This is a genomic window from Catenovulum agarivorans DS-2 (genome assembly GCF_000568405.1).
Lineage (GTDB): Bacteria > Pseudomonadota > Gammaproteobacteria > Enterobacterales > Alteromonadaceae > Catenovulum > Catenovulum agarivorans_A.
The window spans coordinates 230,687-288,357 of the sequence record NZ_ARZY01000001.1 but is presented as its reverse complement, the minus strand read 5'-3'; the positions used below and the strand labels follow the sequence as shown (position 1 = coordinate 288,357).

50 protein-coding genes and 1 tRNA gene (2 of these 51 running past the window's edge) are annotated in these 57,671 nt (G+C 40.4%); 26 read left to right on the top strand and 25 right to left on the bottom strand.

What is annotated here, in order from left to right; genetic code table 11:
• The 3 genes in view from edd to zwf are tightly spaced (at most 18 nt apart) and all read right to left on the bottom strand, a layout consistent with a single transcriptional unit that may run on beyond the window.
• Positions 1-1,493, bottom strand: the 5' portion of a protein-coding gene (gene edd / locus DS2_RS01295) for a phosphogluconate dehydratase (RefSeq protein WP_035012773.1). Its footprint begins 328 nt before the window's first position; the window shows 1,493 of its 1,821 coding nt (coding positions 1-1,493); the start codon lies at positions 1,491-1,493; its stop codon lies beyond the left edge, outside the window.
• Between the two features lie 18 nt (positions 1,494-1,511).
• Entirely contained in the window at positions 1,512-2,201 is a 690-nt protein-coding gene (gene pgl, locus DS2_RS01290) for a 6-phosphogluconolactonase (RefSeq protein WP_035012772.1), read from the bottom strand.
• A gap of 12 nt (positions 2,202-2,213) precedes the next feature.
• Positions 2,214-3,677: a glucose-6-phosphate dehydrogenase gene (gene zwf / locus DS2_RS01285; RefSeq protein ID WP_035012771.1), complete on the bottom strand. Its 1,464-nt coding sequence runs from the start codon at positions 3,675-3,677 to the stop codon at positions 2,214-2,216.
• A gap of 275 nt (positions 3,678-3,952) precedes the next feature.
• On the opposite strand from zwf, the gene DS2_RS01280 reads away from it, so the two are divergent.
• Both DS2_RS01280 and pyk read left to right on the top strand, forming a co-directional pair.
• Positions 3,953-4,810, top strand: coding sequence for a MurR/RpiR family transcriptional regulator (locus tag DS2_RS01280; protein ID WP_035012770.1), 858 nt, complete (start codon positions 3,953-3,955; stop codon positions 4,808-4,810).
• Positions 4,811-4,914: 104 nt separating this feature from the next.
• Entirely contained in the window at positions 4,915-6,351 is a 1,437-nt protein-coding gene (gene pyk, locus DS2_RS01275; protein ID WP_035012768.1) for a pyruvate kinase, read from the top strand.
• A gap of 190 nt (positions 6,352-6,541) precedes the next feature.
• Here pyk and sucD read toward each other — a convergent pair whose 3' ends face one another.
• The 8 genes from sucD to sdhC all read right to left on the bottom strand — a co-directional run bounded on the left by sucD (position 6,542) and on the right by sdhC (position 16,341).
• A complete protein-coding gene (gene sucD / locus DS2_RS01270; protein WP_035012767.1) occupies positions 6,542-7,414 on the bottom strand; it encodes a succinate--CoA ligase subunit alpha in 873 nt (290 codons plus the stop codon).
• Positions 7,415-7,416: 2 nt separating this feature from the next.
• The gene (sucC, locus tag DS2_RS01265; protein WP_035012765.1) at positions 7,417-8,583 is read right to left on the bottom strand and encodes an ADP-forming succinate--CoA ligase subunit beta; all 1,167 of its coding nucleotides are present in this window, start codon (positions 8,581-8,583) and stop codon (positions 7,417-7,419) included.
• 103 nt (positions 8,584-8,686) lie between these two features.
• Positions 8,687-10,192 (bottom strand): 2-oxoglutarate dehydrogenase complex dihydrolipoyllysine-residue succinyltransferase, encoded by a 1,506-nt coding sequence (gene odhB, locus DS2_RS01260; RefSeq protein ID WP_035012764.1) that lies wholly within the window; start codon positions 10,190-10,192, stop codon positions 8,687-8,689.
• Positions 10,193-10,210: 18 nt separating this feature from the next.
• Positions 10,211-13,018, bottom strand: a complete 2,808-nt coding sequence (locus tag DS2_RS01255; RefSeq protein ID WP_035012763.1) for a 2-oxoglutarate dehydrogenase E1 component — start codon at positions 13,016-13,018, stop codon at positions 10,211-10,213.
• A gap of 120 nt (positions 13,019-13,138) precedes the next feature.
• Positions 13,139-13,846 carry a succinate dehydrogenase iron-sulfur subunit gene (locus DS2_RS01250; protein WP_035012762.1) on the bottom strand — a complete coding sequence of 236 codons (708 nt, stop codon included), beginning with the start codon at positions 13,844-13,846 and terminating at the stop codon, positions 13,139-13,141.
• Between the two features lie 15 nt (positions 13,847-13,861).
• A complete protein-coding gene (gene sdhA, locus DS2_RS01245) occupies positions 13,862-15,625 on the bottom strand; it encodes a succinate dehydrogenase flavoprotein subunit (RefSeq protein WP_035012761.1) in 1,764 nt (587 codons plus the stop codon).
• Positions 15,626-15,973: a succinate dehydrogenase, hydrophobic membrane anchor protein gene (gene sdhD, locus DS2_RS01240; RefSeq protein ID WP_035012760.1), complete on the bottom strand. Its 348-nt coding sequence runs from the start codon at positions 15,971-15,973 to the stop codon at positions 15,626-15,628. It lies immediately after the preceding gene.
• Positions 15,967-16,341, bottom strand: coding sequence for a succinate dehydrogenase, cytochrome b556 subunit (gene sdhC, locus DS2_RS01235; protein WP_035012759.1), 375 nt, complete (start codon positions 16,339-16,341; stop codon positions 15,967-15,969). Before sdhC ends, sdhD begins: the two co-directional genes overlap by 7 nt.
• Positions 16,342-16,863: 522 nt before the next feature.
• On the opposite strand from sdhC, the gene gltA reads away from it, so the two are divergent.
• The 4 genes from gltA (at position 16,864) to DS2_RS01215 (ending at position 20,772) form a co-directional block, all read left to right on the top strand.
• A complete protein-coding gene (gene gltA, locus DS2_RS01230) occupies positions 16,864-18,147 on the top strand; it encodes a citrate synthase (RefSeq protein WP_035012758.1) in 1,284 nt (427 codons plus the stop codon).
• Positions 18,148-18,170: 23 nt separating this feature from the next.
• A complete protein-coding gene (locus DS2_RS01225) occupies positions 18,171-19,589 on the top strand; it encodes an MATE family efflux transporter (protein WP_235188514.1) in 1,419 nt (472 codons plus the stop codon).
• Positions 19,567-20,592, top strand: a complete 1,026-nt coding sequence (locus tag DS2_RS01220) for a DUF3080 family protein (protein WP_035012755.1) — start codon at positions 19,567-19,569, stop codon at positions 20,590-20,592. Before DS2_RS01225 ends, DS2_RS01220 begins: the two co-directional genes overlap by 23 nt.
• 103 nt (positions 20,593-20,695) lie before the next feature.
• Positions 20,696-20,772, top strand: a tRNA-Val gene (locus tag DS2_RS01215).
• A 254-nt stretch (positions 20,773-21,026) separates the two neighbouring features.
• Here the strand turns inward: DS2_RS01215 and DS2_RS01210 are convergent.
• The 3 genes from DS2_RS01210 to DS2_RS01200 form a co-directional block, all read right to left on the bottom strand.
• Complete coding sequence (locus tag DS2_RS01210) at positions 21,027-23,234, bottom strand: beta-galactosidase (RefSeq protein WP_035012866.1); 2,208 nt, start codon at positions 23,232-23,234, stop codon at positions 21,027-21,029.
• Positions 23,235-23,462: 228 nt separating this feature from the next.
• Positions 23,463-25,787: an acyl-CoA dehydrogenase gene (locus tag DS2_RS01205; protein ID WP_035012754.1), complete on the bottom strand. Its 2,325-nt coding sequence runs from the start codon at positions 25,785-25,787 to the stop codon at positions 23,463-23,465.
• The gene (locus tag DS2_RS01200) at positions 25,784-26,455 is read right to left on the bottom strand and encodes a TetR/AcrR family transcriptional regulator (RefSeq protein WP_035012753.1); all 672 of its coding nucleotides are present in this window, start codon (positions 26,453-26,455) and stop codon (positions 25,784-25,786) included. The genes DS2_RS01205 and DS2_RS01200 overlap by 4 nt, the downstream gene beginning before the upstream one ends.
• A gap of 347 nt (positions 26,456-26,802) precedes the next feature.
• On the opposite strand from DS2_RS01200, the gene DS2_RS01195 reads away from it, so the two are divergent.
• The 5 genes from DS2_RS01195 to DS2_RS01175 all read left to right on the top strand — a co-directional run bounded on the left by DS2_RS01195 (position 26,803) and on the right by DS2_RS01175 (position 31,788).
• On the top strand, positions 26,803-28,953 hold the full coding sequence (locus tag DS2_RS01195) for an EAL domain-containing protein (RefSeq protein ID WP_160168527.1): 2,151 nt from the start codon (positions 26,803-26,805) through the stop codon (positions 28,951-28,953).
• 10 nt (positions 28,954-28,963) lie between these two features.
• Positions 28,964-30,175 carry an aminotransferase class V-fold PLP-dependent enzyme gene (locus DS2_RS01190; protein WP_035012752.1) on the top strand — a complete coding sequence of 404 codons (1,212 nt, stop codon included), beginning with the start codon at positions 28,964-28,966 and terminating at the stop codon, positions 30,173-30,175.
• A gap of 8 nt (positions 30,176-30,183) precedes the next feature.
• A complete protein-coding gene (locus DS2_RS01185; RefSeq protein WP_051479501.1) occupies positions 30,184-30,570 on the top strand; it encodes a SufE family protein in 387 nt (128 codons plus the stop codon).
• A 53-nt stretch (positions 30,571-30,623) separates the two neighbouring features.
• The gene (locus DS2_RS01180) at positions 30,624-31,484 is read left to right on the top strand and encodes a fructosamine kinase family protein (RefSeq protein WP_035012751.1); all 861 of its coding nucleotides are present in this window, start codon (positions 30,624-30,626) and stop codon (positions 31,482-31,484) included.
• A 112-nt stretch (positions 31,485-31,596) separates the two neighbouring features.
• Positions 31,597-31,788, top strand: a complete 192-nt coding sequence (locus DS2_RS01175; protein ID WP_035012750.1) for a CPXCG motif-containing cysteine-rich protein — start codon at positions 31,597-31,599, stop codon at positions 31,786-31,788.
• A 1-nt stretch (position 31,789) separates the two neighbouring features.
• Here the strand turns inward: DS2_RS01175 and radA are convergent, their stop codons facing one another.
• Positions 31,790-33,151: a DNA repair protein RadA gene (gene radA / locus DS2_RS01170; protein WP_035012749.1), complete on the bottom strand. Its 1,362-nt coding sequence runs from the start codon at positions 33,149-33,151 to the stop codon at positions 31,790-31,792.
• Positions 33,152-33,320: 169 nt separating this feature from the next.
• Here radA and DS2_RS01165 point away from each other — a divergent pair, with 169 nt between their 5' ends.
• Positions 33,321-35,819, top strand: coding sequence for a PilZ domain-containing protein (locus tag DS2_RS01165; RefSeq protein WP_152537516.1), 2,499 nt, complete (start codon positions 33,321-33,323; stop codon positions 35,817-35,819).
• Between the two features lie 2 nt (positions 35,820-35,821).
• Here the strand turns inward: DS2_RS01165 and DS2_RS01160 are convergent, their stop codons facing one another.
• On the bottom strand, positions 35,822-36,340 hold the full coding sequence (locus DS2_RS01160; protein ID WP_035012748.1) for a hypothetical protein: 519 nt from the start codon (positions 36,338-36,340) through the stop codon (positions 35,822-35,824).
• Between the two features lie 126 nt (positions 36,341-36,466).
• Between DS2_RS01160 and DS2_RS01155 the strand changes: the two genes are divergently transcribed.
• A complete protein-coding gene (locus DS2_RS01155; protein WP_035012747.1) occupies positions 36,467-37,480 on the top strand; it encodes a LacI family DNA-binding transcriptional regulator in 1,014 nt (337 codons plus the stop codon).
• A 90-nt stretch (positions 37,481-37,570) separates the two neighbouring features.
• Here DS2_RS01155 and galK read toward each other — a convergent pair whose 3' ends face one another.
• From galK to DS2_RS01140, 3 genes are all read right to left on the bottom strand, one after another.
• Positions 37,571-38,713 (bottom strand): galactokinase, encoded by a 1,143-nt coding sequence (gene galK, locus DS2_RS01150; RefSeq protein ID WP_035012746.1) that lies wholly within the window; start codon positions 38,711-38,713, stop codon positions 37,571-37,573.
• 8 nt (positions 38,714-38,721) lie between these two features.
• Positions 38,722-39,765 carry a UDP-glucose--hexose-1-phosphate uridylyltransferase gene (locus DS2_RS01145; protein ID WP_035012745.1) on the bottom strand — a complete coding sequence of 348 codons (1,044 nt, stop codon included), beginning with the start codon at positions 39,763-39,765 and terminating at the stop codon, positions 38,722-38,724.
• Between the two features lie 173 nt (positions 39,766-39,938).
• Positions 39,939-40,424, bottom strand: coding sequence for a hypothetical protein (locus tag DS2_RS01140; protein ID WP_035012744.1), 486 nt, complete (start codon positions 40,422-40,424; stop codon positions 39,939-39,941).
• Between the two features lie 253 nt (positions 40,425-40,677).
• Here DS2_RS01140 and ccoN point away from each other — a divergent pair, with 253 nt between their 5' ends.
• The 12 genes from ccoN to DS2_RS01080 all read left to right on the top strand — a co-directional run bounded on the left by ccoN (position 40,678) and on the right by DS2_RS01080 (position 50,944).
• Positions 40,678-42,120 carry a cytochrome-c oxidase, cbb3-type subunit I gene (ccoN, locus tag DS2_RS01135; protein ID WP_035012743.1) on the top strand — a complete coding sequence of 481 codons (1,443 nt, stop codon included), beginning with the start codon at positions 40,678-40,680 and terminating at the stop codon, positions 42,118-42,120.
• A 9-nt stretch (positions 42,121-42,129) separates the two neighbouring features.
• A complete protein-coding gene (ccoO, locus tag DS2_RS01130; protein WP_035012742.1) occupies positions 42,130-42,738 on the top strand; it encodes a cytochrome-c oxidase, cbb3-type subunit II in 609 nt (202 codons plus the stop codon).
• Between the two features lie 2 nt (positions 42,739-42,740).
• Positions 42,741-42,929, top strand: a complete 189-nt coding sequence (locus DS2_RS01125) for a cbb3-type cytochrome oxidase subunit 3 (protein ID WP_035012741.1) — start codon at positions 42,741-42,743, stop codon at positions 42,927-42,929.
• Between the two features lie 10 nt (positions 42,930-42,939).
• Positions 42,940-43,899, top strand: coding sequence for a cytochrome-c oxidase, cbb3-type subunit III (ccoP, locus tag DS2_RS01120; RefSeq protein ID WP_035012740.1), 960 nt, complete (start codon positions 42,940-42,942; stop codon positions 43,897-43,899).
• A gap of 103 nt (positions 43,900-44,002) precedes the next feature.
• The gene (locus DS2_RS01115; RefSeq protein ID WP_035012739.1) at positions 44,003-44,500 is read left to right on the top strand and encodes a FixH family protein; all 498 of its coding nucleotides are present in this window, start codon (positions 44,003-44,005) and stop codon (positions 44,498-44,500) included.
• Positions 44,501-44,503: 3 nt separating this feature from the next.
• Positions 44,504-46,876: a heavy metal translocating P-type ATPase gene (locus DS2_RS01110; protein ID WP_035012738.1), complete on the top strand. Its 2,373-nt coding sequence runs from the start codon at positions 44,504-44,506 to the stop codon at positions 46,874-46,876.
• A complete protein-coding gene (ccoS, locus tag DS2_RS01105; RefSeq protein ID WP_035012737.1) occupies positions 46,873-47,028 on the top strand; it encodes a cbb3-type cytochrome oxidase assembly protein CcoS in 156 nt (51 codons plus the stop codon). Before DS2_RS01110 ends, ccoS begins: the two co-directional genes overlap by 4 nt.
• Before the next feature lie 8 nt (positions 47,029-47,036).
• On the top strand, positions 47,037-47,690 hold the full coding sequence (locus tag DS2_RS01100) for a sulfite exporter TauE/SafE family protein (protein ID WP_035012736.1): 654 nt from the start codon (positions 47,037-47,039) through the stop codon (positions 47,688-47,690).
• Between the two features lie 39 nt (positions 47,691-47,729).
• Complete coding sequence (gene fnr / locus DS2_RS01095; RefSeq protein WP_035012735.1) at positions 47,730-48,467, top strand: fumarate/nitrate reduction transcriptional regulator Fnr; 738 nt, start codon at positions 47,730-47,732, stop codon at positions 48,465-48,467.
• A gap of 83 nt (positions 48,468-48,550) precedes the next feature.
• The gene (gene uspE, locus DS2_RS01090) at positions 48,551-49,489 is read left to right on the top strand and encodes a universal stress protein UspE (protein WP_035012734.1); all 939 of its coding nucleotides are present in this window, start codon (positions 48,551-48,553) and stop codon (positions 49,487-49,489) included.
• 66 nt (positions 49,490-49,555) lie between these two features.
• On the top strand, positions 49,556-50,494 hold the full coding sequence (ttcA, locus tag DS2_RS01085) for a tRNA 2-thiocytidine(32) synthetase TtcA (protein ID WP_035012732.1): 939 nt from the start codon (positions 49,556-49,558) through the stop codon (positions 50,492-50,494).
• 93 nt (positions 50,495-50,587) lie between these two features.
• A complete protein-coding gene (locus DS2_RS01080) occupies positions 50,588-50,944 on the top strand; it encodes a hypothetical protein (protein ID WP_152537515.1) in 357 nt (118 codons plus the stop codon).
• A gap of 12 nt (positions 50,945-50,956) precedes the next feature.
• Here the strand turns inward: DS2_RS01080 and DS2_RS01075 are convergent, their stop codons facing one another.
• The 6 genes from DS2_RS01075 to DS2_RS01050 all read right to left on the bottom strand — a co-directional run bounded on the left by DS2_RS01075 (position 50,957) and on the right by DS2_RS01050 (position 57,321).
• Entirely contained in the window at positions 50,957-51,256 is a 300-nt protein-coding gene (locus tag DS2_RS01075) for a DUF1244 domain-containing protein (protein WP_035012730.1), read from the bottom strand.
• A 4-nt stretch (positions 51,257-51,260) separates the two neighbouring features.
• On the bottom strand, positions 51,261-52,049 hold the full coding sequence (gene kdsB, locus DS2_RS01070) for a 3-deoxy-manno-octulosonate cytidylyltransferase (RefSeq protein WP_035012728.1): 789 nt from the start codon (positions 52,047-52,049) through the stop codon (positions 51,261-51,263).
• A complete protein-coding gene (locus DS2_RS01065) occupies positions 52,046-52,234 on the bottom strand; it encodes a Trm112 family protein (protein ID WP_035012727.1) in 189 nt (62 codons plus the stop codon). The genes kdsB and DS2_RS01065 overlap by 4 nt, the downstream gene beginning before the upstream one ends.
• Complete coding sequence (lpxK, locus tag DS2_RS01060; RefSeq protein ID WP_035012725.1) at positions 52,224-53,219, bottom strand: tetraacyldisaccharide 4'-kinase; 996 nt, start codon at positions 53,217-53,219, stop codon at positions 52,224-52,226. Before lpxK ends, DS2_RS01065 begins: the two co-directional genes overlap by 11 nt.
• Positions 53,216-54,970 carry a lipid A export permease/ATP-binding protein MsbA gene (msbA, locus tag DS2_RS01055; protein ID WP_035012724.1) on the bottom strand — a complete coding sequence of 585 codons (1,755 nt, stop codon included), beginning with the start codon at positions 54,968-54,970 and terminating at the stop codon, positions 53,216-53,218. Before msbA ends, lpxK begins: the two co-directional genes overlap by 4 nt.
• Positions 54,971-55,041: 71 nt before the next feature.
• Positions 55,042-57,321 carry a DNA internalization-related competence protein ComEC/Rec2 gene (locus tag DS2_RS01050; RefSeq protein ID WP_035012723.1) on the bottom strand — a complete coding sequence of 760 codons (2,280 nt, stop codon included), beginning with the start codon at positions 57,319-57,321 and terminating at the stop codon, positions 55,042-55,044.
• 35 nt (positions 57,322-57,356) lie between these two features.
• Here DS2_RS01050 and DS2_RS01045 point away from each other — a divergent pair, with 35 nt between their 5' ends.
• Positions 57,357-57,671: the 5' portion of a DUF2062 domain-containing protein gene (locus DS2_RS01045; RefSeq protein WP_035012722.1), read on the top strand. 213 nt of this gene lie beyond the right edge of the window; only the first 315 of its 528 coding nucleotides appear in the window; the start codon lies at positions 57,357-57,359; the stop codon falls past the right edge of the window.

Genomic DNA, 57,671 nt, shown 5'->3' with positions numbered 1-57,671 from the left:
TGCAGTACACCCAAAGGAGGTGTCAACTTATGCAATTCAGGCATACCAATAGCTTTAGGCCCTTGGAATCGAACAACAGCGACAAAGTCACCTTCCAATTCACCTTGTTTAAAAGCCTCTTCCAACGCATGTTGACTCTCGAAAACTTTCGCTGGCGCGGTGAAATTAACGTCACCTTCAGGCAGCGAAGATGTTTTCATAACACTGCGTCCAAGATTGCCGGTAAGAACCTGTAAACCACCGTTCGGTTTGAACGGTTTTTTAGCAGATGCAATAACGGTTAAGTCTTTAGAACTTGTCGGTTCATCAACCCAAACCAATTCGCCATCTTGCAACACTGGGGTCTTGGTATATTTTTCAAGGCCTTGACCACACACAGTATGTACATCATTGTGTAAAATATCTGCGTCTAGTAATTCTTTGAACAATACAGCCATACCGCCAGCTTGATGGAAATGGTTAATATCAGCTGTTCCATTAGGATATATGCGCGTCATTAGCGGCGTCGCATTGGATAAATCAGAAAAATCATTCCAATCAACAATAATCCCTGCAGCACGAGCCATCGCAACTAAGTGCATGGTATGGTTAGTTGAACCACCTGTTGCTAACAGAGAAATAATGCCGTTAATAACTGATTTTTCGTCTACTATTTTTGAAATTGGTGTGTAGTCGTTACCTAGATGTGTGATTCTAGTTACTTGTTTTGCGGCAGCACGGGTTAAAGCATGGCGAAGTACACTGTCGGTTTCAACAAAAGAAGAGCCGGGTAAGTGTAACCCCATCATTTCAACAACAAGCTGGTTACTATTCGCAGTACCATAAAAAGTACATGTACCAGCAGAGTGATAAGAAGCAGACTCCGATTCTAACAAAGCTTCTTTACCAATTTTTCCTTCAGCATATAACATTCGCACTCGAGTTTTTTCAGAGTTCGGAATGCCAGACGGCATAGGACCTGCAGGTATAAATACAAAAGGCAAATGACCAAATGACAAAGAAGCCATGACTAAACCTGGTACAATCTTGTCACAAATGCCAAGCATTAATGCCCCATCAAACATGTTGTGAGATAGGCCGATGCATGATGCCATTGCAATTACATCACGGCTCAATAAACTCAGATCCATTCCAGGTTGACCTTGAGTTACACCGTCACACATGGCAGGTACTCCGCCCGCAACTTGTGCAACGCTGCCGGTTTCAGCAATTGCTTCTTTTATTATTTTTGGATAATGCTCATACGGTTGATGAGCAGATAGCATGTCGTTGTATGATGTGATAATGCCAACATTGGCTTTAGTAAATTGTTTTAATGTATTTTTATCGTGTTTGGCACAGGCTGCATAGCCATGTGCCAAATTGCCGCAGGATAAAACTTCTCGATGAGGCCCTTTAATACGAGCTCTTTCTACCTTGTTAAGATACGCTTGACGCGTCTCTTTACTTCGTTCGATTACGCGTTCTGTTACTTCCTGCACAATTGAGTTCATAGACAGATAGTCTCCTGCTTATTTAGCAGCCCAGACCACTTCAACAGGTGCTTTGTCTTGTTTAAGAATTGCGCGAATTGGCATTTCTTCAACTTTGTCACCTGCTAATGCTTTGTCTAATACAACCTTTTTGCTATCACCGACCAGATGCACGAAAATCTGTTGGCTTTCAAGCAAAGTCTTTAAAGTAAACGACATGCGCTCGTGTGGCGCAGTTGTAGGTTGTACAGCCAAAACAACATCATCTGAAGTTAAACCTTGCTGAATTTGTTCTGAGCATGGGAACAATGAAGCGGTATGCCCGTCTTCACCCATACCCAAAATTAAAACATCTATTGGAAAAGAGAACTGCTGCAGGCTCTGTTTTACGGAAGCTTCTGCACCAAATGCACTTTCTTCAGAAGTTTTAAGTTCAACAAAAGTAGCGTCTGCTGCCTTGTTTTGGATTAAATTATTTAATACTAATGCAGTATTACTTGCTTCGTGCGATTTATCAACCCAACGTTCGTCCGCCAACGTGATAGTGACTTTAGACCAATCAATGTCAGCTTGTGAAAGTTGTTTGAAAAAAGGTAATGGCGTACGCCCACCTGAAACCACCAGGCTCGCTTTACCTTTATTGTCAATCGCGGTTGCAAGCAAGCTTGCAACGCGATCAGCAAATTCTGTATTAAGTTGTTCGGTACTTTGAAATTCAGAAAATTGCATAATTGCTCCCTATTAATCCCACTCACGACCGTCTTTGGCCAATAGCAATGCTGCACCTTCAGGGCCCCATGTACCAGCTGGATAAGGCTTAGGCTTATCTAAAGTTTGTTCCCAAGCTTTAAAGATGCCATCTACCCAAGACCATGCAGCTTCAACTTCGTCACGGCGAACAAATAAAGATTGATTGCCTAACAAGGCTTCTAACAATAAACGCTCGTACGCATCGGCAATACGTTGGTCTTTAAATGCTTCTGAGAAACTCAAATCAAGTTTAGTTTCTTGCAATACCATGTGGTCGTCAAGCCCTGGTACTTTATTTAGCATTTGAACTTCAACGCCTTCACGTGGCTGCATACGTATTGTTAGAACGTTTGCTGGTAAAGTGCCATAGCTTTCTTTAAAGATATTATGTGGCATGTTTTTGAAGTGAATGACAATTTCAGTCAACTTCTCAGGCATACGCTTACCTGTACGTAGGTAGAAAGGTACACCAGACCAGCGCCAGTTATCTATATCAACACGCAAAGCAACGAATGATTCAGTATTACTCTCAGTGTTCGCACCTTCTTCTTCTAAGTAACCTGGTACTGATTTACCTTTGATAACACCGGCAGAATATTGCCCACGAACAGTTTTTTCTTTAACCGTTTCTTTAGTGATTGGACGTAAGCACTTCATTACTCGTACTTTTTCATCACGCACACTGCTAGCATCTAAGCTGACTGGTGGGTTCATTGCAACCAAGCTTAATACTTGCAATAAGTGGTTTTGCACCATATCGCGCATTTGGCCAGCGTCATCAAAGTAACCCCAACGTCCTTCAATACCAACTTCTTCAGCTACGGTAATTTGCACGTGGTCGATACAGTTGTGATCCCAATTGTTTGCAAATAAAGAGTTTGCAAAACGTAACGCCAATAAGTTTAATGTGGTTTCTTTACCAAGGTAATGGTCGATACGGTAAGTTTGATCTTCGCTAAAAAATTCAGCTACTTGGTCATTAATAACTTTAGACGATTCTAAATCGTGGCCGATTGGTTTTTCTAACACTACACGTGTTTCATCGTTAATCAAACCAGCGGCTTTTAAACCTTTACAGATGGCACCGAAAATCGAAGGTGGTGTAGAAAAATAATTAACCATGACACGCTGAGATTGATCAACATGCTTAGCAAGTTCGCTATATTCAGCTTCATTTTTCATGTCTACTTTGCAGTAGTCTAATTTTGCAGAGAAACGACTCCAAGTTTCTTCGCAAATTTCTTCTTTCATGAAAGTTTGCAACGCTTCATGTACCAAATCTACGTATTCTGATTGTGACAATTCATGACGTGCAACGCCGACAATTCGTGAGTTAGCGTTTAACAATTCAGCTTTTTCTAACTGATACAAAGAAGGTAATAGCTTGCGGCGTGCCAAATCACCTTTGGTGCCGAATAATACAAGATCACATGGCTTATGAGTTTGCGAGACCATGATAGCTCCCCGTTTAAAGTGAAATAAGATAGTATTAGCCAGTTGCGCCTAAGCGCAATTTAAGCGCGGTATTGAACACTAAAAACAGTTTCATTACAACTTATGCAACTATTTTGCATGGCTAGAATACGTATTCAAACTTATTATGTTCTTTATTGTAGCCAAAAATGTAGTTGAGTTACATAAAAATATGCGTTTTGTGTTATTTTGTAGTTAAATTACGACCGAAGTTGGTGCATAATAGGCTAAATATTAACAAGTTTGGCCAGTTGTTTATGAATATTCTTGAAAAGATTGCACAATCACAACATACGTTTAGCAAGTCTGAACGAAAAGTTGCCGAAGTAATTATGGCGTCACCGCAAAGTGCAATGCACAGCAGTATTGCCAATTTAGCTAAAGCAGCTGATGTATCAGAACCAACGGTTAATCGATTCTGTAGGCGAATGGAAACCAAAGGTTTTCCTGATTTCAAATTGCACTTAGCACAGTGTTTGGCAAGCGGAACACCTTATTTAAATCGTCATGTAGACGAAGAAGACGGCCCTGATGCATATTGTGAAAAAATATTCGATTCAACTATGGCTGCATTAGAGCATGCCCGGCATCATTTAGATACCCATACAATCAATAAAGCGGTTGATATTTTAACTCAAGCTAAGAAAATTTCGTTTTTTGGCTTAGGTGCAAGTGCAGCAGTTGCCCATGACGCTCAAAATAAATTTTTCCGTTTTAATATTCCGGTCATTTGTTTTGACGATGTTTTAATGCAGCGAATGAGCTGTATAAACAGTATGGAAGGTGAAGTTGTGGTATTTATCTCTCATACAGGGCGAACAAAGAGCCATGTTGAGAGCGCCGCATTAGCCCGAAATAACGATGCGACTGTAATCGGCATTACAGATGCGTCAAGCCCATTAGCTGAGGAATGTAATTTAGTTTTATCTCTAGAGATCAGCGAAGATACCGACCTTTACATGCCGATGTCTTCTCGTATAGCGGCGTTGGTTTTAATCGATATCTTAGCGACAGGTTTCACCTTGCGACGAGGCAACAAATTTAGAGAGAACTTAAAACGAGTCAAAGATGGACTCAAAGAATCCAGGTTTAGCAAAGGCATGAGAGATCATTAACTTGCTGTAAACTATTTTTAATTCAATAAGGTGTCACTTTTGCGTATAATCGATACCTTATATTTAATCCCACACACAAATCGCATAATTTGGGAGCCAAGCGAATGTTTAGAAGAACCAAGATTGTAACTACATTAGGTCCAGCAACTGACCGAGACGATAATTTACGAAAAATCATAGAAGCAGGTGCTAATGTAGTACGTATGAATTTTTCACACGGTGAACCAGAAGACCATATTCAACGAGCCGAAAATGTTCGAGAAATTGCAAAGTCTTTAGGTCTACATGTTGGTATTTTGGGCGATTTACAAGGTCCAAAAATTCGTGTTTCAACCTTTAAAGATGGCCCTATCTTGTTAAACGTAGGTGACAAATTTGCTTTAGATGCAGATTTAGGTCGCGGTGAAGGTACACAAGAATCTGTTGGCTTAGATTACAAAGCGTTAGTTGATGACGTAGTAGCTGGTGATACATTATTGCTTGATGATGGCAGAGTTCAGCTTACTGTGGACGGTGTTGAAGGCAACAAAATCCTTACTACTGTTAAAATCGGTGGCAAACTATCTGACAAAAAAGGTATTAACAAGCTAGGTGGTGGTTTATCTGCACCTGCGCTTACCGACAAAGATAAAGAAGATATCAAATTAGCGGCTAAAATTGGTGTTGATTTCCTAGCTGTGTCTTTCCCACAATCAGGTGCGGATTTACGTTATGCTCGTGAGCTTGCGCAAGAAGCTGGCTTAGATGCGCAGATAGTCGCTAAAGTTGAACGTGCGGAAACAGTTGAAACTGACGAAGCTATTGACGATATCATTACTAACTGTGACGTAGTTATGGTTGCACGTGGTGATTTAGGTGTTGAAATTGGTGACCCTGCACTTGTGAGTAAACAAAAGAAATTAATTTCTCGTTCTCGCCAATTAAACCGTGCAGTTATCACTGCGACTCAAATGATGGAGTCAATGGTTGAAAACCCAATGCCAACTCGTGCAGAAGTAATGGACGTTGCAAACGCTGTACTAGACGGTACTGATGCAGTCATGTTATCAGGTGAAACTGCATCTGGTAAGTATCCTTTAGAAACTGTTCAGTCTATGGCTGGTGTTGCAATTGGCGCTGAAAAACACCCTAGTGTTTTAGCTTCTAAGCATAGATTAGATGAACAATTCACATCCATTTCAGAAACCATTGCGCTTTCAGCTATGTATGCTGCAAATCATACTGGTGATGTAAAAGCGATTGTTTGTTTAACTGAAACAGGTAGTACAGCTAAATTAATGTCTCGCATTAGCTCGGGCATTCGCATTTTTGCTTTGTCTCGCCATGATAAAACATTGACCACTTGTGCGCTATATCGTGGTGTTCAACCATATTTCTTTGACTCAACCAAATCAAACCCAGCTTCATTAAGCAATGATGTGCTAGCAACATTAAAAGAAGCTGGTCATTTAGAAAAAGGTGACTTAATACTAGTGACCCACGGTGACGCAATGGAAACTGTTGGAGCGACCAACACATTAAAATTAGTTAAAGTTAACTAATTTTCGTTGCACAATAATTGTTAAAAAGCGACTTCGGTCGCTTTTTTTATACCCTTTATAATGCCCCGTATCGACGTTCAGCTAAGCATATACAAACTGGTATAACTCACTATCCAATAACAAGAGATACTAATTTCAGATACAAAAAAAAGCGACCGAAGTCGCTTTTTTAGTCTAAAACTAGTAGATATTACCAACCAGTTTTTTCCGCTAACGCTTTACCAATTTCAGCTAAAGAACGCACAGTTTTAACACCTGCTGCTTCTAACGCAGCAAATTTATCGTCTGCAGTACCTTTACCACCTGAAATAATTGCACCAGCATGCCCCATACGCTTACCTGGAGGAGCAGTTACACCGGCAATGTAAGAAACAACTGGCTTAGTTACATTTTCTTTAATGTAAGCTGCTGCTTCTTCTTCAGCTGTACCACCGATTTCACCAATCATAACGATTGCTTCAGTTTGCGGGTCGTTTTGGAACATTTCTAAAACGTCGATGAAGTTTGTACCAGGGATTGGGTCACCACCGATACCAACACATGTAGATTGGCCAAAGCCAGCATCAGTAGTTTGTTTAACCGCTTCGTACGTTAAAGTACCAGAACGCGAAACAATACCTACTTTACCTGGCTGATGAATATGGCCAGGCATAATACCGATTTTACACTCACCCGGAGTAATCACGCCTGGGCAGTTTGGACCAATTAAACGCACACCTAACTCATCACACTTAACTTTACAGTCAAGCATATCTAAAGTTGGAACACCTTCAGTGATACATACGATTAATTTAATGCCTGCGTTTGCAGCTTCTAAAATCGAATCTTTAACGAATGCGGCTGGTACATAAATAACAGATGCATCAGCACCTGTTTCAGCAACAGCTTCTTTAACAGTGTTGAATACAGGTAAACCTAAGTGTACTTGACCACCTTTACCTGGAGTAACACCACCAACCATCTGCGTACCATAAGCAATTGCTTGCTCTGAGTGGAAAGTACCTTGTGAACCAGTAAAACCTTGGCAGATTACTTTTGTATCTTTATTAATTAAAACAGACATTATTACGCCTCCGCTGCAGCTTTAACAACTAATTCAGCAGCGTTTTGTAAACTTTCTGCTGCAATGATATCGACGCCTGAGTTAGCAAGAACTTCACGGCCTTTTTCAGCGTTTGTACCTTCTAAACGCACAACTACAGGTACATTAACACCTACTTCTTTAACTGCACCGATAATACCTTCAGCAATCATGTCACAACGAACGATACCGCCAAAAATATTAACCAATACTGCTTTTACATTGCTATCAGATAAGATGATTTTGAATGCTTCAGCAACACGCTCTTTAGTTGCACCACCACCTACATCAAGGAAGTTTGCTGGGCTACCACCATTTAGGTTAACGATGTCCATAGTACCCATAGCAAGACCAGCACCATTAACCATACAACCAACGTTACCGTCTAATGCTACGTAGTTTAATTCCCACTTAGCAGCATTTGCTTCACGCTCGTCTTCTTGAGTCGGATCGTGCATTTCTTTGATGTCAGGGTGACGGCCTACCGCATTGCTGTCGATAGCAACTTTAGCGTCAAGACAGTGTAAGTCGCCCGCACCTGTGGTAATTAATGGGTTAATTTCAATTAACTCAACGTCTTTTTCTTTAAATAACTTAGCTAAACCTAAGAAGATTTTAACAAATTGAGAAACTTGCTTACCTTCTAAACCAAGTTTGAACGCTAATTCGCGACCTTGGTAAGGTTGAGCTCCCGCTAAAGGGTCGATAGTTGCTTTTAAGATTTTTTCAGGCGTTTCTTCTGCAACTTTCTCGATTTCAACACCACCTTCAGTTGATGCCATGAAAACGATACGGCGTGAAGAACGATCAACAACTGCACCTAAATATAATTCACGATCAATATCAGCAACATCTTCAACCAAAATACGGCTAACAGGTTGGCCATTTGCATCTGTTTGATAAGTAACTAAGTTATTACCTAACCATTTTTCAGCAAATGCTTTAATTTCTTCTTTGCTTTCAACAACTTTAACACCACCAGCTTTACCACGGCCACCAGCGTGTACTTGAGCTTTAACTACGAATTTATCGTAACCTAGTTGATCAGCAGCAGCTACCGCTTCAGCTGGTGTTTCAGCTGCGATACCTTTTGAAACAGGTAGTCCGTATTGAGCGAACAACTGCTTGCCTTGATATTCATGCAAATTCATGACAGTTTTCCATTTTCATTGGTTTTAAGGAGGTTATGCATTATTCGCAAAGATAATGCACTTCGATGCCGACAACCAATAATTGAATTGCCGGCAATAGCCTTTATAAATCTAAAAGTAAACGTGTTGGATCTTCTAACAACTCTTTAATTGTTACTAAGAAGCCAACTGATTCTTTGCCATCTACTAATCTATGGTCATAAGATAATGCCAAGTACATCATAGGTAAAATTTCCACTTTACCGTTTACCGCCATTGGACGTTCTTGGATCTTATGCATACCTAAAATAGCCGTTTGCGGCGGGTTAATAATTGGTGTAGAAATCAATGAACCGAATACACCACCATTAGTAATAGTGAAATTCCCGCCAGTCATTTCTTCAATTGTTAACTTACCATCACGGCCTTTAATCGCTAATTCGCGAATCCCCTTCTCCATTTCAGCTAGAGAAAGTTGGTCTGTGTCTTTTAATACTGGTGTAACTAAACCACGCGGTGTAGAAACAGCAATACTTACGTCAAAGTAGTTGTGATAAACAATATCATCACCATCAATTGAAGCATTTACTTCAGGGAAACGCTTCAACGCTTCAGTAACTGCTTTAACGAAGAACGACATAAATCCTATACGAATACCGTGTTTCTTCTCAAACGATTCTTGATAAACCTTGCGAATATCCATAATAGGTTTCATGTTAACTTCGTTAAATGTCGTTAACATTGCAGTTGAGTTTTTAGCATCTAACAAACGCTCAGCAACACGCTTACGTAAACGAGTCATTGGCACACGTTTTTGTGAACGGTCTCCTGCAGCAACTGGTGCAGCTTGCGGTTGTGATGCATCTGCGCTCGCTTGGCGCTGTGCTTTCGCTTTAACATAAGCTGCTACGTCTTCTTTAGTTAAACGACCTTTTTCACCCGTTGCTTTGATTTTGCTAGCTTCTTCTGTACTTATACCGTTTTCAGCGAGTGCACGTCGAACAGAAGGTGTTAATGCATCTGACGACTCTTCACTTGTGGTTTCTTCAGCAGCTGCTGGTGCAGGAGCGGCTGCGCCCTCACCTTTGGTTAATTCGCCAATGACTTGCTCGCCTAAAACTGTAGCGCCTTCTTGCTCTAAAATTTCAGATAAAACACCATCTTCAGGGGCAACAACTTCTAAAACAACTTTGTCAGTTTCAATATCAACCAAGTTTTGGTCACGTTTAACCGCGTCACCAGGTTGAGCATGCCATGTAGCAATTGTTGCATCTGCTACTGATTCTGGAAGTACTGGAACTTTAATTTGCACTTTTTCACCTTTTGCTTGATTGTCAGCTGCTGGCGCTGAACTTTGTTCGTTTGATGCCTTTGGTGCTACAGGTGCTTCACCTGCTTCACCCAACTTTGCGATAATTTGTTCGCCTAGAACCGTGTCACCCTCCGCATGAATAATCTCAAGAATTTCACCGTCTTGAGGTGCAACAACTTCTAATACAACTTTGTCCGTTTCAATATCAACTAAGTTTTGATCACGTGTTACCTTATCTCCGGCTTTAACATGCCAGGTCGCAATAGATGCGTCTGCAACAGATTCAGGTAAAACCGGTACTTTTATTTCAATTGCCATATCTTAGTTCTCTCGTTGTTATACGCTTAGTGCTTGTTGCACAAGTTCTTTTTGCTGTTTGTTGTGAACTGCCAAATAACCTACTGCTGGTGATGCAGACGCAGCTCGACCAACGTAAGTTAATTTAGCACCAGTTGGGATAACGTCCCAGAAGTGATGCTGACTACAATACCAAGCACCTTGATTTTGTGGTTCTTCTTGACACCATACAAAATCTTTAACGTGTGCATATTTTTCCATGACAGCTTCCATTTCTTTTTGTGGGAATGGATACAACTGTTCTAAACGGACAATCGCTACGTTTTTAATTTCACCTTTATTACGCGCATCGTACAAATCGTAATAAACTTTGCCGCTACACATAACAACACGCTCTACCTGTTCTGCAGGTAAATCGTCTATCTCGCCAATTACATTGTGGTAAACACCATCTGACAGTTCTTCTAAAGTAGAGACAGCCATCGGGTGACGTAACAATGATTTTGGAGACATAACCACCAAAGGTCTTCGCATTGGACGAATCGCCTGGCGTCGAATCATATTAAATACTTGCGCTGGAGTAGTAGGTACACAAACCTGAATATTATGGTCTGCACACAACTGCAAGAAACGCTCTAAACGAGCAGATGAATGCTCTGGACCTTGCCCTTCATAGCCGTGCGGCAACAACATAGTTAAACCACATAAACGACCCCACTTCACTTCACCTGAGCTCAAGAATTGATCAATGACAACTTGGGCACCGTTGGCAAAATCACCAAATTGAGCTTCCCAAATAGTCAGTGTTTGAGGTTCAGCTGTTGCATAGCCATATTCAAATGCCAACACAGCCTCTTCAGACAAGACTGAGTCGTATATTTCAATCGTCGCCTGCTCATCACTAATATTCTCAAGAGGCATATAAGTAGAAGCATCTTTTTGACTATGAATCACTGCGTGTCTATGGAAAAAAGTACCTCGACCACAGTCTTGACCGGTTAAACGAATTCGAGTTCCGCTATCAACTAAATCAGCATATGCAAGCGTTTCTGCAAACCCCCAATCTAATGGTTTTTCACCTTTAGCCATCAACGCACGGTCTTGATAGATCTTTTTAACGCGAGATTGAGGAACAACGTTATCTGGATATGCTGACGATTTTTCTGCGAGCGACTTTAAACGCTCTAATGAGATAGCTGCATCGTAGGCAATATCCCAGTCATGATTTAAGTAAGGTCGCCAGTCAACCGAATGTTCCATCATAGGACGCCATTCTTCAACAACACAAGCACCATGATCGAGCGCTGCACGATATTCATCAAGCGCGCGATCTGCATCTTGCTCAGTCAATACTTTTTCACCAATTAGCTGTTGTGCATAAATTTGACGAGGCACAGGGTGCTTCTTGATTTTTTGGTACATCAATGGTTGAGTCGCATTTGGCTCGTCAGCTTCGTTGTGACCATGACGTCGATAACAGACTAAATCGATAACCACATCACGCTTAAATTTATTTCTAAAATCAAGGGCAACTTGAGTGGCAAATACCACAGCTTCAGGGTCATCTGAATTCACATGGAATATAGGCGCCTGAACCATTTTAGCGATGTCAGTACAGTATTGGGTAGAACGCGTATCTTTTGGGTTATGCGTTGTAAAGCCAACTTGGTTGTTTACAACAATTCGAACTGTACCACCTACAGAATATGCACGAGTTTGCGAAAGGTTAAAGGTTTCTTGAACAACACCCTGACCCGCAATTGCTGAGTCACCATGAATAGTGATAGGTAATGCTAACGAACCATCAGGACAATTGCGACGATCCATACGCGCACGAACTGAGCCCATAACCACTGGGTTAACGATTTCTAGATGAGATGGGTTGAACGCAAGTGCTAAGTGAACATTGCCACCTGGTGTCGCGAAATCTGATGAATAACCCATATGGTACTTAACATCACCTGAACCTAATGTTTCATCGTGTTTCCCGGAAAATTCATCAAATAACACAGAAGGGTTTTTACCTAGTACATTGACTAGTACGTTTAATCGGCCGCGGTGAGCCATACCAATTACAACTTCTTTAGCCCCCTGTTCACCTGCTCGACTAATTAAAGTTTTTAGCATTGGAATAAGTGCGTCACCGCCTTCTAATGAAAAGCGTTTAGCACCTGGGAATTTACTTGCTAAATATTTTTCTAAACCATCAGCTGCAACTAGCTCTTTATATAATCGAACTTTATCAGATTGGTTTAAGTTTGGTTTGCACTGAACAGATTCCAAGCGTTTTTGTAACCAACGTTTTTCTTCCGTTGACGTGATATACATATATTCAGCGCCAATTGAACCACAGTAGGTTTTAACTAAAGTGCTTTGGATGTCTTTAAGTTTTAAGCGCTCTTCACCAACAGCTAATGATCCGACATTAAAAGGTTTGTCTAAATCATCTTGCTCTAATTCATGGTAGCTTAGTTCTAAATCACGAACGCGCTCTTGTTTCCATAAACCGAGTGGATCTAAGTTAGCATGTTGATGGCCTCTAAAGCGATATGCATTTATTAGCTGTAAAACTTTAACTTGTTTAGTATCAGAAGTGATTTGGGGAACGATAACTTGACCGCGATGAGGCTTTTTAGCGGCAGCTTTAAAGTCTTCTCGGATGTCTGAGTGTTTGGCTTCAACCTCTACACCTTCGACAGAAGGTAACTGGTCAAATAAAGCGCGCCATTCTTCATTCACGCTTTGCGGATTATCAAGATACTGTTCGTATAACTCTTCAATATAAGTGGCATTACCGCCGGCGAACTGGGAAGATTCGAGCCAGGCTTTCATGGACCCTTCGTGCATATTATTGTCCTATTCCGCTCTCTAGTTGTGTTATTGATTTTCAAAAAAATAGCCATTCTTTGCAACTAAAGAATGGCTATTCAGATTATTATTAATCGTGATATAGATTAAGCTTAGTTTCTAAACAGCCTTATTCAAGAGCATCGACTTAATTTTACCGATGGCCTTGGTTGGGTTTAACCCTTTTGGACACACATTTACACAGTTCATGATACCGTGGCAACGGAAAACGCTAAATGCGTCATCCAAATTTGCTAATCGCTCATCAGTAGCACCGTCACGTGAGTCAGCTAAGAAGCGGTACGCATGCAACAAGCCAGCAGGTCCGATAAACTTGTCAGGGTTCCACCAGAAAGATGGGCATGAAGTTGAACAACATGCACATAAGATACATTCGTACAACCCATCCAATTTCTCACGTTCTTCTGGCGATTGCAAAAATTCACGTGCAGGCACATTTTTAGGGTCTGGAATCAAATACGGCTTAACTTTCTCGTATTGCGTATAGAATTGGCTCATATCCACAATTAAATCACGAACAACAGGCAAACCAGGTAAAGGACGAATAACAATTTTACGCCCCTTTAATGCTGACAATGGTGTAATACACGCAAGGCCATTTTTACCATTCATATTTAAGCCATCTGAACCGCAAACACCTTCACGACAAGAACGTCTAAAAGATAAGCTTGGATCCTGCTCTTTCAACATCAATAGTGCATCTAGCACCATAATATCTTGGCCTTCGGTGTCTAACTCGTAATCCTGCATGTAAGGCTTTTTATCTTTGTCAGGATTGTAACGGTAAATTGAAAATACTTGTTTCATTAGATAACGACCCTATTAATACGTACGAACTTTAGGTGGAAATGCTTCACGAGTGTTTGGTTGCATATTTACGTCACGCTTAGACATACTTTCAGTGTCAGGTTTATAAATACTATGGCATAACCAATTCGCATCGTCACGCTCAGGGAAATCGAAACGGCTGTGTGCGCCACGACTCTCTGTACGATAATTTGCAGCTACCGCAGTTGCGTATGCTGTTTCCATTAAGTTATCTAACTCTAAGCATTCAATACGCTGAGTGTTAAAGTCAGAACTTGTGTCATCTAAACGAGCTGACTTCAAGCGCTCACGAATTTCACCTAATTCTTTTAAGCCTTTAGCCATCGCATCGCCTTCTCTAAACACAGAGAAGTTCAATTGCATGCATTGCTGTAAATCTTTCTTAATTTGCGCTGGATCTTCACCTTTTTGAGTGTTTTCCCAACGATTAAAGCGTGCTAACGCAGCTTCGACATCTGAATCAGAAGCGTCTTGTGTTTGGTAATCGTTAAGTGCATCACCAAGGTATAAACCTGTCGCACGGCCAAACACAACTAAGTCAAGTAATGAATTACCGCCCAGACGATTCGCACCATGTACACTCACACAAGCGATTTCACCACAAGCGTACAAGCCATTTATAACTTGTTCTTGACCGTTATCATCAACACTAATAGCCTGACCGTTAACATTAGTTGGAATACCACCCATCATATAGTGACAAGTTGGAATAACTGGAATCGGTTCTTTAACAGGATCAACATGGGCAAAAGTACGAGATAACTCACAAATACCAGGTAAGCGACTTTCAAGAACTTCAGCACCTAAGTGATCAAGTTTTAGCTTAATGTGGGTGCCCCAAGGACCTTCACATCCACGACCTTCACGAATTTCGGTCATCATTGAGCGAGCAACAACGTCACGACCTGCTAAGTCTTTCGCGTTCGGAGCATAACGTTCCATGAAACGCTCGCCATCTTTATTCAATAAATAACCACCTTCACCACGACAACCTTCGGTTACAAGTACCCCTGCACCAGCGATACCCGTTGGGTGGAATTGCCACATTTCCATATCCTGCAAAGGTACACCAGCACGCAATGCCATACCCACACCATCACCTGTGTTAATATGAGCATTAGTCGTTGATGCGAATATACGGCCTGCACCACCCGTTGCTAACACAGTTGCTTTAGCTTTGAAATAAACAACTTCACCAGTTTCGATATCAATAGCAGTACAACCAACAACATCACCATTTTGGTTTTTAACCAAATCTAACGCATACCATTCACTGAATACCGTTGTTTTATTTTTAACGTTTTGTTGGTAAAGCAAGTGCAATAATGCGTGACCTGTACGGTCAGCCGCAGCGGCAGTACGAGCTGCTTGCTCACCACCGAAGTTTTTAGATTGACCACCAAATGGACGCTGATAAACACGACCATTTTCAAAACGAGAAAACGGTAAGCCCATATTTTCTAGTTCAAATATTGCCTCTGGGCCAGTTTTACACATATATTCGATTGCGTCTTGGTCACCGATATAATCAGAACCCTTAACCGTATCGTACATGTGCCATTCCCAGTTATCGTCGTGAGCGTTACCTAATGCTACGGTAATACCACCTTGAGCTGATACTGTATGTGAGCGTGTTGGAAATACTTTTGATAACAAAGCACAGGTTTTACCTGATTGCGAAATTTGCAGTGCAGCACGCATGCCTGCACCACCAGCGCCGATTACAACGGCATCAAATTCTCTAACTGGAATATTCACTTACACACCCCACAAAACAACGATGCCAGTTACTAAATAAGCAAGCGCGGCAATATTTAAAATAAATTGAAGACTAATTCTAACGGCAACAGGTTTAACGTAATCAGTTAATACTTGCCATAAACCAATCCACGCGTGAACCAACAAACTAATTAACGTAATCAAAGTAAACACTTTTACCCAAGTTTGGCTGAACAAACCAACCCACTCGGCATAAGTTACTTGAGGTGTACAAACGAAAAAACACACCATAAAAATTGCATAAGCTGTCAAAACCAATGCACTCGCGCGGATTAAAACAAAATCGTGAACGCCGCTACGTCCTAATGTTCCAGCATTTGTTACCATAACCAAACTCCTGCTAATACTGATAATACTATGGTCAAGGCGATGGTAATTTGCGCACTTGAGTTACCTGATTGAATTTCTTCCCAAAAACCTAAATCCATTACCAAATGGCGTAACCCACCCAACAAGTGGTATGCCAAGGCTGTTAAGATGCCCCAGTAAATAAATTTAGCGAAAAATGACGATGACCATTCTTGTACACATTCGAAGCCTGATTCAGACCCTAATGACACGGCCAACAACCACATTAAGATGCCCATCGCAAAAAACATGATGACACCTGTAACACGGTGAAGAATAGAAGCAATTGCAGAGGCTGGAAAACTAATTGTGTTTAGCTCCAGATTGATAGGTCGTTGCTTGTTCACGAGTTTTTACCCACTTAAGTTGATAACTTTATTAAAATTATTAAATGTCCTTAGTCGTATCGTAACAAAACATCCTACTAACAAGATATCAATTGCCCATTAAATCCAATTATACAGGCTATTTTGCTACCGATATGATTGTAACAACATTAGCTTAAAAAATAATAGTTTGCGATTTTATACAGGATTTTTTTTCATCAAGTTCATTTTTTTAGTGAATTAGACGCATTTGTTGAATGAATGCGATTTATATTGGGCTAGCGGCCGATTTGAGCTAACATTTTCGCAATAGTTTGCTAATTTAATTTTTGCTTTGATTAACTTCAAATATGAACTCTGATAAGCTTAAGTTTGGAATTAGTAAGCTTTGTTTTGCTTTCTGATGTTAGTGAAGCGTTTTAATAGAAAATTTATTACTTATACTTGCTTTTATTTAGCGGTATAAATTGACTTTGTACGTCAATTTCAAGTATTAATAAAAAACTAAACCTGTCACATGACTTGCTCGAAAGGAGATATTCTATGGCTGAAAAAAAAGCCATCCTCACGATTGACGGTAATTCGGTAGAACTACCGATTCTATCAGGCACCATGGGTCACGATGTTATCGATGTGCGCTCTTTAGGTAAATTTGGCCACTTTACATTTGATCCTGGTTTTTTAGCAACCGGTTCTTGTGAATCAGCAATCACTTTCATCGACGGTGAAAAAGGTGTGTTGTTGCACCGTGGTTACCCAATTGACCAGTTAGCTACCCAAGCTGACTATTTAGAAGTTTGTTATTTATTGTTACACGGCAAAGCTCCTAGCTCTGAAGAGTATAAAGAGTTTGTTGGTATTATTAACAAACACACTATGGTTCACGAAGGCATTGAGTTCTTCTTCAGAGGCTATCGCCGTGACGCTCACCCAATGGCTATGTTGTGTGGTATTGTTGGTGCATTGTCGTCGTTCTACCACAGAGATTTAGACATTACTGACCCTAAACAACGCATTCGTTGTGCAACTCGCTTAGTTGCTAAATTACCAACCATTGCGGCTATGTGTTACAAATATAGCATTGGTCAAAAATTCGTTTGCCCTAAGAATGAATTAAGCTACTCTGAAAACTTCTTGAACATGATGTTTTCTGTTCCAGCAGAAAATTATGAAATTCACCCTGCAGTTGCAAAAGCAATGGACCGAATTTTCACACTTCATGCTGACCACGAGCAAAATGCTTCAACTTCAACTGTTCGTTTAGCCGGTTCTTCAGGTGCAAATCCTTACGCATGTATTGCAGCTGGTATCGCTTCACTTTGGGGCCCTGCGCACGGTGGTGCGAACGAAGCTTGCTTGAACATGCTTGAAGAAATTGGTTCTGTTGATCGCATCGACGAATACGTTGCAAAAGCAAAAGATAAATCTGATCCATTCCGCTTGATGGGCTTTGGCCATCGTGTTTATAAAAACTTCGACCCTCGCGCTAAAGTAATGCGTGAAACATGTCATGAAGTTTTAGATGCATTAGGCATTGACGATCCATTGTTACAAGTTGCCATGAAGTTAGAACAAATCGCGTTGGAAGACGAATACTTCATTAGCAAAAAATTGTATCCAAATGTCGATTTCTATTCTGGCATTATCTTAAAAGCAATTGGTATTCCAACTAACATGTTCACTGTGATTTTTGCATTGTCTCGTACAATCGGTTGGATTTCACACTGGCATGAAATGCTTAGCCAACCTGGTGCTAAAATTGGCCGTCCACGTCAATTATACACTGGTGAAGAGCCAAGAGATTTTAGCCCAATCGCTAAAGACTAATATTTGCTTTAAGGTTTATATTTTTGATAAAGCTCGCTTCGGCGAGCTTTTCTTTTTGCTGCTTTTCTACTACCCTATCGCCAATTTTTATCATTCAAGTTTTCACTTTGCAAAACCCGTATCGTCGTTTAATTAAACTCGCTTGGCCCATATGGATTACCCAAGCTATTCAAACCCTAATGGTCACTATAGATTTAGTGATGTCTGCTCAGGTAAGTGATGCTGATATGGCAGCCGTTGGCACAGCCCTGTCAATTTGGCACCCAGTATTTTTCTTTGCCCTTGGCTGTATGATGGTGTTAGCACCGTTATTGTCACGTAGTTATGGTTCTAGCAATAACAAAGCCTTTCAACACGACTTAAATCAATCACTTTGGTTTGCACTACTTGTGGCAATCATATTCACAGTTTGTTTATTTGCTGCTATGCCACTATTGTCTTTATTAAGCTTAGACAAACCATTAGTTGAAATTGGTCAGCAATACTTAACTTACCTCGCTCTAGGCATTCCATTTATATGCTTCATTGGCGCCTTTCGCTACTTAAATGAATCTCTTGGACAAACTAAGCCATTAATGTACATCAGCATTTTCGGTCTACTGTGCAATATTCCACTCAATTACTTGTTTATTTATGGCTCAGCGATAACCCCAAAAATGGGAGGTGCTGGCTGCGGTATTGCGACAACGATTGTAAATATTATCGTGTTGGTAAGTTTATATATCTTCAGTAAATATTCACGCCACACCCAGCAATTTGCCAAAAATTTACGGTTTGAAAAAATTGAAATTGCGACTCAATTAAAATTAATAAGGCTCGGCTGCCCTATAGGCCTAACCCTGTTTTTAGAAATAGCATTGTTTGCCGCCGTTGCACTAGCTATAGCTACCCACGGCACGAATGCAGCTGCAGCACATCAAATTGCGCTTAATGTAGTGACTAACTTTTACATGATCCCATTAAGTATCGGCATGGCTGCGACTGTATTAATCGGCCAGAGCATTGGAAAAAACGATCAATACAGCGCTAAATCTTGGGTTAAATATACCCTGATCGTTTCAATCGCTTTTTCTGTGCTATCCACCACAACAATTATCTTATTTCGAAGTGTATTTGCCTCAATGTTCGAGCCTTCACAACAAGTTTTTCAATTAGCCATTGCGCTGCTGGTTTGGGCAGGTATTTTTCAGTTACCGGATGTTATTCAAACAAGCTTCTCTTCTTGTTTACGTGGCTATGCTGATACTCAAGTTCCATTTGTGTTGGTTTTAGTCTCCTATTGGTTACTTGGATTTCCGTTGGGCATGATTTTAAGTGAAACAAATTGGATAATCCCCCAGCAAGGTCCTGAAGGATATTGGCAAGGCTTACTAATAGGGTTAAGCTGCACCAGTATATTGTTATACTTGAGACTCAAACGTGTTTGGAACCATCAAATTTAGTTTAACCTCGACTATTTTAATTATCTTGGTCGGGTGCCAACAGCCGCCGGTTGTGCTTGAGTGGAAAAAGTACCCGCAACGGGTACAAACCCTAACTAAAACCATAATTGGCGAACGTGATTTTGTAAGTTCAAATAGTAAACAGGCAATACAAGTAGACCATTCGCTCCAATTTACCCAGCAGGTAGATAAACCACAAAACTTTAAAATAAACTTATTGGACGCGCTCTCCATTCATACCTGCAATATGCAAAAATTTGTTGGCGAAAAAAATAGTAGCATGGGAAAAGTCCAAACGCCCGCCAATCATTTCATTTATGAAGCGAGTTTGTTAAACCAACTTAACCAGTGCAACTATCAAAAAACTAAAGATGCACAAGCACTTCAACAACTGCATAGTTTCAAGCGCAAACAGTGGTCCAAACAATTAGATTATTTTTTATTGCAAGCTGGCATTCATAAAAAGTTATTTCAACCTAGTAACACCTTGCTGTTGGCTGATACTCAAGGGATAATTAACCTAAACGCTTATTTTAACGCTGCCCTTAAACTATTTCAGTTACCAAATTCAAACAAGCCAACAGCTGTTATAGATGAATTTAATCATCGAGCGGCGCAGCTAGATGGTTCGATGTTGATGTCACAATACTTCTATACTTTAGAATATACCAGCGCTTCACTTAACTCAGTCAGCCACTACTTAAATCAACTTAATGATAACGAGGTCTGTGACAGCGCTCGACCAATTGAAATTGATTATCTTGAAAATGTATTACACGGCTTTTTTATAAAAACATTGCAACCACACTTAGCATTTTTAAGTAGATTAGAACACCAAATAATGCCAACTGTATTTAAAGTATTTTCACATTTGCAATCTCCCAATGCTTACGCACAAAGATACCTACAAAATAGCAAAAACAATATTTTCAATGTGTTCAATCAGGCAAACTTAAATCACCAAAAAGCATGGAATGAATTACTGCAAAATTGCAAAAAATGACTAAAAAAAAACCACTTAAACAAATTTAGTTAAAATTTCCTTGCCAACTCGATAAGTAAGCAGTAACATTCGCGCCGTTGTTTACGCAGCGTAAATAATATGTACGACCGTAGCTCAGCTGGTTAGAGCACTACCTTGACATGGTAGGGGTCGGTGGTTCGAGTCCACTCGGTCGTACCAATTCTAAAGGCGTTCAGCCGAAGTAATCACTAACAAAAACCCGAAAAACTTAAATCTGCAATGTCAGTTTGTTTTAATAGTCGGTAAACAGTCATTTGTTTTTATCTGACTGCCAACCTAAAAATATTTAACCTGAACTCTGTAACGAGTTAGCTCAATTCCCTCACATGTCATTACCACCCGTAAAACAGGCCTTAAAATTGTAGAATACCAAAATATCAAACGGAGAAATTCCCCGTTTGATATGTGAAAGGCTAGTTCGAGCGCGTATGCGCGTCTTCATCTATTTGAATACTTTTAGCCTTTTTTGGTTGCTTGGGTTGGACCAACCGTCCCTGCTTAGCAGCTTCACTGCGAAATTGATAAAAGCGGTTGCCGACTTCTCGTATACTTTTAACTAGCTCAGGAAATGGTTTGTCTGCTAAGTCTACAATGCCAACATTATAGTTTTCACCATCACCGCGGCCTGTTGGTGGCTGCTCGGCATATTGAAACCAATGAGTGCCGACAATATATGGATTGAGCAAGGCACTATTAAGGTATTCGGTGTACAACTCAGCACGATGCGACTGACTTTTAGCTTCAACTACACCAAGGTGCAACGCACCTCTGTCTAAAGAGCCAAAGTGAAATTCGCCAATGAGTATCGGTTTATCAACGCCCTTTGGAAAACCAACATTTGTTACATGGTATTGATATTTGTTCATGCTAATAACATCTGAGTATTCTGCTGCCGTTCGAATCACGCTATCGCTATTTGCCCATGCCAAACGACAACCTAAATATAGAGCATTCGGTGCAACAGATTTTAACTCTGCGCGTACGGTCGAGAAGTAGGTTTTAACGATTTTCTGATAAAATTCACTTAAATCATCCCATGCTTTATTCTGATTTGGTGCTGTTGTCGATTGCAACAAACCATCCCACGAATCATGCGCTGTCCCCCATACCTTGTTGAGATTACGTATATTTTGATATTTATTTTTTAAGTCTTTAATAAACTCGATTTTTGCAGGCTGGTCAGCAGGGCTTTGTAAAGTAGCTATCGCAAGCGAGCCCTCAACCCCCCATGAAAGTTCATTCTCAATAAAAAAGCCAAGCAACCAAGGATCATCAACCGTATGTTGTCGATTAGACAAGGCTTTTTTCAATTGACGTTTGAAGCTTGGGTCAAATACATCATGAAATTTTCCCCAATAACCCTTTGACGCTTCGATTTTTCGAGTGCCTGGCACCCACACTGTTTCTGTATACGGGGTTATACCATCTGTGGTCAATTGCCGATCTGAAGCAACGCCTAGCGTATTCATGCCCCAACTGCGCAGTCGTGCATGCGTGACACGGTCAAAATCCTCACGCCAATTATCGCCATATTTTTGATACAAGTTAGAGGCGGTAAAGTTATATGTTTCTCGTTCAGCCAACGTGCTGTAATATCCATGTGACGCTCGACCTGCTTTTGAATAAAACTTAGCAAAAGGCGAATCCTTAGTTGGTAACCATTCGAAGTAAGATTCCCTATCTGTAATACCTGTAATTGCAGTGCCTGCATTAACAACACCAACACCATGAGACCAAAATAACTTGCCCGCAGGGTCGACAAACCACCATGCCCCTTGGTATTTATCAACGCGAAAGTAGCCCGTTGCTTCAAGCTGCGGTCCATTTTTCCAACCACCATATTGATTAAATTCTTTTGGCCCTGGATTAGCGTTAAGTTCCCTTTGCTCATCTTTTGCTTGTTGGCGTAAATCATCTACAGACAGAGTTTTACCTGGCCAATGTGCATGCTTGTATTGACCAAATCTATCGATAAAAGGTAAGAAACCATCGGGCTCTTTCCAGCGAACAGGATTAGTCGCTCTAATATTGTCAATCAATAAATTATGCTCGTTTGCAGGATAATTAATGGTAACTTTTACTTGATCAATCGCGCTTAAATCAGCTTTTGCTTGTCCTGGCGCGGCACGCATTGCTAACAAGTTCAGTGGCTTGGTAAAACGCCAAGGTGTGGTAATAATGTCATCTGAAACTGTTTTAGTTTCGCCAGGTGCAAGATCAAAACGTATTTCCATTTGCCAAGCTTGCATGCCGTCTTCAGGATCTCCCACTTTAAAAATAATACGAGCGGGGTGTTCACCTGCGTTTGTTATATCCATTTTAACGTGATAGTAGTTGTTCAAATCCCAACTACCCGCTGGTTTCTTTATTGTCACCCCCGGTGCTCCTGAGCTAATACCTGTTTGCAACTGCAACTGCTTAGAACCTTGATGGTTTATTATACGAACCTTTGCATCGTTGGTTTGCAATAAACTTGTGTCTGAGCCTTGTTCAAAATCAAATAGCACAATACTGTCTGCGACGATTTCTCGTTTTTCGTTACTAGTTGTAGAAACACATGCAGAAAACAGGCTTGTGCAAGCCGCAATGAGTGCTAAGCGGCTTAAAGTTAAATTTTTCATAATCTTACCTTTAGTTTCACCTTGCTGGATCAATGCCAGCCACGACCACACAGAAGACATAAAATTGTCAACAATAAGCATACATGAGTAGTTTTGGATTAATGTTAGATTGCTGTTAAAAAATAACAAACAACTGCGGTTCTTTTAAATTGAAGTTTTTTAACAGGCGCTATAACAAAAAAACGCCCGAAGAATGGGCGTTTTTCACAACAGGTAGGAGTTAGTTTATCAAGCAGCGTTGTCTTGATTTCTCGAGTCTATTTGAATGCTCTTAAAGCAGTCCGCTGAAAAACTATCGACAGCAATAGCTTTTTTACGCAATTCATCTGCACGCAAAATTTGTTGTGCTTCTACTTCTGAAATTAATCCTTGTTCTTGGGCTTTACCAATCACTTCATCTAACGGTACACGCTTTGGCAGTTTGCCAGATTTTTGAGCGCCATGAATTTTAAGTTCAATTGCTTGGCATTGATGCATAGCCACAAATGCAGCTTCAACAACACCAATTGGATCATTTTCATCTTTGCCCATGTAACATAGGTGAGTTATACGGTCACGCGTATCCCCTGTTCTCAATAGCGAACGGCATACTTGACGAGCTAAGATGTCGTTTGGTCCTTTGGCACTCACCCCATATGGAAAGATTATCCGATTTAACACATGCGCTAACCAGCGTGGTCTAAAGTTATCAAAATATCCTTGGAAAGCTATCTCAGCTTTTTGCAGACAGCTTTGCACCGCATAATGGACAAAAGGTAAATCAGACACTTGCCGACCGTCAGTTTCATATCGTTTCAGTACAGCAGAAGCCATATAAAGCTGACTTAGCACATCACCTAAACGAGCGGAAATCATTTCTTTGCGTTTTAATGCGCCGCCTAAAATAAGCATAGACACATCAGTACACAATGCTAAACCAGAACTTAAGCGATTCATTTGTTTGTAGTATTGGGCAGTTTCGCCAGCAACTGGAGAGTCAGAAAATTTACATAAGGTTAAACCGTTAAATAACGCTGAGCCTAAATTTCTCAAGGTAAAACCAACATGTTTAACCAACAGTGCGTCAAATTCTTTTAAGCCCTGATTAAAATCTGGATTCGCCCCCGCTTCCATTTCTTTATACACATAAGGGTGACAGCGGGTTGCGCCTTGACCAAAAATCATTAGATTGCGCGTCAATATGTTCGCGCCTTCAACCGTTATCGCAACTGGCATACCATAAAACATATGGCCTAAGTAGTTGTTTGGCCCCAACTGAATTGCTTTACCAGCATGAATATCCATAGAATCGTTCACAACAACTCGAGCTAGCTCAGTCATGTGATACTTGGAAATAGCCGTAACAACAGAAGGACTATAACCAGAATCTAACGACGATGTGGTAAAGCGTCGAGCAGCCTCTAGCATATAGCTATAACCACCGATCCGCGCTAACGACTCTTGTACCCCTTCAAATTTGCCGATAGATAAACCGAATTGCTTGCGTACATAAGAATATGCCGACGTCATGCGTGTACCTAAATGACCGATCGCCGTTGCCAACGCTGGCAACGAGATACCACGGCCAGCAGACAAACATTCAACCAACATGCGCCAACCTTTACCAGCATAATCAGGGCCACCGATAATCCAATCAATTGGAATGAATACATCTTCACCATAGGTTGTACCATTCATAAAGGCTAAACCCATAGGCATATGGCGGTCACCAATTTGTACACCAGGGTGATCGGTTGGAATTAACGCACAGGTAATACCTACATCTTCTTGTTCACCCAATAGCTTGTCAGGATCGTACAATTTAAACGCCAAACCTAATACAGTCGCGACTGGGGCTAAAGTGATATAGCGCTTGTTCCACGATACACGTATACCTAAAGTTTCTTTACCTTCAAATTCTTGTTTGCAAACTACCCCTTTATCTGGAATTGCACCCGCGTCAGATCCTGCTTCAGGTCCGGTTAAAGCGAAACAAGGAACCTCTTTACCTTGAGCTAATCCAGGTAACCAGCGGTCTTTTTGCTCTTGTGTACCATAATGAGTTAACAACTCGCCAGGCCCCAAGCTATTCGGGACCATTACGGTAACCGCGGCGCTAATGCTACGAGTAGCAATTTTTGTCACTATGGTTGAGTTTGCAGTTGCCGAAAAAGCCAATCCACCAAATTCTTTGGGAATAATCATGGCAAAAAAACCTTCTTGTTTTAGATAATCCCAAACCTCTTTTGGTAGATCTTTACTTTCATGCACAATCGAAAAGTCATCCAACATAGCCAACAAAGTTTCTAGTTGGTTATCAATAAAGGACTGTTCTTCTTCGGTTAATTTGCCATCAGGATAAGCATGAAGTTTTTGCCAGTCAGGTTTGCCGGAAAAAATTTCACCATCCCACCAAATATCACCCGCCTCCATTGCTTCTCGCTCTGTAGTCGACATGGGTGGCAATATTTTTTTAAATATTTTAAAAATGGGTTTTGTCACCCATTTTTGTCTAAACTCTGCGACGCCAAGTATAATTGCGCACGCAATAATTAGCAGAAGTATAATACTCATAGTGACCCCCCAATCTGGTCGGTGGAATGTTGATTAATTGGATAATTTGTTTGGCTATTTAAGCCCGCAGCAATAAATGGAACAACCTTATGCACTATGGCTTGCGTTGATGCTTGTTCAGAAAAATCTGCCATGGCAATTTCTTCCAAAGCACCACTAGAACTCATTACAAATACTAGCGCACCTAACGAAAAATGCAGCCGCCAAAATAACTCTTGATTAGAAATATTTGGCAGAGCTTTTGCGAACAGCGCCATGATTAATTTTAAAACGGCTTCATATTCGGTAACTATATATCTGCGTAAATGCCCTTGAGTTTCTGAATAGCCCCTGCCAATCATCACAGTAAAATGTTTTGCACTTTGTTTACCAAGTTTATTTAAAGAAAACAGTGGTGGAATAAAGGCCTCTAGAATATCTTCAACAGATGGTGTTTGTGCATCAACTTTTTCAAGCTCTACTTTTAAAACCGGCATAAAAATTTCTAAATATCGCGCCAGAACAGCCTGTATTAAAGATTTTTTAGAGCCGAAATGGTAATTAACTGACGCCAAATTGACATTAGCTTCATTGGTTATTTCACGTAAAGATGTGTGATTAAACCCCTGTTCAGCAAAAAGCTGCTCAGCAGCTTCAAGTATTTTGACTTTGGTATTTTGTTTCGACACCTAACCCACCCATTTTCAAACAACCGTTTAAAATGTATGTTTAAAAACTAAGAATGTCAAACCACGTTGAATGTTTTTTAAATATTTTTTTACTTTATTGGAACAATTTTAAAAATTGCCAGTCTGAACAATTGCTAGTGAAAAATGTGCTCTTGTTTGCCCAGAAATGAATAATATCGTCTCTGGGCTTTTTTATTTTTAAATTTCAATTAAATATAGCTACTTTTCCGCTATAATTTTCCTGGTTGACTAACTAATCCAAGTATTTATTGTTTATGGGATCGCTTCGAAAATACCGCGCCGCTTTGATAACCTTGATAATCAGTATGATATTTTGCGGCACAACTGTGTGGCTACTTCTAAACAAATCCGAAAATGCACTCATAGAACAAAGCCAACAAGAGATCAGCAAAACAGTTCAACAAATAAATAAAGAAATTGATAAACAGATTTTTCTATTTAATTGGCTCGCGAAACAATGGGACAGTTATGGTAAACCGGAACCATACCTGTGGCACCAACAAGCAAAATACATTGTTGACAACCTAGACTATGTTCAAGCAATTGAATGGGCAGATCAAAACGCAGTTATTCGTTGGATCGAACCATTGATTGGCAATCAAAGCGCTTATAATTTAGATTTAACCACCATTCCGCACATTAGCCAACGAATAGAGCAAGCAAAACGAAGTGGCGAATGGGTAGCGGTCGCAAACTGGAAGTTAGTTCAGGGCATTCGTGGGATTTTATTTTATGTACCCATCGGCAAAAATGAGCAGCTACAAGGTTTTATCATTGGTGTGGTAAAACAACATAGTTTTTTGTCGTCTGCAACCGCATCAGTGCAACAAAATGGATTTAAACTAGCAATTAGTTTAAACGATGAGCTAATCTATACCAGTGACGAAGCTCGAGGCATTGATTCAAATAACCCCCCAAGGCCATATGCTAGTACAGTTCAATTTCAATTGATGCAAGAAAACTGGAAAATTACGCTATGGCCTTCACAACAAAGAATTGCTAAACAGCATGATCCAATCTCAACCTACGTATTGATCGTTGGTTTTATAATCAGTTGTTTGTTGTCAATATTGGTGCAACTTTTTTACTCAACTAAAGTACTCAACACAAACTTAGTTGCTTCTAACCGAAAACTCAATGTAGAAATTAATGAACGACAAAGAGTCGAAGAAGAAATGGTCGCGATGGCCTGCTACGACACTTTAACAGGCTTGAGCAATAGAAACGCAATATACAGACACATTAATGAAAGGCTAACCAGCTACCACAACCGAGATGTTGCTTTGATCTTGATCGATCTTGATTCATTTCAACAAGTAAATGATGCAGTTGGTCATAATATTGGTGACCAACTGCTCGTAAAAGTCGCTGCACGATTAAAAAAAGTTATAGACAAACAACATTTTTTAGCCCGACTAGGTGGTGATGAATACGCAGTGTTTGTCGACGACGTTGCTGCTGTCAGTGTAATCAATAGACTGACGCAGAAAATTCTTAAATCTGTTGATACCAAGTTCGTGCTGGAACAATACGAGTTTTACACTTCTGCTTCTATCGGGTATGTAATTGCTAATGTAAACACAGCCACAGCTGATGACCTAATTCGTAAAGCGGATTCTGCACTAAATAAAGCAAAATCACATGGTAAGAATAGTATCCAGATTTTTGACGATTCACTAGAAACGGCCATTATTAAAAAAGTTAACTTATTAAAAAAACTTAATGCCGCATATGAAGCACAAGCTTTTGAGCTCCACTACCAACCTAAAATTGATTTAACCACCGACAGAATAACAGGTGTTGAAGCACTCATTCGTTGGTACGATGAAGAAACCGAGCGGTGGATCCCACCGCAAGAGTTTATTCCGTTAGCAGAAGAATCTGGTTTAATTATCCCCATAGGTGAATGGGTTATAGAAGAAGCGTGTCGACAACTCGGCATATGGCATCAACTTGGTTTTATTCAGTTACACGTAGCAATTAATGTTTCAGGCAAACAGTTAAAACAAAAGCGTTTGTTTCAAACAATTGTCAATAGCTACAAAGCCCATAAACTCCGCCCGCAACATATAGAGATAGAATTGACCGAAGAAGTTTTTATCGAAAACATCGAACAAAACGAAACCTTTATGCGCTCGTTAGTTGAACAAGGCATTTCATTATCGATTGACGATTTTGGGATTGGTTATTCATCACTGGCGTATTTACGCAACTTTCCAGTCGACACCCTAAAAATAGACCGTTCTTTTATTAAAGACATCCCAATCAATGATAACGATGTTTCTATCGTCAGAGCCATGTTAGATTTAGCAGAAAATATGAATTTAAAAGTCGTAGCTGAAGGTGTTGAAAATAAGATGCAAATTGGCTTTTTAAAAGAACATTATTGCCACTATGCCCAAGGTTTTTGGTATTCTAAGCCACTTAGTGCGTCGGAGTTAACCGACAAACTTATTCGCAATCATAGCTGGATGTAGTCACAAATATATGCAAACTTCTCAACTTGCCTTAGATTTTCGTCGCAATTTTCCCTATTTCAACAATAGTGATGTTTGTTATTTGGACAATGCTGCAACAACACATATTTGCCAACCAGCTTTAAATGCGATAAATCACTACTATCAATTTGAACATGCAACCGTTCACCGCTCGAATCACACAAGCGCAACCCACAACACCAACAAATTTGAACAATGTAGAATGCAAGTAGCACAGCACTTTGGCCTAGCAGATAAAAAACAGGTTATCTGGACAAAAGGCGCAACAGAGGCTGCAAACATTATTGCCAAAGGTTTATGTCAAAACTACCTCGACGAAGGCGATGAAGTGCTATTGAGCGAAGCAGAGCATCACGCTCATCATGTTACTTGGGTGGAAATGGCGAAGCAGTACAAACTTAAGTTAGTTTTTATTCCATACAATGAAAACTTACAAATTGATCTAGTTGCTTTACAAAACTTAATCAGTGCAAAAACTAAAGTCATCGCAATAAGCCATGTATCTAATGCCACAGGTGTCATTCAGCCGATTGAGCAGGCGATAAAGATTAGCAAGCAATTTCAACATATCAAAGTGGTTGTCGATGGTTCGCAAGCTGTCAATCATTTAACCGTAGACATGGCTGAGTTGAATGCCGACTTTTATTTTTTTTCAGCACATAAAATGTACTCAGGAACTGGCCTTGGCGTTTTGTTAGGGCAATTGAATAGTCTAACATTGCTGTCAGCGCCATTATACGGTGGCGAGATGGTTCGAAAAGTTGATTACTCAAATATTGAATACAACCAGCTCCCCTTTTATTTGGAAGCTGGCACACCAAATATTGCAGCGGTTCATGCTTTTTCTGCAACACTCAACTTTTTAAGCTCGGTTGACACGGCCGCGTTACATCAATATCAACACCAGCTTATGTGTTATTTAAAAGCACAGCTGCAAACTATTCCATTTGTGCAATTGCTCAATGGTGACCAAGTATCAGCAACCTCTTTTGTCATAAGTGGCCTACATACAGCTGATGCGGCGGAGCTGCTGAGTCAAATGAAAATTGCAATTCGAACGGGGTTTCATTGTGCTATGCCATTTGTCACTAAGTTAGCTAACCAAGGTACTTTAAGGGTGAGTATCGCTCCCTATAATACAGTTGAAGAAATTGACTATTTTGTTCAATCTATTCAAAAACTCGAAACTTTTTTAGACTAGGTTTAATTTTGCAAGCATCTCAATTACACGCCGTCGCCCAAGCTACGTCTTGGGAAAATCGTTATCGCCTTCTTATGAAGTTAGGTACAACGGACAACCTACCGTTTGATGAACAAGACAAACAAGACCACAACCTTGTAGCTGGTTGCGAAAGCTCTGTGTGGCTAACGGTAAAACCGCCACATCTTATTGCCAATATACGGGCAACCAGCGACTCAAAAATTGTCCGCGGCTTGTTAGTGATTATACTTTACGAACTTAATCAAATTGGTATTGACCAGTTTAATTTGTCTGACTGCTTAAGCAAATACAAGTTGGCAAACCATTTGAGCGAATCTCGGACAAACGGCCTATCACAAGTGTTTCAACAAATTAAAGCGAATTTAGCTAGCTAACAGGCCATGCTGAACTATAATTGCACTAAACACTTTATATATTGGCATAGCTTATGTGGCATCAAGTCGAACTGGATTTAACAAAAGCGCTCAATACAGAGGTAAAAATAACTGGCAAACAGAGTGTTAGCGGTGGCGATATCAGCCAAGCATTTAAGATTAATACCAGCGCAGGTGATTTTTTTGTCAAAGTAAACAAACATAGCTTTTATGAAAACTTTGCCTGTGAAATGCTGGCGCTAAATAAAATTGCTAAAACCCAGTGTATTCACACCCCCAAAGTGCAGCAGGTCAATACCAGCCAACTGTATAGCTATCTCATCTTAGACTATCTTGAATTTAAGCCGGCTAAAATGGAACAATGGTACCTAGCAGGTGTCCAGCTCGCCAAAATGCACCAACACGACATCCAAGCACAGTTTGGCTTCGACAGTAATAATTTTATTGGTAGTACTTTGCAAAACAACCGTTGGCATAACAATTGGTCAACTTTTTTTGCTGAACAAAGAATTGGCTTTCAGCTAGAGTTATTGCTTGAAAAAGGCATTTCGATTGGTGATATCGACGAGATTGTCGCTACTGTGCATACCCTTTTAAAGCCAAGAAAACCACCTGCAAGTTTGTTACATGGTGATTTGTGGCAAGGCAACATTGCGTTTGCAAATGTCCCGGTGATTTTTGACCCTGCAAGTTATTATGGTGATCCTGAAGTTGATATAGCCATGAGCGAGTTATTTGGCTGTTTCCCACAAGAATTCTACCAAGGTTATCAATCGGTGCAAAAACTCGATTCTGGTTACGCTCATCGCAAACACATCTACAACTTTTATCATATCTTAAATCATGCGAACTTATTTTCAGGCAGTTATATCGAACAAAGTAAAGATTACCTGATGCAAATTGCGCGTATGTAAATTATTAAATACACTTGCTTAACCTTGCCAGAAAAAATCTCAGCGTTTTGGGTTTAAACTCCAATTTTTTTGTCCTAAATTTAAACAGGATTCAGACAAAAGGAGAGACGCTATGACAAGTTATTTAATCGACAAAGCAACTGAATGTCCCCATTGTGGTCACCATATTCACCTGATGCTCGACGATTCTAATGGTGACCAAGATTATTACGAAGACTGCCCAGCATGCTGCAATGCCATTCACGTTTCTTTCCACTTGAATGAATACAATGAAAAAATCGACTTAAGTGTCGCGAACGAATAGGTTAAATTACCTCTAGCGCCTGCGACAATTGGCTTACACCAATAACTTGCATATCGCCAATTTGCTGCTTAGGCGCATTCTGCTTAGGGACAATAGCGCGTTTAAAACCATGTTTAGCCGCTTCTTTAAGACGTTCAATACCATTTTGAACGGGTCTAATTTCGCCAGAAAGGCCAACCTCGCCAAATACGACTAAGTCTTGCGGTAAAACTTGATTTTTGAAGCTTGAAACCAAAGCAACCAGCAAAGCAAGATCCGCGGCCGTCTCACTCACTTTAACCCCACCAACAATGTTCACAAATACATCTTGGTCACCCAAGGCCAATCCACCGTGTCTGTGCAATACAGCCAACAACAGTGCTAATCGATTTTGCTCTAAGCCGACAGTCACCCGTCTTGGATTTCCTAACATCGAATGGTCCGCCAGCGCTTGAATTTCGACCATCAGCGGCCGAGTACCTTCCCATATCACCATAACCAACGAACCGGAAGCTGGCACATCCGCTCGAGATAAAAATATTGCGGATGGGTTTTTAACCTCCTTCATGCCTAACTCTGTCATTGCAAAAACACCTAACTCGTTCACTGCACCAAAACGATTTTTGTGGCTTCTGAGTGTGCGATAGCGACTATCAGTTGAACCGTCTAACAAAATGGAACAATCAATACAGTGCTCTAATACTTTTGGACCCGCTAACGAGCCATCTTTAGTGACATGCCCAACCATAAATATTGCGACATTATTTTGTTTGGCATAACGTGTTAAAAATGCAGCGGTTTCTCTAACTTGCGAAACACTACCCGGGGCAGACTGAATGTCACTCATATGCATAACTTGTATAGAGTCGATGACCATAATCGCCGGTTTGCTCTCCCCTGCCAATAAACAAATATTTTCAACATTAGTTTCAGACAATAATTTAAGTTTATCTTTAGGCAGCTTGAGTCTATCGGCCCTCATCGCAACTTGCTGCAACGATTCCTCACCGGTAATGTATAGCACCGACATATTCTGAGCTAAATGACACATGGTTTGTAATAATAAGGTACTTTTACCCGCACCAGGCGAGCCGCCAATCAACACGGCAGAGCCTGGAACAATTCCGCCTCCCAGCACACGATCAAACTCCTGCAAGCCACTAGAGATGCGCGGTAGCTCTGTCAGTTCAATTGACTCTAAAGTTTCTATTTTTGCTGTAACCTGCCCAGCATAGCCAGCATACTTGGCACTAGCAGCGGGTTGTTTGGCAACTTTGTATTCGGTAATGGTGTTCCATGATTTACATTCACTACACTGCCCCATCCATCGAGTAAAGTCTGCGCCACATTCATTACATACCCAAGCAGTTTTTGATTTAGCCATAAATAATCTTATTATCGAAATTTGGCTTAAGTTTAGCTTAAAGTTGATTTAGATAAAATTGATTGATTCCTACATTTTCCAACCATTTAGGTATAAACTTTAATGGAAATAAGGCGATAACAAACCGTGCACTATATTAATCTGCTAAAATTTGGGCCAAACAATAAGCATGACTAAAGTCGATCCAACACTTGCTGAATATGCGTCACTAATAGAAAAACTAAAACCTAGCGTAAAATCACCTGATTTCGATCAGGTTTTAAACTCAGTGACTTCAGATATCCCTAAACCCAAACGCTTTTTAATTAAAATGGAATTAAAGCGCTTGGCAACCCCTTGTGCTCGACGTATTGATTTGCGTGGAATTGTTGATGAAGAATGCACAGAATATGATCATCAAGGTGTAATCCACTACCTAGATGACACCAATATTGAAAGATTTGAAAAAGGCATTGATAAGTTTGGCTGGTATTGCAATGGTGTATATGAAGAGATAATTAACCGCAGCCGCCAACAAAAACAAAGCCGCAACAGCGGCATTCAGACTGAAGATGTTCGAGCCGATAGTACCGCAGATTCTGGCGGAACGGTTGCAAATTACCCAGCAGTAGGCCTGCAGTTTGGCGCAAGACAATTGCGCGAAGAAGAACGCATGAACTACACAATGCAAATTGAAATTGAAGCCAGCGTAACGGATTTGTTCAAAGCGGTTACCACAGACATATCTGTAAGTGGCTGTCGACTCAAATTACAACAAAAATATCCTATCGTACCTGGTCAGTTAATTTATGTTCGTTTTTTAAGTTTAGAAAAAGAATTTGCGCTTGGTTTAAAAGATAAAATTCAATACAAAGTCATCTCGGTCGAGAAGAAACAGGGCTATATTTATCCTAGATGCGTAAGAACATACGATGTTGACACGCATTCTTTTGATGAATTTTTAGCCAACTTCATCAATGGCAACAAAAGGCGCTACAAACTCAACTTAGACAATACAGTAGACGCAGTACTCATTAAAGGCTACGAGCAATATTACTTGCCCCGAGTCGTGTCGCTGCCAGTATATATTGCCAAACATGAAAACGGTGCATTGTACCCAGTGATGATGTTAAGCAATGATCATAACAAACATGTTTCTCGCCATTGGCTCGATGAGAACAATCAAAATTGTCTCAGTCAATTATTAACACACAAGCGAATAAGTGAATTAGCCAACAAAACATCGGTAACTAAAGAAACCACAATATATGGCTTTACCCATATCGCAAAAGGCCGAACCTACTTTTATTCAGCAACCTGTGACGAGCTAGCGCAAGATAAAAACTTGCAACGCATATTTTTAGCTTTCGGCAGCAGCAAAAAGAACTGGATGGTTTATAAAGCACAATTGAATGAACTTAATATTGATGGCGCTTATTTACCTACCACGCTGCCACCGACAAAAGAACACAAAGCAATAAAGGATAAAAACCGACCTTCGCCACGGGTATTGAGCCACATCGCAAAATTAAAATATGTAGTGACCTTAACCCAATTGGCCGATGACGATGCAAAAGCGCTCTACCAACAAAACAACAACTTTGAGCTTTCAGAAGTTAACCAGTTAAAGGTTTATGGCCATTCAAAAACTGACCCCGTGCTACCAATTGAAGATGTAGCATTTAAGTACGTTAATCTGCGATCACAAACTCGCTATATATACAAAACCACTGTAATAGTCTCTACCGAATATGTCGACAAAATAGCCATTAGCAAGGACTTTTCGATCAACGGGATGCAAATCGAATGCCCTGAATCCATGAATGTTGAAAAATATGAAAAGTTAAAGATTGAATTGCCTGATTTACAACAAATTTCAAGTAAGTTTAAGCTAAAGGGTTTAGCTTACGAAGTTATGGGTTTTAACAAAGCAAAAACTATAATTCATCTTCGAGTATTCGAAGAGCGTGGACAAAATCATGTTGCTAAACAATTTTTTGAACAGCTGATTGATAAAAATAAAGAAAAGCTCAAACCTGCGTTTATGGGTAACGTCATCCCAGGATTAGCTGAAGCCTTACGTAACTTGTACGTTCGGGCACAAAATAACATTGGTTTCTTTATTCACAAACGCGGCATTCGCCATGAACTAAAAAATATCGGCTACAGTAATGCGCAAACAGCAAGCTTAAAGCTCTTTACCAGTGACAATGAATCAGGCTTTAACTTATACCCACTACTGCGCAATAACTACTTAAATAGCTTTATTGTTAACATGTTAAGAAGACTGCAAAGGGATTCTTTGCCTGCTTATCAGGATTTATTTATTCGAGTAAGAACGCAAGAAACCAATGTAACCAGTCGATTTGAAACAATTCTTGCTGCCGAAATGCGCAGTAACTCGGCACGTAAAATCTTCATTCAAAAAGCCAGCCAAAACAATGTATTATTTTTCGCACTGCGTGTTTATTTATCTCGCACAGGCCGTCCAGATACAGACTACATTTCACATGAGTTAGCTTATGTCAGCCAATATGCAATTCATAAAGCGAAACAATTGGAAGAAGACCTTTGGTCAGTAACAGCGGTGGGCGATATCATAGATATTACCGAAGAAACCATGCTCAGATATGGTTTTGACCAAAGCAAAGTTGAAGGTCAATTAGCAGCACGCAGCGCGTTAGTTTAATCTTAAGCAACGTGTATTGTTTTTGACAAACCTAACTTGGCACATGTTTGATAATAGGTATTTTGAATCAACACAGCGTCGTTGCTTGCTCTGTGGCGAGGTTGTGATGACTTAGCCGCTAAAGCCTCTTTGGTATCGTGCCAAATTTCCATTTGTTGCTCGGTTAAAATACTGACAATGCTTTCAATTTTAAATGCTTGTACCTTGCCTGCAAACTCAAATAATTTGGCTATCCAACTTGAATCATTACCCCAAGCGTCTGAATAAACGGTCTGATCACGCAAAATACAATTCAGATTATCAGCAACTGAGCAAATACTGCTACCAAACAAATATACTTCTTGTAGCGATATTTTGTGCGCATCTTCAGCCGAGCGTTGCCAATGCGTCCAACTCTCATCAGGCTCAATTAACGAACAAAAACGTCGTCCAGACGATAGAACTACACCCACCTCAATTGGATAACTACCTCGACCGAAACCTGAAGCTTCAACATCAATAATATTGGGTAAGTTGATCATGTTAAACCTCCTTTTCTATCAGCATAGAACAAGGCGACAAGATTGCCACAATTAACACTGTATCCAAATGACATATTTTAGTAATATTCGTGCTAACAAAAATGAAAACGTTGTACCAACAAAAATATGGCAACAATTAAAGATATTGCTAATGCAGCAGGTGTTTCACTCGCGACTGTTTCTCGGGTAATCAACAATGGTCCTAAAGTCGGTGATGCAACGCGCGCGCGAATTAAAGAAATCATGAAAGAAATGGGTTATCGGCCCAATGCAAATGCAAGAGCTTTAGTCACACAACGCAACCCATCTTTAGGGGTTGTGCTTGCAGAGTTATCTGATCCTTTTTTTGCAACCCTAGCCCATGGTATTGAAAGCGTAGCAAGAAAAAAAGACATTCAAGTACTGCTCAGCTCTGGTTCCATTCAATCTAAAACCGAAATGAAAGCAATCGACACACTTATGGAGCATAGATGTGAAGCTATGGTGGTGCACAGTAAAGCACTTAGCGATGATGCGTTGATTGAATATGCTAAAGAAATCCCCGGCTTTATCTTAATAAATCGCTACATAGAACAAATCGCTAATCGCTGTGTTTGGTTAGATAACTATGCGGGCGGCTGTACTATTGCCAAACACTTACTCGCATTGGGCCATAAAAAAATTGCCATCATTAGCAGCCAATATCAAATTGATGATCCAGTGCTTAGAACTAAAGGGGTCGAAGATGAGTTAGCTGCAGCGGGGATCACAATCGATCGCAATGCAATAGAGTTGGCGACACCTGACCAAGAAGGTGGTGAACAAGCCATGCAAAACTTATTAACCAAAGGCGCTGAATTTACTGCGGTAGTCGCCTATAACGATGCAATGGCTGCTGGTGCTATGTCAATGTTGTTAGACCATGGTATTTCTGTGCCGAATCAGGTATCTGTTATTGGCTTTGATGACGTTATTCTAGCGCGTTACTGCCGACCAAAATTAACGACGCTCAAGTATCCAATTGAAATGATGGGTATAAAAGCAGCAGAACTTGCCTTATCTTTAGCATCCAACAAACAAACTGACCAAACGGATGAAACCTACAAATACACCCCGACCATAGTTAAACGTGAATCAGTCGCAATCGCTGGCCATCAGTAAAAAGCACAAACAAAAAGAGAGAAGCTAAGCTTCTCTCCATATGGTTTGATACTTTTGCGTCTAAGTATGTCAAAACGATGATATTTGTGATTAAGCAAAAGCACCTTGCTCAGCAGAACATATGAATATGTCAGCTTGAAGGCCAGTTTTATTAAAGTAATTTTCGTTGATAGTTGCTTTTACAGCATCTGTTAGTGCTTTTGGAACCAAAGCAACAACACAACCACCGAAACCACCACCAGTCATTCTTACACCACCTTGACTACCAATTACTTGGTCGACAATTTCTACTAGGTAGTCAATTTGGCTAGTTGTGATTTCAAAATCATCACGCATAGATGCATGGGAGCCTTTCATCAATTCACTTACCTTTGCGAATTCGCCCGCGTTCAATGCATCCAACATATCAAGTGTCCGCTGGTTTTCGGTGATGACATGATGCGCACGCTTATATTCAAGTTCTGATAATTGAGGTTTAAACTCGGCTAATTTAGCTAAGTCTGCACCACGAAGCGTATCAACTTGCATTATTTTTGCAGCATTCTCGCATTGCTGTCTGCGAGTATTATATTCGCTATCGACTAAGCCGCGCTTAACATTTGAATTAATAATCACCAGGTCTAATGACGTTGGGACATTTGTGTATTGAATTTCTAATGACTCACAGTCAAGCAACATCGCTTGATCTTTTTTGCCCATAGCAGAAATCAATTGGTCCATAATGCCGCACGAACAGCCAACAAACTCGTTTTCAGCTTCTTGGCCCATTAACGCAGCTTTAATCCCATCTAAATCTAAGTCATTCAGTTGACTAAACGCTTTTAAAATAGCAATTTCAAAAGAAGCAGAGGAGCTTAAACCCGCGCCTTGAGGAACATTACCTGATACAACTAAGGTCGCCCCTTTAATATTTGGGTAAACTTTCATTAATGACAACAACACACCGCGAACATAATTGCTCCAACTGTGTGCTTCGTCGTGCTTAATATCATCTAAACTAAAGCTGATAACTTCTTTTTCTAAGTCCGCAGCTAGAATATGTACTTCGCGATCCTCACGCAAACTGCAAGCGATGTCAGTACCAAAGTTGATCGCAGCAGGTAACACAAAACCACCATTATAGTCAGTGTGCTCACCAATCAAATTAACGCGACCGGGGGCATGAATAACAGCTTGAGGATCAGCTTGAAAAGTTTCTTTGAATAATCCGGTAACTAATTCTTGTCTACTCATTGTCTAACTCACTTATTTTTGTAGTGTACTGGGCTTAAGCTTCTCAAACGATCGGCTGCTTGCTCTGGCGTTAAGTCACGTTGTGCTTCTGCCATCATTTCATAACCCACCATGAACTTTCTCACAGTTGCTGAACGCAACAATGGTGGGAAAAACGTTGCATGTAAAGTCCACTCTGGATGCTGATCAGCGCCATCAAATGGTGCACCGTGCCAACCCATAGAATACGGGAAAGAACAATTAAATAGATTGTCGTAACGAATGGTAATTTGACTAATAATGTCGGCCAAAGTCGCCTTTTGACCTTCATTCAATTCTGTCATACGCGACACACTAAATTTTGGCAACAATAGCGTTTCAAACGGCCAGCCAGCCCAATAAGGAACAACAACAACCCAATCAGAGTTTTCACAAACAATGCGCTCTTTTAATTCGAGTTCACGTTTTACATAGTCAGCTAACATATTTGAACCATGTTGTTCAAAATACTGGGTAAAACGTTCACATTTTTTTGCCGGTAAAGTCGGGATGTGTTGATGAGCCCATATTTGACCATGTGGATGAGGGTTAGAACAGCCCATCATAGCGCCTTTATTTTCAAACACCTGGACCCATTGATAAGTTTGACCTAGCTCAGCCGTTTGCTCTTGCCAAGTATCAACCACTTTTTCTATTGCTGATATTTCCATTTCAGGCAAAGTTTTGCTGTGATCAGGAGAGAAACAGATAACACGGCTACAACCGACAGTCGTTTCTTGCTTAAACAGAGGATCATCACTGGTAAATTCTGGAGACTCAGTTTTCAACGCAGCAAAGTCATTTGTAAAAACGAAAGTATTTTCATATTTAGGGTTTAATTCACCAGTGATACGCTTATTACCCGCACATAAATAACAACTTTCGTCATAACTTGGTTTTTGTTCTTCGTCTAATACTTCAGACTGACCTTGCCATGGACGTTTAGCTCTATGAGGAGAAACTAAAATCCACTCACCTATCATTGGGTTGTAGCGGCGATGTGGGTGTTCTGTGGGATCAAACTCAGTGGTCATACGTTTACCCTCTTAAAATAAATTAACCTAAAAGACCTGTAGGCCAAATATATCAGCCTATAGAATATTTCCAACTTGGGCACATCATACGCTTTACAAATTAATAACACAAGCAAAAAGTAAAACGTTTACCCTATTGATTTAAACCAACTGAAACTAGGTATTTCTACAAGCTACCAATTGGTATTAAAAGTCGCTGAAAAAACAGAGGTTTGTGCTGCTTGTGTCCTTGTATCATCGACGATAAAATCGATCTTCCATTGCATATTGCGCTCTGTACACATAACTGGAATAACGTTGACAACAAACTCATCATCAAATTGATTGACTTCTAGCGGGATTGTTCCCATATCCATATTCATCCCAGACAAGCTCGCACTCATGGTTAGCGGAGCTAAATCAATATCAGATGATTTTCCAAAACGTAATGCGATGCGATTATTTTGTTCAAGTTCGAAAGTTTGCTCACTCGCAACAATAGTCACGGTTACGCCATTTGATAACGATAAAACACAATTACTTATGCTCAAGTTACACCGGTCATTTAATTGAATGATATCTGTACCTTGTTGATTGATGTATTTAACTAACACCACCAACAGTAGCAAAGCCACTACGCTCGCAATTAATTGCAATTTTAATCGCCAACTTTGTTGCATATAAACCATATTTCGTTGTTTTGAGGAGTGAATATCATATAACAATATCGCTTGTTATTGAGCTAAATCATGTTTTTTTCAAACTCGACTGTATTTTTTGCTATAAAAACCATACAATTTCCGCGATTTTAGTCAGACAACTAACTTTTTGCTGTTTTTCCACTCAACTTGGATGGTTTTTAAGCAAAAAAGGCTATTATCTATATTTTAATCAAATTTAGTATTAATGCCTGAGAACTTTGGAAGATATAAAATGAGCGCAACAAGTTCTGCAACTCCTATATACAATTTTGACATCGTCAAAAAGTTTGCCTTTATGGCAGTCGTTTGGGGGCTTATTGGAATGTCCGCGGGTGTTCTAATAGCTGCTCAATTGGTGTGGCCCGAGTTAAACTTCGACACGCCTTGGTTTACATATTCTCGATTACGCCCATTACATACCAACGCGGTAATTTTTGCGTTTGGCGGTTGTGCGTTATTCGCGACCTCTTACTACGTGGTACAGCGTACCTGCCAAACACGTATTTTTAGTGACAAACTTGCAAACTTTACTTTTTGGGGTTGGCAAGCAATCATAGTCAGTGCAGTGATAACCTTACCTTTAGGTATCACATCTTCAAAAGAGTATGCTGAATTAGAATGGCCAATTGATATTTTGATTGCCATTGTATGGATTGCGTACGCAATTGTGTTTTTTGGCACTATTGTAAAACGCACCACTTCGCATATATACGTTGCAAACTGGTTCTATGGTGGCTTTATCTTAACAGTTGCAGTGCTACACATTGGTAATAGCATGGCAATTCCAGTTAGTTTAACAAAGTCGTACTCAATATATTCTGGCGCCGTCGATGCCATGATGCAGTGGTGGTATGGCCACAACGCTGTAGGTTTCTTCTTGACCGCTGGCTTCTTAGGCATGATGTATTACTTCGTACCTAAACAAGCAGAACGTCCAGTTTATTCTTATCGATTATCAGTTGTTCACTTTTGGGCGTTAGTATCTCTATATATTTGGGCTGGTCCTCACCATCTTCATTACACAGCATTACCAGACTGGACTCAGTCGCTAGGTATGGTTATGTCAGTTGTCCTGTTTGTTCCATCATGGGGTGGTATGATCAACGGTATTATGACTCTTTCAGGCGCATGGCATAAATTACGTACCGATCCTATCTTGCGCTTTATGATTGTTTCATTGTCTTTCTATGGTATGTCTACATTTGAAGGTCCGATGATGGCAATTAAATCTGTTAATGCTTTATCACATTATACCGACTGGACTGTAGGTCACGTGCACTCAGGTGCTTTGGGTTGGGTTGCTATGGTTTCAATTGGTTCTTTGTACCACCTAATTCCAAAAGTATTTGGTCGTGAAAGAATGTACAGCATCAAACTCATTAACGTGCATTTTTGGTTAGCAACTATCGGCGTAGTTTTATACATTGTTGCAATGTGGATCACGGGTGTTATGGAAGGCATGATGTGGCGTGCTGTCAATGCAGATGGCACACTAACCTATAGCTTTATTGAAATTGTTGCACAGAAAAAACCATACAACATTATGCGTTGGATAGGTGGCTTATGCGTTGTGTCTGGTATGATCATTATGTTGTACAACGTCGTTCGCACTATCAAGTCAGAGAAAGTAGCTGACCAAGGTTTAGCGACTAAACCAGCAGTAGCGAATGCTTAGGAGACTATCATGGCTAATAAACACGAAATAGTAGAAAAAAATATTGGTTTGCTGGCAATTTTTGCAGTAATTGCAATTAGCTTTGGTACCTTAGTAGAAATTACCCCTTTAATGTTCATGAAAGATACAACTGAACCCGTTAAAGGTTTAAAACCGTATACAGCATTAGAAATGGAAGGTCGCGACATTTATATTCGCGAAGGATGTGTTGGTTGTCATAGCCAAATGATCCGCCCTTTCCGCTCTGAAACTGAACGTTATGGTCACTACTCTGTTGCTGGCGAGTCTGTGTGGGAACATCCATTCTTATGGGGTTCTAAGCGTACAGGTCCTGATTTAGCACGTGTAGGTGGTCGTTATTCTGATGAATGGCATAGAGTTCATATGATTAATCCTCGTGACGTTGTTCCTGAGTCAATTATGCCAGGTTACCCTTGGCTTGAAGAAAATAGACTTGATGGTGAACTAATCGCGAAGAAATTAACTGTGTTTAAAGAATATTATGGCGTGCCTTATACCGACGAAGATATTGCGCAAGCAAAAGCTTCAGTACAAGGTAAAACAGAAATGGATGCATTAATTGCATACCTGCAAACGCTTGGCACAGCTTTAAAATAGTTATGGATTACGGAACTTATCGCGGCATATACACCATAATAGTGCTAGTTGTATTCGTTGGCATTATTTGGTGGGCCTATAGTAAGCAGAGTAAAAAACGTTTTGATAATGCAGCTAATTCGATCTTAGATGACTCTGATGTAGAGAAAAAGAATAGCCGCAAAAAAGAACAACAAGTTCACAGAGATTAGAGGATTCATCATGAGTACCTTTTGGAGTTTGTGGGTAGCGATTCTATCTATCCTATGTTTGGTTCTGGTATTTACTTGTTTATACCTGAACATGAAAAACTACGCTGGTGTCGAAGAAGGCAAGTCAATGGGCCATGAATTTGACGGCATCGAAGAACTAAATAACCCATTACCAGGCTGGTGGACCAAGATGTTTTGGTTAACCGCAGTTTGGGCAGTTTATTATTTACTAGCCTACCCTGGCTTAGGTAACTACCAAGGCTTTTTAGGTTGGAAAAGCTCTAACCAAGGCATTACAAGCTTAGAAGAGTCTCGTGCTGCTGTAGAGCAAGCTAAAGCTGAAGGTTATCGAGTGCAATATGATCAAGAAATGGTAAAAGCACAGGAAACTTTTGGTCCAATTTTTGAAAAGTATGCATCTCAAGACATTCATGCGTTAGTAAAAGACGAAGAAGCACTTGAGATTGGTAAACGCCTATATTTACAAAACTGCTCGCAGTGTCACGCTTCAGATGCGCGTGGTGGTGTTGGCTTTCCAAACTTAACTGACAATGATTGGTTATACGGTGGCAGCCCAGAGAAGATTAAAGAAACAATTTTACACGGCCGTAAAGCAGCAATGCCAGGTTGGATTGATTCATTAGGTGAAGATGGTATCAAACAAGTTACAGCTTATGTGATCAGTTTAAGTGGTCGCGAAGTAGATGCTGGTTTGGCTAAAGCTGGTGAAGCAAAATTTGGTGTTTGTGCTGCATGTCATGGGGCTGATGGTAAAGGTAGTGTTGCACATAACTTACCTTTTGGTGCGCCTAACTTGACAGACGACATCTGGTTGTACGGTGGTTCTGAACGCGCTATTACTGAAACGCTGACCCATGGTCGCGCAGGTGTAATGCCAGCTTGGAAAGATATTTTGGGTGAAGACAAAGTACACCTAATCTCAGCTTATGTTTATAGCTTATCAAACTAATTAAATTTAAGCTCAATAAACAAGCGAGATTCATTTATTGAGGAAAGCCTCGCGTTTGCGAGGCTTTTTTTATTGTGATTACTAGGTCCTAAAGGTGCGAGTTATGACAAATGAAGATGTAAGACCCTGGTACAAAGAACCTTGGCCATGGGTGCTAATAGCGATCATCTTAATTCCCGTATTAGTGGCAGCGGTAAGACTATCCATATATCGAGAGTACAAAGTTGAAATGGTGGTCGATGATTATTACAAAAAGGGTAAAGCGATAAATCAGGAGTTTGACCGAGAGAAACTCGCTAGCGAATACGGCATTGCGATATTTGCAGATATTACCGACGACAGTATAGTGTTAGATCTAAATGCAAATAGAAAAGCACCGCGTCCGGCAAGTTTAATTGTTTCATTTTATCACGCAACACAATCGGTAAAAGATCAAAGCGTGATGGCAACACAAAGAGCTGACGGCAAGTATTCAGCCATACTAGATAAATCAACCGCAGGTAAATGGCAGTTAACCATTGAACCTCACGATAAAAAGTGGAAAGTTCAAAAAACTATCACGCTGCCTTCCAAAGACAAGGTTTTGATTACACCCTACTAACCTATGACAAGTTGTTATCATTGCCAAGAGCAAGTACCTGAACAATGCACGCTGACCGTCACAGTTAATGGTCATGAAAAAGCAGTCTGCTGCGCAGGCTGCCAAGCAGTTGCCAACGTAATTTTACAAGGCGGCTTTGATAATTATTATAAATTTCGCCAAAACGCCGCAGAAAAACCAATTGATCAATCGACGCTCGGCGATGACAATCGATACCTCGCGTTTGACTCGGCCAGCGTGCAACAAGAATTTGTCAGCATTAACCAAAACCAACAATATTCTGCCGACATCTCGATACAAGGCATGCACTGTGCAGCTTGCGCTTGGTTAATCGAAAAATACTTAAGCAAGCAAGCTGGTGTTAGCTCAATCAGAGTCAACTTAACCAACGCTCGTGCCGAAGTTGTGTGGGATAATACAAGCATCCAGTTAAGTGAAATATTTAATGCTATCCATGCAATTGGCTACACCCCCTCTCCTTTTAAAATCAGCCAAATAGAAACTGAATACCAACAAATTAATAAAAGTTACCAGAAACAACTGGCTGTAGCGGGCTTGTTTACCATGCAAGTTATGATGCTTGCATTTGCCTTGTATTTTGACGTGATAGAAGCGTCATTTGAATACTTCTTCCGCTGGATAAGCTTATTACTGTCGGCCCCCGTAGTTTTTTACAGTGGTTTACCTTTGCTAACCTCGGCTTATCGTGCAATTAGTAAAAAATCTATAAATATGGATGTGCCTGTGGTGTTTGCAATATACAGCACTTTTATTGCCAGTGCGTATGCAACTTTCACCAACAGCGGGGAGGTATATTTTGAATCGGCCACCATGTTTGTTTTCTTGCTACTAACCAGTCGTTACCTCGAACATTTAGTCAAAACTAAAGCGGCTATTACGTCGGCAAACTTGCTCAAGTTATTACCTCTTGTCGCCTTTAAAAAAACCTCAGCCGGTATAGAAACCGTACATGCAAACGAATTAGCTGTAGGTGACACTATTCAGGTCAAACCAGGTGAACAGGTGCCTGCAGATGGTAGGTTACTGTCAAACACATGTACTGTAGAGGAAGCCCAATTAACTGGTGAAAGCTTGCCAATAAGCAAACAACAAGGTGATCTAATATTAGCCGGCAGTTTGGTACACAATCAAATTATCGTTATCGAAGTAGAAACGGTTTACCTCAATACTCGCCTAGCACAAATTGCTAAACACCAAGAGCGCGTTAATCAATCTAAAAGTCCACTGGCCAACCTTGCTGATAGAATGGCCAAGCAGGCAACTGTCTCGGTATTATTTTTATCAATAGCGACCTTTGTCGGATGGCAACTGCTGGGCGAAAATGGTCTATGGTATGCCGTAGCTGTATTAGTTGCGACTTGCCCTTGCGCTCTCTCATTGGCGCTACCTACCGCAATTTCCGCTGCGAGCAACGCTTTGAAAATCCAAGGCGTACTGGTACGTGAAAGCCATGCCCTCGAACAAGCAGATAAATTATCCGCAATAGCATTTGATAAAACAGGTACGCTAACCACAGGCTGTTTTTCACGCTGTAAAGTTTACGTTCGCCCTGATATCAAACAAAACTTGCTGTTAAAAATTGTTGCAGCAGCAGAAAAAGCTTCGAATCACCCACTAGCAACTGGGTTTAGCGATATAAATACCAATGACATTCAGCTCGATTCAGTAACAACACTTGCACATCAAGGGTTGCAGGTAAAATTTCAAGGTGAAGAATATTTAATTGGCAGCAAATCTTTATTTAACCGATACAGCCAACAAGCTGAGCAAACAAAATGGCCAAATGTGCAAATTTATATTTTTAATCAGACAGGCTGTATTGGAGCAATCGAAGTAGAAGATCAACTAAAACCGACCAGTATCGAATGTATGAAGACATTGGATACTAAAAATGTCATTCTTTCTGGCGACCACTCTAGCTTAGTCGATAAAGCCGCCAAAAAACTAAACATAGATTTTTATAAAGGCCTATCACCTGAAGAAAAACAGTGCAAATTACAGCAATTGCAAGACCTATATGGTTCGGTCGCTATGGTTGGTGACGGGGTAAACGACTCAATTGTATTGGCAACTGCCGACATTTCAATTGCCATGGACGATGGCGCAGAATTATCTAAATACAAAGCTGATGTCATTCTTTTAAATTCTCAACCGATCGGTGTGGTAAAACTCATACACATGTCACAACGCTTAAATCGAATTTTAAAACAAAATTTTATTTGGGCGATCGGCTACAATGCTTTAGCATTACCGCTTGCAGTTTTTGGGATATTAACCCCTTGGATGGCGGTTATTGGTATGTCAGCTAGCTCATTAATCGTTGTGAGCAACTCTATGAGGTTACTTAAAAAATGAATGTTATTTACGTACTAATTCCCCTCGCCATAGTCATTATAGTTGTTGCCCTCGCGCTATTTTTTTGGGCAGTCAAAAAAAATCAATTTGAAGATTTAGACCGGCAAGGTCACGATATTTTGTTTGACGACGATAATCCCAAGCAAAAATAAATTTATCTATGACTGACCTTATCAGCGCATTTATCCTGGGCTTAATGGGCGCTGGCCATTGTATTGCTATGTGCGGCGGCTTGGCAATCGCCTCGGGCATTAACAGTCGCTTGAGTCATGCACTTCTATATAGTTTTGGCCGCATATCCAGTTATGCGCTCATTGGTTTTTTAGTCGGTGCAGCTGGATTTTGGCTAACCAATAGCTTTAAACCTCTCCTCTATGGTTTAAAAATATTTTCAGCTCTATTACTGATATTACTCGCGTTATATATCGGAAAATGGAGCTATCAAATAACCAAACTCGAGAAAGTATCTGCCGGTTTATGGCGCTGGTTAGCACCGCTCGCTCAGCGACTCATTCAAGACAACAGCCATTTTGGCCGTTTTTGTGCGGGCGCAGTTTGGGGTTGGCTACCCTGTGGTTTAGTCTATAGTGTGTTAACTTGGGCAGCAGCGTCAGCCAACCCATTAAAATCGGCAGCCATCATGTTCAGCTTTGGTTTAGGAACTTGGCCCGCGCTGTTGTTATCAGCTACTATTAGCCGACAAATGCACCAATTTTTAAACCAAAAATGGGTCCGCAGTACCTTAGCTATTACTTTAATAATATTTGCGTTTTACATGCTGATCACGGGTGTAATGCAGCTTTTTTTGCGCTAGACTTGTACTAAGTTTTAAATAATTTTAGAGGTAAAACCAATGGATATGACCGCAAAATTCACCTCAAGTATCCAGTGTCAAAAGTGCAGTATTAGCCAATTATGTCTGCCTTTTGCACTAAACGACAACGAACTCAACCAACTAGACAATATTATTCAACGGAAAAAACCTTACCAGAAAAAACAAAAACTTGTTGAAGCTGGTCAAACTTTTCGTTCACTTTATGCGGTCCGCTCAGGTTCATTTAAATCTTATACTGTGTCTGGTAATGGTGAAGAACAAATCATTGCGTTTCATTTGCCTGGCGATATTATTGGTTTTGATGCAATTCAAACGCAAACCCATCCCAGCTTTGCCGAAGCATTAGAAACCGCAATGGTATGTGAAATCCCATACGAGACCATGGACAAACTCAGCGCAACCATGCCCAAATTGCGCCAGCAAATCATGCGATTAATGAGTAATGAAATTGCGGTCGACCAAGATATGCTGTTTTTACTAAACAAAAAAACCGCAGATGCGAGGCTCGCCAGCTTTTTAATTCAATTGTCCAATCGATTTAAACAACGTGGCTTATCATCGAAAGAGTTCAGCTTGACTATGACCCGTGGTGAAATTGGCAACTATCTTGGTTTAACCGTTGAAACAATTAGTCGACTATTAAGTCGCTTCCATCAGCAAAGCATTATTAATGTCGAGCGCAAGCTTATCACCATCCAATCTTTTGATGAGTTAAAAAAAGTCGCAGATTTTAGCGCACATTCCGACTGCAAATAATCTACTGCCACGGATAAAAATTCTCAGCAAAGCCCCATAGGTTGAACTAAACTGAAATTAGTTGAAACTTATGGAGCTTAGCGATGAAAGAAGTAAATAAAATTCTTGTTGTTATCGAGCCAAGCGACGAGCAATTAAAAGCCTTAAAAAGAGCAGTTGCATTAGCAAATAAAACGGGTGCAAGCGTAACTGCTTATCTAGCCGTGTACGATTTTTCTTATGAGATGACCACAATGTTATCTGCTGAAGAACGTGAGTTAATGCGACGTTGTATGGTCGAAGAACGCACCCAATGGCTAGAAGACGTACTCGAACCCTATGCCAATGAAGTTTCGGTTATACGTCCTTTAGTTGAATGGCATAACCGCCCTTTTGAGGCAGTTATCAAACAGGTTATCCAATACAACTACGACTTAGTGGTTAAAGCTACCCATGAGCATAGTATCTTACGCTCTGTAATATTTACGCCAACAGACTGGCATTTACTGAGAAAATGTCCATGTTCAGTATTGTTGGTGAAAGAACACGATTGGCCAACAAATGGTACAATACTTGCGGCGATAAATAGCGTCAGCCAAGAACAACAGCATATTGATTTAAACAACAATATCATTTCAACTGCACAATATATGCAGTCGTTACTAGAGGCAAAATTAAAACTGCTTAACTGTTTTCCTGGCAGCGCAGTAAGCCTCGCGGTCGAAATACCAGAGTTTGATCCAACTGCTTATCGTCAAGCTATACGCCAACACCATCTAACTTCAACATTAAAGTATGCTCAAGCATTTGAAATAGACGAAGACAATTGCATTTTAGCGGAAGGTTTACCCGAAGATACAATTAGCCGACAGGCGAATGAACTAGACGCTGAATTAATTGTATTAGGCACCATTGGCCGCAGTGGTATCAGTGCAGCGTTGTTGGGTAACACTGCAGAACATTTGTTAGACGGTGTCAACTGTGATGTATTGGCGCTCAAACCATATGGCTTTCAAAGCCCAGTTACTTTAAATAAGCGCTAAAAACTATGTGTTAACTCCCAAGCTATTTTTGGTATAATCCGCGCCTCTTAATTAGTGAGGCGTAACATGCAAACTTTAACCGCGAAAAATCAATATAACTTCAACAAACTACAAAAAAGATTACGTAGATGTGTTGGTAAAGCCATCGAAGACTTCAATATGATTGAAGATGGTGACAAGGTTATGGTGTGTTTATCTGGTGGCAAGGACAGCTATACCATGTTAGACATTTTGATGTTTTTGCGTCAACGAGCACCCATTAATTTTGATATCGTCGCAGTTAATTTAGATCAGAAACAACCTGGCTTCCCAGAAGATGTCTTACCTAAATATTTGCAGTCTATAGGTGTTGAGTACAAAATCATTGAAGAAGACACATATAGTATAGTTAAAGAAAAAATCCCCGAAGGTAAAACCACTTGCTCATTGTGTTCACGACTGCGTCGAGGCATTCTGTATAAAACAGCCAAAGCGCTGGGTGCGACTAAAATCGCATTAGGCCACCACAGAGACGATATATTAGAAACACTATTTCTCAATATGTTTTATGGTGGCAAGCTAAAAGGAATGCCGCCGAAGTTAATTAGCGACAATAAAGAACACATAGTGATTCGCCCATTGGCATACTGTCGTGAAAAAGACATTAGTAAGTATTCGGTAATCAAAGAGTTTCCGATCATCCCGTGTAACTTGTGTGGCTCGCAAGAAAACTTACAGCGTAAAGTTATTAAAGAAATGCTGCAAGGTTGGGACAAACAACACCCGGGTCGCTTAGAAACCATGTTTAATGCAGTACAAAATGTCAGCCGCTCGCATTTAGCTGATCCTAGCCTTTACGATTTCAAAGGTCTACGTTCAACCAGTCAATTAGAAAACGAAGAAGGCGATATCGCATTTGATAAACCTTCAATTGTGCCACCAAAAATTGATTCTGAACTATACGCTGAAGACAATGAACCGTCAGCTGAAGAGAAAATCGACGTTCAATTTATTAACGCAGGTTAACCCTGCAGCATCAACTCCCGGACGCAAAAAACAAATTAAACTATTGTTAAGTTTGTGATATAAAAAACTAATCTTACCGTTCGGGAGTGCAGTATGCAGTTAAGTTGCCCCAATTGCCGCCATTGTATACACGAAACCAAAACCTACGATTTGAACACAAATAGCATTCGTCCACGAATGTTATGCCCAAACTGCCAAATGGGCTTAAAAGTGATTTTGTTTGGCCAGGCCACTCATTATTTAACCGCCAACCGTGTGGTTTACACTATGATATTCTGCCTGATTTTGCAGGCAGTTAGCCTGATATGGTCGATAGCTTGGTTAGCCATTGCCGCTCATGCTGTGTTAATCGCCTTCCCGAGCTGTTTGCTATTGTTAGATAGGATATCCAAGCGCCCTACCCGCATAGAATTACAGTTAGAGCGCATTGTTAGTAAAAAGATCAGCTAGATAAAAAACCAACTACTTTTTATTCGCTTGTTTCGCTTCAAAAGCTGCCATTTGTTCAGCTGTAGCTGGTAATTGATGTTTTTCTTTCCACTCAGAATATGGCATGCCATAAATAATTTCACGAGCTTGCTCATAATCAACTGATTCACCTAACTTTTCGGCTTCGGCACTGTACCATTTTGCTAAACAGTTACGACAGAAATTAGCTAAAATCATTAAATCAATATTTTGCACATCCTTGTTATTGTCTAAATGAGACAATAAACGACGAAAAGTCGCCGCTTCAATTTGCTGCTGTGTATTTTGTTCCATCTGGTTAGGCCTTTTCTTTATCTTTTAGTTTCTTCTTATTTTTGATGTATTCAAGCGCTCTGGCTAAATCTTCAGGTGTATCAATGCCCGCAGGCGGTGTTTCGGTGGCAACACCAACATGAATTTTTTCACCATGCCACAACACTCTAAGTTGCTCTAACGACTCAATATCTTCCAGAGGGCTTGGATCCCAATTTAAATATTGGCGAACAAATTCAGCTCTATAGGCATAAATACCAATATGTCGATAATAATGGCGCACTATATCATTCGAGTCATCGGGCGTAACAAAGCGGCTTCTGTCATAAGGTATAGTCGCTCGGCTAAAATACAAAGCATAACCATTTTTATCCATTACAACTTTTACCGCATTTGGATTAAACAACTCTTCTTTATCTTCAATCGGAACAGCAAGCGTAGCCATGTCTGCTTCGGTATACAGCGCCATATTGTTGGCAACTTGGTCAATAATGGTTGGTGGAATAAAGGGTTCATCTCCCTGTACATTGACCACAACGTCCGAATCTTTTAAACCAATCTGCTGGATCACTTCGCCAATTCTGGCTGTGCCAGAATCATGCTCACTACTTGTCATCACACATTCAGCACCAAAGCTTTGTGCTGTTTGCAAAATGCGCTCATCATCCGTTGCGATAACAATTTTACTCGCTTGTGTTTTTTTACACTGTTTATAAACACGCTGGAGCATGGTTTTGCCGGCCATGTCAACCAAAGGCTTTCCAGGAAAGCGTGTCGAAGCGTAGCGAGCAGGGATAACTATGATATAACTCATGATTGAACCTCATCCAATGTTAGTGCGCGGGCCTCAGGCTCCATCAACACAGGAATGTCGTTACGTATAGGATAGGCCAATCTGTCAGCTTTGCACCATAATTCGTTTAAATCCTTTTTATAGTACAAACCACTCTTGCAAATTGGGCAGGCTACAATCTCAAGCAATTTTGTATCAAATGCCATAATTTTTCCGAATTAGTTGTATTTTGTCTGTGAGTTTTTGAATAAAGTTACCATCAGGCTCAACCCCTATAGGTAAATACCACCAAGAATCATTCGCGAAGGTGTTACATTTAACCGCGTCTTTCTCGGTCATCACAACTTGCTCATTGTTAAAGCGTGCGAAATCACTGGCCTTAAATTTATGATGGTCGATAAAATGATGATATTCAAGTATTTGTATATTTTGTTCAGCTAGTGAACGATAAAAACGTTGTGGGTTACCGATTGCACAAACAGCGTGGCTAGGCTGTTCTCTATTAAATACACCTGGAGTTTGGCTGTTGGTTGACACCGGCGTTAGTGGTTGTGGCACAACATTAAAATAATGTTTAGTAAATGAACTATCAACTTGGCCATTGGTTATCACAAATTCAGCATCACGCACACGCCACGACAATTCACGCAATGGGCCAACAGGTAATAACCAACCATTGCCCAATAAGCGCGAACCATCGAGCAAAATAATTTCTAAATCACGAGCTAACGCGTAATGCTGCAAACCATCGTCAGAAATAATCAGGTCAACATCGAGCTGCTCTAGTTTCTGACAACATTCTGCTCTATTACTGCCCACAACAACTGGAGCTTGAGTTCGATTGGCGATTAGACGAGTTTCATCACCAACAAGTTCAGCATGATCGTCAGGCTGAATAAGATGGACTCCTTGAGTAATCTGCCCACCATACCCACGAGAAATCACACCTGGATTTAAACCTTGCGCTCGTAAAAACTCAACAAGCCAAATGACAAAAGGGGTTTTGCCAGTACCACCAACCGTAATATTGCCGACCACAATGACTGGTTTATTACTTCGATATTTTTTTTTCAGATTAAACCTAAATAACCAGCGGCGAATAGCAGACAAACAGCTAAACAAAAGGGCCAACGGCATTAACAAATAAGTACCTTTGTGTTGCTTATACCAGCCGCGTTCAAACCAGTTCACGCGCCACCAGCAAACTGTAAGTCATATATTTGGCGATATACCCCTTGGCTATCAAGCAATTGCGCATGCGTCCCCTGCTCCACTATTTTTCCCTGATTGAGCACGACAATATTGTCGGCTTTTTCTATCGTTGACAGCCGATGAGCGACCACAATAACCGTTTTGTTCAAACTCAGTTCATCAATTGCTTGCTGAATTCGACGCTCAGATTCAGTATCCAGTGCCGACGTTGCTTCATCTAGAATTAAAATTGGTGCATTACGCAAAATGGCTCGCGCTATCGTGATACGTTGTCGTTGCCCACCCGATAAACTCATGCCATTTTCACCTATATGGGTATCTAGTCCATCTGGTAAATCCTTAACAAAGTCGGTTACATATGCGGCTTCAGCAGCGGCTTGAATTTGTTCACGCGTCACTTTTTCTTCTATGCCATAAGCAATGTTATTGGCAATTGTGTCATTAAACAAAATGACATGTTGAGAAACCAAGGCAAATTGTGCACGTAACGACTCTAACGTCACATCCTTAATTGACTGACCATCAATTAATATTTGCCCTCGTTCAAAGTCATAAAAGCGTGTTAATAAGCTAGCTATGGTCGACTTACCACTACCTGATTTACCCACCAGGGCAACTGTTGTACCAGCGGCAATATCAAGATTAATATTGGATAGCGCTGGGTCCTGTTTGCCCGCATAAGTAAAATGAACATCTTTCAGCGCAATATGTCCTTTAACTCTTTGTAATTGGGTTTTACCTTTATCCTGTTCTACATCTTCGTCCAACAAATTAAACACGCTGCTACATGCAGCTAACCCGCGCTGAAAGTCAGCGTTGACCGTGGTTAATAACTTAAGCGGTCTTAACAAAGTCATCATACAAGTTAGTACCATAGTAAAAGTACCTGTGGTCAAAGTACTTAAAAATTCTGGAGAACTTGCAAATAACAACACTGAAGCTAACGCAAGTGAGGCGATAACTTGAATAACCGACACACTAATCGCTTTAGTGCTGACCAATTTCATTTGTTGTTGGCGGGTTTGATTATTAATCTCGGAAAATCTATTGGCTTCTAGTTGTTGAGCACCACTCATCACAACAACTTTGTGGCCATTTAACATTTGCTCAGAAGAAGACGTCACGTTACCCATAGCTTTTTGAATTCTGCGGCTAACTGTTCTAAACCTTTTGCTAACATAGCTCACAACCAAACCAACAATTGGTCCAATCAAGACAAAAACTAATGACAACTGCCAGCTGTGATAAAACATCACAATCAATAAACCTAAAACAAACGCACCTTCGCGTACTAATGTCATCAGAGCACGGCTAGAAGCTGCTTGAACTTGTTCAATATCGTAGGTGATTTTCGCAATTAAGTCGCCTGTAGACGTTTGGTCATGAAAGCTCACTGGCACTTTCATTAAATGATTAAACACCTGTTGACGCAAGGCACACACAACATTTGTTCCGACCCAATTCAAACTATAAGTCGCAATAAAATTAGCGATACCACGTGCAATAAAAACAACAGGCAAGGCCAATCCCATAGTGAATAACAAATCATAATTTTTCTGGGTTAACCCTTCATCGATAAAGGTTTGAATTTGCGAAAAGAAAAAGGCGTCAATACCTGCATACAACAACATCCCTAGAATAGCAAACAGAAGGCCGATTCTATATTGATTGGTGTAAGCTAATAAACGCGCAAATAAGGCTTTAGATTGTTCAGGAGAAACAGGATGCATATTCAATCATTCAGATATTTGAGTGCGGCTATTCTAATCGGAGCAATTCAAAAGATCATCCCTAAAACATGCTAATTTAACCCAGAACGATACCAAGGTGCTAAATTACTAGGCAAATAACTTTGTATTTTCAGCTCACCACTATTAAACAAGTGCAATTTGGTATGACCGTTCAGCGAAGTATCATAAATTGTGCTCTGTTGATTTTGGATGCGGGCCACCACGGTCGGATGTGGGTGATTAAAACGATTTAAATGTCCACGACTGATCCATGCTACTTTTGGTGCGACCGCTTGTATAAATGCCTCAGAGGTAGAAGTTTTACTGCCATGATGCGCGACTAACAATAAATCCACTGGCAATAATTGAACAAAATTCACTTGCTGTAATAACCAATGTTCTGTTTGTTTTTCTATATCACCAGTCAAACACATATTTGTAGATGCTTTAGATATACAAACCACGCAAGAACCGTTATTCGAATTATCAGCGTTCACATTCAACCAAGACTGCCAAGTTAGATTTAACCAAACTTTACCATCAACCTGCTCACACCCCTTTTGACCTTGATATATGTGGGCATTTGGCCAAAGTTCTGCAACATTTTCTATGCCGCCAGCATGATCTTTGTCAGAATGACTGATCACAACATGCTTAAGCTCTAAACCGCGCGCCACCAGTAGCGGTTGAACTACAGCTTCAAATAAATTAAAACCAGAGGAAAATTTATCGCCCGTATCGTATAAAACCGCCGATTGGCCGTCTTCCAACAAGACAGCCAACCCTTGACCCACATCCAACATATGCACCCGCCAACTAGCGTGATTAATAGATAACTGACTGGCAAAACCAATTGCAGTTGGCAATATAAATACAAACGCAGGTTTAAACACTTTGCTAGCTGGCCTAAACCACCACAACATAATCCAAGCTATACAACAAACCACGACGAGCAAATACATCTGACTACTTGGTAAAGCGACAAAATGTTGCTCAAACCACTGCAAACAGTTAAACAACCAAGACAAGTTAGCCTCGGCGATATTTAATAAAAATTGGCTGATCGACTGACTGAGAATAAAATTAGACAATGCAGCCAAAACTAAACAGGGTAAAATAATCAAAGAAACCCAAGGAATAGCAAGCAAGTTTGCAGGCAAACTCGCCGTTGGCAACAACTGAAAATACAACATCTGTACCGGAAGCAACAGTATTGAGATAGCAAATTGCAAATATACCATCCTCAACAACACATGATGCTGGTTCAAGCGCAAACTTTTCATTAAATGCAAACTAATCAGGACAATGGCGACGGCAGCAAAACTTAGCCAAAATGACATACTTAGCGGACTCAACGGCAAGATGCACAGTATTAAAGCCAGTGCAAATAGAAAACGAGCTTGACTGCCCCAGTTTACTCTAATGAATCCACAACCAACCCACACAGAAATAAAAATACATGCGCGTAAAATAGGAATAGATTGCTCACAGAAAAAATAAAAAAACCAAACGCAAAACAAAGCACATAGCTTAATTAAAGTTTGATATACAAAGTAGCTACTTGTGCGCCATGGTAAAAAGAGCAAGCGCAATATCCAGTAACAACCAGCGAAGACCAAACCTAAATGCAACCCAGAAATTGCCAACAAGTGTGCGGTGCCAGTAGTGCGTAACAACTGCCAATGTTCATCAGTCATCCACGACCTATCACCCGTTGTTAGTGCCAGCATTAAATCACTATACAAGTAATTTTTATATAAGGTTTTCAGCTCACGATGCCAGCCAGCACGTTTTGACTCATGCTCAGTCAACACCTGAGCTTTAATGATATAACCTGTCGCGAAAATATTTTGACTAATCAGCCATCGTTGAAAATCGAACCCCGACTCATTATTAAAGCCACGAGCAGGTTTTAACTTAACAGTCAATTTGGCCACTTGATCAAGTTCTAACGCAACAGCGGCTCGATAATAGCTTAGACGTAATTTAGTTTGCGGTTGTAGCACTGAGCGCTGACAACGATTGTCAATATACACGCACGCAACCACCACATTTAGTTTTTGTTGAATTTGCCCATCTGCCGCGACCTCGGTTGAAACTTGTGTCACTTTCGCCTGAATAATGCGCGTTTGAGCTTGATTGTCTGCAACAATTGGCGATAGACTTTGCCACTGCATAAAAGCTGACACTGAACATAAGCCAATTAACACAGATGCAATTTTGTAATATCGCAGTATAATTGCTGAACCAATTAGTACCGCTGTCACTAATAGTTCATTAACAGTGAATAAAATCGGCAAGTTGTTGGCCACTAAATTACCAACAATAAAACTAAGTAGGCACGCTTCCATGTGTTAACCCTAATGTAATTGGACTCTAACTGTTTATGCCAAAGAAGTTTATCCAAAGGTATTTGCCCGACCACCATACAATCAAGAACCAAAAATCGTTAAGGATATTTGGTACCCTTTTGCACGATGCAAACCTTTGGCACCTTAACCGAAAATCTGTTGCAGGTGCATTTGCTGTTGGCTTATTTAACGCTTTTATCCCAGTTCCATTTCAAATGTGGTTATCCGCCGCTGGTGCGATTCTATTTAGAGTCAACTTACCTCTTGCGGTTGGGCTTGTATGGATAACCAACCCTTTCACCATACCACCAATATTTTTTGGCTGCTATATGCTAGGTACCTTTGTTTTA

Coding starts and splice junctions, on each gene's coding strand:
- pgl (WP_035012772.1), bottom strand. CDS start 2,201: ATGCAATTTTCTGAATTTCAAAGTACCGAACAACTTAATACAGAATTT.
- zwf (WP_035012771.1), bottom strand. CDS start 3,677: ATGGTCTCGCAAACTCATAAGCCATGTGATCTTGTATTATTCGGCACC.
- DS2_RS01280 (WP_035012770.1), top strand. CDS start 3,953: ATGAATATTCTTGAAAAGATTGCACAATCACAACATACGTTTAGCAAG.
- pyk (WP_035012768.1), top strand. CDS start 4,915: ATGTTTAGAAGAACCAAGATTGTAACTACATTAGGTCCAGCAACTGAC.
- sucD (WP_035012767.1), bottom strand. CDS start 7,414: ATGTCTGTTTTAATTAATAAAGATACAAAAGTAATCTGCCAAGGTTTT.
- sucC (WP_035012765.1), bottom strand. CDS start 8,583: ATGAATTTGCATGAATATCAAGGCAAGCAGTTGTTCGCTCAATACGGA.
- odhB (WP_035012764.1), bottom strand. CDS start 10,192: ATGGCAATTGAAATAAAAGTACCGGTTTTACCTGAATCTGTTGCAGAC.
- DS2_RS01255 (WP_035012763.1), bottom strand. CDS start 13,018: ATGCACGAAGGGTCCATGAAAGCCTGGCTCGAATCTTCCCAGTTCGCC.
- DS2_RS01250 (WP_035012762.1), bottom strand. CDS start 13,846: ATGAAACAAGTATTTTCAATTTACCGTTACAATCCTGACAAAGATAAA.
- sdhD (WP_035012760.1), bottom strand. CDS start 15,973: ATGGTAACAAATGCTGGAACATTAGGACGTAGCGGCGTTCACGATTTT.
- gltA (WP_035012758.1), top strand. CDS start 16,864: ATGGCTGAAAAAAAAGCCATCCTCACGATTGACGGTAATTCGGTAGAA.
- DS2_RS01210 (WP_035012866.1), bottom strand. CDS start 23,234: ATGAAAAATTTAACTTTAAGCCGCTTAGCACTCATTGCGGCTTGCACA.
- DS2_RS01205 (WP_035012754.1), bottom strand. CDS start 25,787: ATGAGTATTATACTTCTGCTAATTATTGCGTGCGCAATTATACTTGGC.
- DS2_RS01190 (WP_035012752.1), top strand. CDS start 28,964: ATGCAAACTTCTCAACTTGCCTTAGATTTTCGTCGCAATTTTCCCTAT.
- DS2_RS01180 (WP_035012751.1), top strand. CDS start 30,624: ATGTGGCATCAAGTCGAACTGGATTTAACAAAAGCGCTCAATACAGAG.
- DS2_RS01175 (WP_035012750.1), top strand. CDS start 31,597: ATGACAAGTTATTTAATCGACAAAGCAACTGAATGTCCCCATTGTGGT.
- radA (WP_035012749.1), bottom strand. CDS start 33,151: ATGGCTAAATCAAAAACTGCTTGGGTATGTAATGAATGTGGCGCAGAC.
- DS2_RS01165 (WP_152537516.1), top strand. CDS start 33,321: ATGACTAAAGTCGATCCAACACTTGCTGAATATGCGTCACTAATAGAA.
- DS2_RS01160 (WP_035012748.1), bottom strand. CDS start 36,340: ATGATCAACTTACCCAATATTATTGATGTTGAAGCTTCAGGTTTCGGT.
- DS2_RS01155 (WP_035012747.1), top strand. CDS start 36,467: ATGGCAACAATTAAAGATATTGCTAATGCAGCAGGTGTTTCACTCGCG.
- galK (WP_035012746.1), bottom strand. CDS start 38,713: ATGAGTAGACAAGAATTAGTTACCGGATTATTCAAAGAAACTTTTCAA.
- DS2_RS01145 (WP_035012745.1), bottom strand. CDS start 39,765: ATGACCACTGAGTTTGATCCCACAGAACACCCACATCGCCGCTACAAC.
- DS2_RS01140 (WP_035012744.1), bottom strand. CDS start 40,424: ATGCAACAAAGTTGGCGATTAAAATTGCAATTAATTGCGAGCGTAGTG.
- ccoN (WP_035012743.1), top strand. CDS start 40,678: ATGAGCGCAACAAGTTCTGCAACTCCTATATACAATTTTGACATCGTC.
- ccoO (WP_035012742.1), top strand. CDS start 42,130: ATGGCTAATAAACACGAAATAGTAGAAAAAAATATTGGTTTGCTGGCA.
- DS2_RS01125 (WP_035012741.1), top strand. CDS start 42,741: ATGGATTACGGAACTTATCGCGGCATATACACCATAATAGTGCTAGTT.
- ccoP (WP_035012740.1), top strand. CDS start 42,940: ATGAGTACCTTTTGGAGTTTGTGGGTAGCGATTCTATCTATCCTATGT.
- DS2_RS01115 (WP_035012739.1), top strand. CDS start 44,003: ATGACAAATGAAGATGTAAGACCCTGGTACAAAGAACCTTGGCCATGG.
- DS2_RS01110 (WP_035012738.1), top strand. CDS start 44,504: ATGACAAGTTGTTATCATTGCCAAGAGCAAGTACCTGAACAATGCACG.
- ccoS (WP_035012737.1), top strand. CDS start 46,873: ATGAATGTTATTTACGTACTAATTCCCCTCGCCATAGTCATTATAGTT.
- DS2_RS01100 (WP_035012736.1), top strand. CDS start 47,037: ATGACTGACCTTATCAGCGCATTTATCCTGGGCTTAATGGGCGCTGGC.
- fnr (WP_035012735.1), top strand. CDS start 47,730: ATGGATATGACCGCAAAATTCACCTCAAGTATCCAGTGTCAAAAGTGC.
- uspE (WP_035012734.1), top strand. CDS start 48,551: ATGAAAGAAGTAAATAAAATTCTTGTTGTTATCGAGCCAAGCGACGAG.
- ttcA (WP_035012732.1), top strand. CDS start 49,556: ATGCAAACTTTAACCGCGAAAAATCAATATAACTTCAACAAACTACAA.
- DS2_RS01080 (WP_152537515.1), top strand. CDS start 50,588: ATGCAGTTAAGTTGCCCCAATTGCCGCCATTGTATACACGAAACCAAA.
- DS2_RS01075 (WP_035012730.1), bottom strand. CDS start 51,256: ATGGAACAAAATACACAGCAGCAAATTGAAGCGGCGACTTTTCGTCGT.
- kdsB (WP_035012728.1), bottom strand. CDS start 52,049: ATGAGTTATATCATAGTTATCCCTGCTCGCTACGCTTCGACACGCTTT.
- DS2_RS01065 (WP_035012727.1), bottom strand. CDS start 52,234: ATGGCATTTGATACAAAATTGCTTGAGATTGTAGCCTGCCCAATTTGC.
- msbA (WP_035012724.1), bottom strand. CDS start 54,970: ATGCATCCTGTTTCTCCTGAACAATCTAAAGCCTTATTTGCGCGTTTA.
- DS2_RS01050 (WP_035012723.1), bottom strand. CDS start 57,321: ATGGAAGCGTGCCTACTTAGTTTTATTGTTGGTAATTTAGTGGCCAAC.